Genomic DNA, 56919 nt, shown 5'->3' with positions numbered 1-56919 from the left:
CTTCCGGGCCCGGGTGCGCGGCTCCCTGCTCGGCGCGGCCATCGGCGATGCGCTGGGCGCGGGTGTGACCGCGCTCACCTGGAAGGAGATGGTCGACGCCTACGGTCCCCAAGGCGTCAATGACTTCGTCCCCGCGTACGGCAGGCGCGGCGCCATCACCGCGGCCACCCAACTGAGCCTGTTCACCGTTGACGGGCTGATCCGCGCCCAGGTCCGCCGCGACGCCGGCGCCTGGCACCCGCCCACCGATGTGCACCGGGCCCATCGGCGCTGGGCCGCGACCCAGTCCGACTGGGGCCCGGACGAACGCCGCAAGGACAACGGCTGGCTGGCCTGCGAGGAGTGGCTCTACACCAGGCGCGCCCCGACCAAGACCGTCCTTCTGGGCCTGGGCGACGACACCATGGGCACCCTGGACAGCCCCAAGAACCCGACCGCCCGTGACGCGGGCGCACTGGCCCGGTCGGCGCCCTTCGGGCTGCTCGTCGGCTGGGAACCCCAGTTGGTCTGCCAGTTGGCCATGGAATGCGCCGTGCACACGCACGGCCACCCCAGCGCCTATCTCTCAGCCGGCGCCTTCGCCGTGATCGTCCACGGTCTGGCGCGGGGCGAGGGACTGGACGGCTCGATACGGCGGGCCCTCACCCTCGTGGGCGCCCGTCCGGGCCACCAGCCGGTGACGGACGCACTGGAAACGGCCGTCGCAGCCGTACGGGAGGGCGCGCCCGATCCGGAGCGCATCGCCGGATTCGGTGGAGAGCGCAGCGCCGAAGAGGCACTCGCGACCGCCGTGTACTGCACCCTGGTGAGCCAGGACATACGCCACGGACTGCGCCTCGCGGTCAACCACGACGGCCCCTCCGAGATCACGGGCTGTCTGACCGGCGCACTGCTCGGCGCTCTGCACGGCGAGACCGCGCTTCCCCCCGCTTGGCTGTCGGAGTTGGAAGGGCGCCCCACCGTGCTGGAGCTGGCGGACGACTTCGCCATGGAGATGACCCAAGGGCCGGCACTGCACGGCCCGGCCGCGGCTGCCCCCGGGTGGTTGGCCCGCTACCCCCGCGTCTGAAGAGAACCCTCTGAACCCGGCACATCTGAACCCGGCACATCTGAATCTGAGGTCTCTGAAGCCGGGGTCTCTGAAGCCGGGTATCCGAAGGAACCCCGCGCGCACTGCGCCAGCATGAAGCAAGCGCCCGCCCGAAAGTCATCGAAGGCCCGCGCCCCACCCGACAGCGTCCACCGGAATGGCCTTAGCATCCCGGTCATGGACTTCTCCCCCATCGCCGCACGCCTCGTCTCCGGCGCAGTGGGCCCCCTGGTCACGAAGCTCTTCGTCCAGGGCACTCCAGGTGCCGGTCTGGTGGACCGCCCGGTACGGATTGGGGGGTTGGTCTCGTTCAAGGGGGAGAAGCGCACCCTGGGCGATGCCGAGTTGGCCAAGCTCTGTACCGAGTTGGTGAAGCGTGCGGCTGGCGCCCTCGGTCCGAACGAGGCCCCGACATCCGAGGTGCGCCGGGAACTGGCCGACGCGCTCACCCTCGCCCTGCACAGCCTCGGCGATCTCGACATGGACGACGTGCAAGCCGTACGTCTGGGTGCCGACGGATTCGCCGCCCGGCTCGCCCGCCCCACCCAACTCTCCACCGCCGCCGAGGGCTACTACGACGCCCTCCTCCACACGGCCTGTCTGCACATCCTGAACTTTTTCACCCAGCGCTCCACCTTCGTCGCCCGCACCCTCGTCGAACAGTCCCGTTCCATCGAGTCATTGATCGCGGCCACCGACCTCCTCATCGAGCGGCTCCCCGGTCGATCGGCCGAGGACGCCCGCTTCGAAGAGCGCTATCTGCGGCACCTCGCCCACAAGCACGGCGAGCTGACCATCCATGGACTCGACCTCCACCACGAGCGCGAATGGCAACTCGACGCCTCCTACGTCTCCCTGGAGCTCGCCCAGGACTCGGCCGCACCGATCCCCGCCGAACAGGTCTTCTCCGGCCGGAGCAAGGTCCTGCTGCTCGGTGGCGCCGGATCGGGCAAGACCACGCTCGTGCAGTGGCTGGCCGTCACCACCGCCCGGTGGAGGGCCGACGGCCCGAACGGGCCCGAATTCACCGAGCACCTCGGCCAACTCATCGGCCGCATCCCCTTCGTCCTCCCGTTGCGCCGGGTCATCAGCGACGGCAGCCCACCCACACCGGATGAGTTCCTGTCCTCGGTGCGCAGCTCCGTCGCAGGCTCCCAACCGACGGGTTGGGCGGATCGAGTGCTGCGCGCCGGACGGGCGTTCCTCCTTGTCGACGGCATCGACGAGATCCCCCGCCGAGAGCGCGAACAGACGCGCCGCTGGCTGCGCGAATTGATGGCGGACTTCCCGGGCAACCTCTGGCTGGTGACCGCCCGTCCCTCCGCAGTCGACGATGACTGGCTGGGACGCGAGGGCTTCACCCCGCTGTCCCTGTCCTCGATGTCCCGCCCGGACGTCATCCACTTCATCCGCCGCTGGCACACGGCGGCGGGAACAGAACCCGAACTCGGCGAAGCGCTGCTCGACGCAGTCCGGGCCGGTGGGGACCTTGGGCGACTGTCGGTGAACCCGCTGATGTGCGGACTGCTCTGCGCCCTGCACCGCGAACGCCGTGGCTTCCTGCCGCACGGCCGCAAGGACCTGTACGACGCGGCGCTGAGGATGCTGCTGGAGCGGCGCGACATCGAGCGCGGGGTGCGGTCGGATGGTGGTCTGCGACTGTCGTCCGAGACCCAGATCCTTCTTCTCCAGAAGCTCGCCCACTGGCTGATCCGCAATGACCGGGTGGAGATGGCGCAGGACGACGCGCTGCGCCAGGTGGAGCGCTCGCTGGTGAATATGGCCCATGTCCAGGCACCTCCGGAGCAGGTCCTACGACATCTGCTGGAGCGCTCCGGTCTGCTGCGGGAGCCGGTCGCGGGCCGCATCGACTTCGTCCACCGCACCTTCCAGGACTATCTGGGCGCCAAGGCCGTCGTCGAGGAGGGTGATTTCCCGCTGCTGCTGGACAATGCGCACAAGGACCAGTGGGAGGACGTCGTACGGATGTCGGTGGCCCTGGGCCGCCCCGCCGAACGGGAACGCGTTCTCAACGGCCTCATCGCCGACATCAAGGGAACCTCGCTGGGCAGGGACCTCTACGACACTCCGCATGCGAGCAGCCTCTCGGGGGAGGAGTTGCGTCGGGTGCTGCTGGCCGCAACCTGCCTGGAGCACGCCACCGAGGTGGCTCCCGACATCCGGCAACGCGTGGTCGACCTCGTCGGCCGGTTCGTGCCTCCGAGCAGTCGCAGACGGGCGCGCAACCTCGGGGAGTTCGGCGGTCCCATCGTGCTGGGACTGCTCCCCGGGCCCGAGGAGCTGACGGCCGAACAGGCCGAGCACGTGATCATCACGGCGACCCGGATCGGCACCGACGCGGCCCTGCCCGTACTGGCGCGTTTCAGCCGCCACCCGGCCCTGCCCGTACGACGTCAGTTGGCCTGGTCCTGGTCGCGGTTCGACACCCAGCGGTACGCGGAGTCGGTCATCGCCCACCTCGATGAGACGGACCTCTACTTCACCGCTCACCACGTGGACCATCTGCGGGCCCTACAAGACCTCGGCGGGCGCTCCCACGTCCAACTGGTGGGAATCTTCCGCTCCACCGATCTGCTCACCCATCTGGACCCGGACCTCCTCACCCATCTCTGGCTCAAGGACGGCTACTCGGCGGTGCTGGGCGATGGATGGCTGGAGGCGTTTCCCCGGCTGCGCCAACTGACCGTGCCCGAACACGCCCGTGGCATTCCCGCGACCGGCTCGGGCCTCAGCATCGTCCACGTCCCATCCGGTGGCGCGATCTAAGGGGCCCGAGTGCTCAATGAGGTGGGCGCCGACTCAGAACACGGCCGAGCCCCCTCGGCCGGGACGGCGGACCAGTCGAGAGGGCTCTGTCAGGTGGTACATCCACACACGCGCCTGGGGAGTGCTGCGTGTGCGAAGAACGTCCTTCACTGCTCGGCAGGAGATCAGCCGAGATGGAACGCTCCCTGGCCGACTTCGCTGACGAAGGCGTTCCACGAGCCGGGCACGAAATTGATCGTGGGGCCCGCGGGGACCTTGGAGTCTCGTACGGAAATAGCCTGCATGATCGGGGACTTGACCTCCACGCAAGCCCCGTTCCCCCCGGAGTACGTGGACTTCGTCCATGACTCCGTGGCTCCCTGAATGATTGCCATGTTTACTCCGCTTCGGCAAGTGGTGCGATGTGCCAGCGTGGCGCTGGTGTGATCGACGCTACTCGTCGCAACGGACCTGCGAGGCAGGCATTCACTCGGTCGGATGGCATGTGCTACTCGCCCCTTACGCAATTGCCAGCCGGGGGTGTATCGTTCCGCCCTTTTCAGTGACATAGGTAAATTGATCTTCATCGCACCGCTCCAGAGCCCCGCTCCCGCACACCTCTGCCTAGCGGGCGTACTCCTTGGCGATGCTCTCGATGAACGCGGTCGTCTGCTCCACATTCAGCGCCTGGGCCCGCAGGTGTTCGTACATCACGCTGTACTTGTGCACGTCGTTCGCTTTCTCCAGATAGAGATCGCTGGTGACGCCCTCGATATAGACGACGCTTGAATCGGTGGCGTCGGGGAATTCCAGAATCGCGTACTGGCCGTTGATGCCGGGATGCGCGCCCATGTCGAACGGGAGCACCTGGATGGTGACGTGCGGCAGTTGGGACATCTCCATGAGGTACTCCAACTGTTCCCGCATCAGGGCCCGGCCGCCCACGGCCCTGCGCAGCGCCGCTTCGTCGATCACCGCCCACATCCGCAGCGGCAACTCCGAGTCCTTGATCCGCTCCTGGCGGCGCACCCGTACGCTCACCCGCTTGTCGATGTCCGACACCGCACTTTCCGGCAGGGCGCCCGCGATCAGCGCTTCCGCGTACGGCTTGGTCTGGAGCAGCCCGGGCACGACCTGCGGTTCGTACACGCGGAGGCTCGCGGCGTCGGTCTCCAGACCGATGTAGACGCTGTACGGGATGTCACCGAAGGCGTGCCACCAGCCCTGCTGGCGGGAGTCCTTGGCCATCTGCATCAGGGAGTCGACGATGCGGTGGTCGTCGACCTCGTACACGTTGCACAGGTCGCGCACGTCCCGCTGGCTGATGGAACGGCGGCCGTTCTCCAACCTGCTGATCTTCGACTGGGAGACCAACAGGCGTTCGGCCACCTCTTCGGCGGTCATGCCGCGCAGTTCCCGGAGCCTGCGCAGCTCCAGACCCAAACGACGTCGCCTGACGGTGGGATTGACACTGGACGCCACAGAAACTGCACCTCCGGCTGTAGCTGAGCGTATCTACTGCTCAGCAGACTGCCACCACAAGGAGGGCCCGCGCTGGGGAATTGCCACACGAGACGCCCTGGGGGTGGTGCTGGGGGTGGTGTGTTCCGGATGTGCTCGCGGCTTGGTCGCACCGGACCCCGGACGCCAGTGGGGCCCGGTCGTACGGCTGACGGCGCGATGGACGCGCGGAGCAGTGCTGGCTGCCCCGCGCGTCGGGGTGCGACCCCCGAACCGGATCAGGAACACATCGCTACGGCGGCGGTGATGGCCTCCGTTCGCGCGGTGCGGTGCTCCAGAGCGTGACAGCGTTGCCTGGTGCGGTGGTTCGGTCGATCGCGGTGACTCAGTGCGCCCTGCGCCGCTCCGTGCCTATCTCTGTGCCCGGTGCGGCGCCTGGTGCGTGTGATGCTCAGTGCGCGGCGACGCGGGCCATGCCCCCGCGGCGCGGCTGCATCGAAACGGCCGCCTGACGGCTGCTGCCCGATGCAGAAGGATTGCGACGCGGCTGCGCAGCCGCGCCGTTCTGGACGTCCATCACGGCGTGCGCCACGAGTCCGCCCATGGGGTCATGCCTGATGAGATCCCGCAGTCGGGATCGCGAGGAACGCCCCTCATTTCCTGGGTAGAGGTGCTTGCCGAGTCCGACCGCATGGGCCAGCGCGGCGAGCGCCGCGGTCCGCGGGTCCGGTGGAACACCGGTGCGGATCGCACTGTCCAGCCGGGCTCGGATGTCCCTGCTGATCGCCGTGTCCGTCGCTTGGTAGCGAGTCGTCGGCAGCACCCCGCACATCTGGCCCGCGACGGCATGAACCATGCCGCACCGCTCCAGGTGTGCCAGGTAGATCTGGCGCAACCCCAGTCGGGGCCCGCCGATCCAGTGGACCGCGCGAACCGGACTGCCACGTCGGCGCAGCAGTTCCAGCGCGGAGTCCAGTGTTGGATCTCCGGTCGGCCGTGGCATCACCACGGCGATACGATCCCCGTCTGGGGCTATCCGTCCTGCCAGAGCCAGCTCCACTAGCTGTGCTCCGGCCAGACCAAGGTCGAGCGACTGCGGCTGCGCTGTGGTTCCCGTCGTCGGGTCCAAAGCGAGCAGCAAAAGCTCCTCCGGAATTGTTCTGCGGCTCCTGCCCATCCATGCCTCCCCGCGTGGATGAATGACAGGGTGACCCCTCTCACATTGGTCTGTCGAGAGCGCCTGGGTGCTTTGTATGGGAACCGTTAGGTATGTCGTTCTCGTCTACGCCCAGGGGCCGTGCTCTCACACAGGACACTGATAGATGGTTCGGACAACACGGGCTTTGCCGGATGCGGCAACCCGTAGTGCGTACGTATGGCAGCGGCGCACGACTCATGGAGGAGGCACGGTGGCGGGCGAGTCCCCCGACAGGTCGGAGCAGCGGAAGTCGTCGGGGGAGACGACCGAGGGGGAACGCGATCCGCGTCTCGCCATGCTCGGCCGGGCCTCAACGTCGGAAGTGGATCAACCGACCGCGGTCTTCAGGCTCCCCGACGAGCCGAAGCCGTCCGGCATCGCCGAGAGGAATCCCCGGAAGGATTCCGGGGTGCGTCAGCCGGGCACCGAGACCGGCTCCGTGCAGAACGACACCGAACTGCGGTCGGCGGTGGCCGCCTGGGTGGCTTCGGCGGACGAGGAGCCGGCCGCCGAATCCGAAGACGTCTCCACCACCGTGGACAGCGACCGCGGTAGCGACCGCGCCGTGAAGGGCGCGGGCGCAGAGAAGACCGCGATGCTGCCGCAGTCGCGCGAGGAGTCCACCGTCGAGCGGACCTCCGTACTGCCCGAGGCGAACCGTGACAGCGCCGAGATAGGTACCACGGCGGGGAAGACGGTGGGCAGTGCCGCGGACGAAGTCGGTGCCGCGGACGACGCAGACTCACGGCGCGGGAAGTCCGCAGAGGCGGGCGAGGGCCCGGCGGAGCGCGCGGAGGCGTCATCTGGCGCCCGGCAGCCCGCGAACGGCACTTCCCGGCCGGAGAGGCCGGTGACAGTGCCCCGGGGCGCTTCAGGGAGCACGGAGAAGCCGTCCGCGCCGTCGGCGACGGATGCTTCGACGGGCCGTTCGTCGAACACGGCAGAGGGCGAGGCCGTCGACCGGCTCGCCCCCACCGTGCCCCGGGACCGTCCTTCGACCGGGAAATCGGCCGGGAGTTCGGCCGTGACTCCGGCAGAAAGGTCGGCCGGGAGTTCCACCGAGGGCGATCGGGCAGGCGCAGGATCAGTCGGCGACGAAAAGGCGGGCAGCGGCGCTGCCTCGGACCGCACCAAGGGCGGGGTGACGGCTGCCGAGAGCGCTGGGGCCGTCGGTGCGCCGAAGCCCCGCGGCACCCAGTCTCGCGACACGCAGTCCCGCGACGCGACGACGGACCGTTCGACGACGGACAGTTCGACGGATGCGGTCCGGTCCACCGGGACCGCGCGCCCCGAGCCGCAGCCCCGAACCCGGCCCCGGCCTGAATCCAAGCCTGATGCCCGGGCGGAGTCCGACACCGACACCGAGTCCAAGACCGGCCCGGCCGCTGCTGCCGGTCGAACCCCTGGCGCCCCCTCCTGGGCCTCCCGCGCCACGTCGGCGTCCTCCACGGCCGCGGGCGAGCCTTCCCCGGGCAAGCCCGCAGCATCGGAGCCCGCGAAGGCCGCCCCTGGCGAAGCCCCCGCGAAGGCCCCCGATGTGCAGGCGAAGCCCTCCGGGAAGACGCCGGAGGCACCGGAGAAGGCACCGGGCAAGACGCCGGGCAAAACCCCAACCACCGGCGAAACCCCGGACAGCCCTGCGCGCGGTTCGGCAGAGCGAGCGGCGAAGGGCTCCACCGAAGCCCGGGCTAAGGCCGCGCCCTCGACCTCCGGCCCCTCCACGGGCGCAGGTCCTGCCGTCGATCAGCCCACCGCCGTCTTCAAGGCACTGCGCAAGCCCACCCCGTCCGGTGACAACACCGCCGTACTCAAGGCCCCGCCGGCACCTCGCTCCGAGTCCCATCCCGCCACCAAGGATTCCCCCGCACCACGGCCCAGTACGTTCGTCCCGCTGCGGAGCGACGACGGACCGCGCACCCCCGTCGCCAACAAGAGTGGAACCGCCGCTCCAGCAGACAAGAGTGGAACCGCCGCCCCGGCAGACGGGAAGCAGAGCCCGGGCGCCCCTTCGGCCGGCGCGCCCGCCGCGTTGAGCGAGCCCGAGCGGACCACCCAGCAGCCCGTACCGCCTTTGCCTCCGCTGGATTTGCTCGCCGAGCTGACGAACACCCCGCCACCGCCCAACACCGCGGTGCGCACACTGTTCCGCAGGGTCAAGATCTGGACGCCGCTGCTGGCGGTCCTCTTGATCGTCTTTGCAATCGTGCAGGTTCTGCGTCCGCTTCCCGAGCCGTCGCTCAAGCTCTCCACCGACCCCACCTTCACCTTCCAGGGCAATCCGTTGAGCCTGCCGTTCCCCGGTGAGGGCCAAGGGGCCGTGGCGGTCGACGGCGTGGGCATGGTCGCCACCTACGGAGCACAGCGGCCGGCGCCGATCGCGAGCGTCGCCAAGACGATGACCGCGTACGTGATCCTCAAGGACCACCCCATCACCGGCGACCAGGTGGGCCCGGAGATCGCCGTGGACCAGCAGACCGAGGACGAGAGCAAGAACACGGACGAGTCCCGGGTTCCGGTGTCCAAGGGCGAGAAGTTCAACCAGCGCGAGATGCTGGAGATGGTGATGATCCACTCCGCGAACAACGTCGCCCGGCGCCTCGCCCGCTGGGACGCGGGCACGGAGCAGGCGTTCGTCAAGAAGATGAACGACGCGGCCAAGGAACTCGGCATGGCCGACACCCTCTACACCGACCCCAGTGGTCTGGCGGAGACCACCATCTCCACGCCCCAGGACCAGTTGAAGCTGGCCCAGGCCGTGATGAAGAACGACATCTTCCGCGAGATCGTCAACACCCCGAGTAAAGAGATCCCGGGCCTCGGGATCAAGTTGCAGAACGGCAATGACCGCGCCCTGCTGAAGGACGGAGTCGGCGGGATCAAGACCGGCTCGTCCACCCCGGCCGGCGGCAATCTGCTCTGGGCCGCCAACGCCGAGGTGGACGGCGAACTGCACCAGATCGTCGGTGTCACACTCGGTGTGCAGGACGCCAAACTCCTGAGGGAAAAGGTCGACCTCGCGATCGACCACAGCATCAATGTGATCGCCGCCACCCAGCAGGGCATCACCTCTGCTGTCGCGGTGAAGAAGGGACAGGTCGTCGGCTACGTCGACGACGGTCTCGGCGGTCGGACGGCGGTCGTCGCAGCCAAGGACCTGAAGGCGATCGGCTGGGCGGGCCACCGCGTCTCCATCGAGATCAACGACGGCGGCAAGAAGCTCCCTGGTACGGCGAAGTCCGGCCAGGTCGTTGGCCAGATTTCGGTTGGCACAGGGCCGGGGAAGGTCACCGCGCCGATCGAGCTCCAGCAGGACCTCGCAGAGCCCGGCTTCGGAGCCAAGCTGACCAGGCTTGGCTGAGCTTTCCGGGCCAGCAGGGCGTCCCGGGAAACCGGGACGCCCTCGTGTTAGCGTCCGGTCAACTCAAAGGCGCCGGGACAGCGTCTTCGTGGGCGAGCCACGACCACACACGGACGGGGAGACGGGGAGAGCCGCAGTGACTACTGCTGAGCCGGTCCAGACGGACGGCCGCAGCATCCGTACGGGGCCGCGAATACGCCAGCCCTCGTCCACCACCATCGACACCGGTCCGACGACCGGACCCGGCGCGCCGGGGGACCGAAGCGTACTCGCCGACCTCCGTGATCAGCTGACTCGCCGTCCCGTACTTGTGACCACGGCCGTCGCAGCGGTCGTGCACCTGCTCTGGTTCTTCCTCTTCGCCAACAGCGGCGGTGATCTGGCCGCTCAGGACGCATGGGCCGAGTTCGTCGGTCGACACCCGGACTCCGCGTACAACCTCGCCTGGTACGGCGGGATGCACCCCGTCTCCTACAGCGTCGTCTCGCCGTATCTGATGTCGTTGATCGGCGTGCGGTCGACCATGATGGTCGCCGGTACGGTCTCGGCGGCGCTGACCGCGCTGATCCTGGTCCGGGTGCCCGCGGTGCGCAATCCGCTGGCCTGTTCGCTGGCCGGGGTCTTCGCCTTCTTCTGCAACGCGCTCTCCGGTCGGGTGACCTTCGGACTCGGCATGATGGTGGCGCTGGGCTCGGTCGCGGCCGTGTTCTGCTGGCCGCACCGCTGGCGCACCAAGCGCTGGGCGAAGGCAGCCGTCGCCGCCCCGCTCGCCGCACTCGCGACGACCGCGAGCCCGGTCGCCGGTCTCTTCCTCGGCGTCATCGCAGCCGCACTGTTCCTCAACGGACGGCGGCCGGGCGCCTACGCCATCGGCCTGCCGCCCGCGGCGGTCGTGGCGCTCTCGTCGTGGCTGTTCCCGTTCTCCGGCACCCAGCCGATGTCCCTGGCCTCGACCTCGCTGCCGTTCCTCTATGGCGTGCTGGTCTTCTTCTTCGTCCCGAAGCAGTGGCGCACGGTTCGAACCGCAGCCGCCGTCTATGCGCTGGGAACTCTGCTGACCTGGGCGATCGACTCCCAGATCGGTTCGAACGTCTCCCGGCTGCCGATGCTCTTCGCCGGGGTGGCACTGCTGGCGGTCCTGCCGTACACGCTCCCGCGTTCCCGGAAGTGGTACGCGCTGCTCCTCGCCTTCGTCGGGATGAACTTCTGGGTCGGCTTCAAGGGCGTGGACGACATGGTCCGCACCGCACCGACCGCGGCCTGGACGCGAGAGCTGGCACCGCTCGTCAACAAGCTCCAGGAGGTCAAGGCCGAACGCGGCAGGGTCGAGGTGGTTCCCGCCAAGAGCCACCGGGAGGCATCGGCGCTCGCGCCCTATGTCAATCTGGCCCGCGGCTGGAACCGGCAGGCCGACATGAAGCGCAACCCGATCTTCTACGACAAGGAGCGCACCCTCACCTCCGCCGACTACCGCGCCTGGCTGGACCGCTGGGCGGTGCACTACGTCGTCCTGCCCACCGGCACGCCCGACACCGGGGCCGAGCAGGAGACCGAGTTGGTACGGGAGGGTCAGCCCTATCTGAAGCCGGTCTGGAGCGATGCGAACTGGCAGCTGTTCGCCGTCAAGGAGCCCACGCCCCTCGCCGATGCGCCCGCCGTCGTCCAGCACGCGGGCGAGGAGGAGATAAGGCTCCGGGTGACCACGGCGGGACGGGTGCTGATCCGGGTGCCGTACTCGCCCTGGCTGAGCATCGTCGACGACCAGCGGGAGAAGGTCGAGGGCCCGCAGGAGTCCGAGGAGTCCAAGGAGCGCGCCGAGGGCGAGCCCAAGTCGTTCACCAATCCGAACGGCTGTCTGATCAAGGCCGAAGAGGACGCGGAGGGCGACGAGTGGACGGAACTGTTGGCGCCCCGGCCCGGGGTATACCGGCTGGCCGCTCCCTACGACCTCCCCCGGGGCACTCCCTGCCCCAAGGAGATGCAGGAGTGACCTCCTTCGGGCGACGGGCCTGATCCGAGCCCTGCCAACCGCATCGCCCTGCCGAACCCATCGAGCGGTCCGCCCTGTGCCTACAGGGCGGACCGCTCGTCTTTTTACGCTGTGCTCTCTACGCCGGCTCTTTACGCAGCGCTTTGTACGTCGCGTTCTTCGCGTTGCGTTCTTCGCGTTGCGTCTTCTCGAATTTTTTGGAGGAGCCGCTACTCGGTGCGCAGCCCGTCCGGGCGCATCATCCGCCACAGCGGCGGCATGCTCAACAGCGTGACCAGCGCGATCAGCGCCGCGCCCACTCCCACGATCGGCACGGACACCCACCAGCTGGCGACCGGGCTGCCTACCATGAACAGCAGCGTCAGTCCGAGTACCGACCCGCCCACCACGGCGAGCGCCAACCCCAGGGCGATGGGTACGGCCGTCTGCCAGAGCACCGACCAGCTCAGGGTGGAGCGCCGGGTTCCGAAGGCGACCAGGATCGACAGCAGCCGCCTGCGTTCACGCAACTGCTCCAAGGTGGAGACCAGCAGCGAAGCCGCGATCAGCACCATCGTCGCGGTGGCCCCCACGAAGAGTCCGGTGCGCACGCTGGCGAACTGCCGATCGGTCTCGACGCCCTCCAACGAGCTCACGCTCGCCAGCGGATCGAGTCGCGCCGCCTCGTTGCGTACCAGTTCGGCCGCGTCCGTCACATCGGGCGCCAGTTTGATCATCGCGTTGATCCGGGGCGCGGGCAGGAGGTCGACATTGATCGCTGCCGGCGTGGCGAGCACCCCGGACGTGTGGGTGCCCACCGGGCTGACGAGGGACTTCACCTGCTTGGTGGTCGCGGGCAGCTGCCACACGTGCGGCTCGGTCCCCGCTACCTCCGCGTCGTCGTTCCTGATCAGCTCGACCTTCGCACCCGGCTTCGGCTGGTACGTGTACGTCTCCATGCCCTTGGGCTCGCGGATCGTGAAGACGTCGCCGTCCTTGCAGGAAGGCAGCTTGGCCAGGGAGCGCAGCGCGGTGCAGTCGGCGACGACCACCCGGGTGAAGGGCACGAACTCCTCACCGGCGAGCTTCGGGCCAGGGCGTTCGATGAGCCCTTCCGTCAGCCCGATCACCTCGGCGACCCCGGTGTTCTCCCGCAGGGACGCGAGGGTCTCGCGCGCCTCCCGACCGTCCTTGGTGCCGTTCTGCAGGTGGAGTTGGGCGCGGGAGGTGTCCACACCGGTGGCCTTGGTGAAGTCGCCCTGTACGGAACTGAACAGCATCTGGAGCGCGATGGCGCCCGCCGCCGCCACGACGATCCCGCTGATCGCCCGGGCCGCGGTACCACTGCTGAGCTGGAGCCGACGTACCGCAAGCTGCCAGGCGACCGGGCCGCCGTCCAGCCGGGAGACGACCGCCTCGACCAGCCAGGGCAGCAGCGCGGTGATGCCGACCAGGGTCAGGGCGGCGCCGAGTGCGATCTGGAAGGAATCGTCGCCCGTCAGGGTGAGGGCGCTCGCCGACGACAGCAGGAGCAGGATGCCGAGGACGGGGAGCAGCACCCGCCACCAGACCTTGCGCCGACGCGGGGTGCTGTTCCGCACCACGCCGAGAGGCTCGACGGAGACCCCGCGCATGGCGAACAGGCTGACCGCCACCGCTGCCACCGGTACGGCGGCGAGGATCAGCACCGCGAGGACCGGATGGGGGACGACGTCGACGGGGAACGCGGTGATGTCCCAGAGCGTCACCGCACCGGCGAACTGTCGTGCGAGGAAGAACAGCCCGGCACCCGCGACCAGCCCCAACAGGGCTCCGCACAGTGCCTCGCCGGCAGCGATCCGATGGGTCATCGCCCGGTCGGAACCGACGAGCCTGAGGGCCGCCAGCCGTCGATCGCGCTGTTCGCCGCCGAATCTCACGGCGGTGGCGATGAAGACCGCCACCGGGAGCAACAGGGCCACGAAGGCGATCACGACGATGAGGAGGATGACACCGACGAAGGGGTCCTCGGCCGCGTACCGTCCGAATCCCTCGCTCGTCCCCTTGGCGTTCTCCTTGGTGAGCTTGTCGCTGCCCGCGTAGTACAGCAGTTCACCGGGGCCGATCAGCCCGCGGTCGCCGATGGTGGCGGTGACCCGATAGGGCAAACGTTCCTTCAGTAGGGAGCTACCGGGGGAGGCGAGGAGTTCGGCGAGGGCCGGCGAGACGGCCATCTCACCGGGCTTGGGCATGGCAGAGAGACCGGGCGGGGCGCTGGGGGTGCCGTTGCCCGCGGCACGGAAGAGGGTGCCGGCGATGACGTTGTCACGGAAGACGGTCTCGGTCTGAGCGTGGTGGAATGCCGAGGCGGAGAGCTTCTCGCCGTTCCGCGCTGCGGGTGTGCGGTCTCCCGAACGGTCGTCACGACTCTGGAGCGCGTGCGGGATGGCGGCAGCCACCAGGAGGAGGGCGACTCCGAGACCGACGCCGAAAGCGGTGAGGAGAGTACGGGTCCAGCCACGGCGGCCTCCGGTCACCGCGAACCGGACGCCCAGCGCCAGATCCTGGGTCCAACCGCGTACTCCGGCGCCGCTCAAGCGGTCGTTCATCCGACGCCCGCCATATCGCGCACCTGACCGTCGCGGACCACGACCTCCCGGTCTGAGTACGCCGCCACTCTGGCCTCATGCGTCACCAGGACCACCGCCGCATGGGTCTCCCGTGCCGCGTCGGTCAGCAGTTGCATCACTCGTTCACCGTTGTACGAGTCCAGGGCACCGGTGGGTTCATCGGCGAAGACGACCTTGGGGGTGCTCACCAGAGCCCGAGCGACGGCGACGCGCTGCCCCTGACCACCGGACACCTCACCGGGGCGCTTGTGCCCGACATCGGAGACCTCCAGCCGCTCCAGCCACTCCTGTGACAATCGGAGCGCCTCTTTGCGGCGCGTACCGGCGAGGCGCAGCGGGAGCGCCACGTTCTCCAGGCAACTGAGCTCGGGCACGAGCTGGCCGAACTGGAAGACGAAACCGAACTCGCTGCGGCGCAGGGCGCTGCGGTGCGCGTCCGACAGGGCGGTGAGATTCCGCCCTGCGTAGGTGATCCGGCCGGAGTCCGGCGGGACGATGCCCGCGAGACAGTGCAGCAGGGTCGACTTCCCCGAGCCGGACGGGCCCATGATGGCGACGACCTCCCCGGCGCGGATCGTGAACGAGGCCCCGTCGAGAGCCGGGGTCGGGCCGAACGACTTGTGTAGTTCCTCGGCGGCGAGAAGGGGACCGGTGAGGGTCCTGGGTTCGGTACTCATGCGCTGACCTCCTGCGCGAGTCGGTCCAGTCGGGCGGCTGTCAGTTCCAGCCAGCGCAGATCGGCTTCGAGATGAAAAAGGGCATGGTCGCAGATGAGCTGGTCGGCGATGTCGCCGTGACGCTTGCGGTCGGTGAGGATGCGCATCATGCGGAGGTGTTCGGCCCGCTGGGTGTCCAGCAGTCCGGCGGCGCTGCGCCCGGTGAGCAGGGCGAGGACGACCTTGGTGTAGAGGGTCGACTGTAGGTAGGGCTCCGGCTTCTCCGGCTGGGCGAGCCACTGGGCGACATCGGTGATGCCCGCCTTCGTGATCGCGTACCGCTTGCGCTCGGGCCCGCTCGCGGACTCCACTCCGTCGACCTCGACCAGGCCGTTCTTCAGCAGCCGGGACATGGTCGAGTAGATCTGTCCGTAGTGGACCGGGCGGTCATGGCCGAACTTCTCGTCGAAGGCGCGCTTGAGGTCGTAACCGTGGCGCGGGCCGGACTCCAGGAGTCCGAGCAGAGTGTGACCGATGGACATGGCTCGACTATACATGGTGTGTATACATGCGGTTTATAGGTGCCTGGCCTGCCCCGCAGGGGCCGAGATTCAATCCCTCTGGCGGGTCGGGCTCCCGGCGCCGGAGGCCCCTCAAGCGCGTAGGGACGCCTGCACGAGAGCGGGGTCTCGCGCCCGGTCCTCCGCTCCATCACTCGGTGATAGCGGCACATCACGTGGACGCCCCCGGAGGCCCGCGCCCCCGTCCCTGCCGGTGGCAGCGAGGGAATCGTCGAGGTCAGCCGACTTCCAGCGCAGATGCCAGCGCCGCGGCAGGACATATCGAGAGCCGGACAGATATCGCGATGACATGACAGGCGGTAACAAACCGGCAACTGCTTTCGCGTTCAAGGGACTTGCCTGTCAGGCTGCTCCGGCTCAGACCAGCACCAGCACCAGCACACGGAGCCCGCTTCATGGTTGACGTCCAGCCCAGCACCGAGCCGAACCAGAACGTCTCGAACCCGGCCGATGGCGCCATCGCGCCCCACGCGGGCCACATCCCACCGGCGATCCCGCTGACCGGCCTGAACATGAAGCGCCGCGGGCCCGTCGCCGTGTGGATCGGCCTGCCGCTGATCACGCTGGGCATCTACCAGATCGTCTGGTACTACAAGATCCACTGCGAGCTCCAGTCGTTCGACCGTCGTCTGGGCCTCAACCCGACCGGAAGCCTGCTGGTCATGATCTTCCTGGGCTGGACCCTGATCGCTCCGCTGATCTCGTACCACAACACGGGCAAGGCCATCGCGAACGCCCAGCGCGCGGCCGGCCTCCCGGTCACGTGCAGCCCCGCCGCCTGCGCGTTCCTGCTCTTCGCCCTCGGCCTGAACACCTTGTACATCCAGCGCCAACTCAACCTGGTGATCGACGCCTACCCGGACGCCGCCCCGGGCGCGGGTGTCGCCCTCGCGGCCTGACACCCGGCCGCACAGGAGCCCCGACCGCCGATCACGGACGGCCGGGGCTCTGGCCGTTCACGGGGCGCGGTGGTGTGACCGGGCGGGGCGTATGGATCGTGGGCTACCGGGTGGCTCCCAAGCGTCACTTCAGTCGCCGCGATGTCGGCGCGTATGAGCCTCGTTCCCCCCTGATTCCCGCTTGTTCGCACACGCAGGGGGCACGATCAGCCCTCGTCACGGCTGGGTGCCGTGAGATCCACCCAGATCCCCGGCTTGTGGTCCCACGTGCGCAGCCTGCCTATGACGAGGTCGATGGTCGCGCCCACAGGCGGCAGTTCCTGTGCGAGCCGCTTCACTGCCGGCTCGCTGCCGCGGCGAATCACATCTAGCGAGGCGCCCACGGGCTCGTATCCGTTGAGCTCTGCCATGAGGCCCCATGGCTCGTGACTAGTAATCGTTGCTCGGACCGTCTGGCCCTGGCAAAGCTCGCTGAGGGGGCGTCTCGGTCTATCTGCCATGGCGACATCCTCCTCTTCAACCCACCACTCGCCTCAGCTTTCATTGCGTCCGCCGTCGACCCACACACCCCCTGTTTGGCGGCGTCGAGGTGTGGAGCGCGCCACTGCCAGACCAACCTTGACGCCACTCGAACCAGGTAGAGAACCTGCAACAGGCCCTGGTTCAAAGGGCCATGCGCCCTGACGCCTTCTTGCTGCTTCGAGCGGAAGCTGATCCCATCACGGGGGCAATGTGTCGTTGCAGGGGGTGCGCATGGACAACTTAGAGGTCAACTCGTGGAAACGGTACGGGCATGATCGCCTCTACGTACGTGTCGTCGGCGGTGAGAACGTCGCCTGGTTCGACCGCAAGTCCGGTCGTCTCACCATGCTCGATGAGTCGTATCGAGATCAGGTACTGGATGTGCTGGCTCCCTACCTACTCCGTCCCGACACTCCTCGGTCCGTTCCGTCACCGGCCGGAGCGATCGATACTCCTTCCGCCCCGGACTCAAAGGATGACCTCGCCCTGAATCGACCGGGCGAATTGCTTTTTCGGCATCTGGAGGGATCACGGCCCTGGTTGGTCCGGTTCGTCATGCGCCTGTGGGGCAAGGAGGACGAGAAGGACCGATGGCGAAAGGGCATGGCGGGGGAACGGATCGTCGGCGCAGAACTCGCCAGACTCAAACGGCGGGGCTGGTCTGTTCTGCACTCGATACCGCTACCAAATGGCGGGGACATCGATCATCTGCTGATTGGGCCCGGTGGGGTCTTCTGTCTGAACACAAAGAACTTTCCCAATGCCCGGGTCTGGGTGGGCGACGATGTGGTCAAGGTGAACGGCGGCCCAGGACGCCCATACATACGGAAAAGCCGGCATGAGAGCAACAGAGCAGCGATGGCTCTGACACGAGCCTGCGGCTTCTCGGTCGCAGTACGCCCCCTGCTGGTCTTCGTATCTCCAGCCAAACTCCAGGTGGCCCCATCGCTACAAGGCGTTCAGGCGATCAAGCACCGCGAGCTCTCGTCTTTCCGTAAGAACGGCGTACTCCTCAAACCGGATGAGATTGCCTCCATCTATGCCGTGGCGAGAAATCCTCGAACTTGGCAAGCCATATGACCCACTGCAACGAATGCCCCGAGCGGTTCGAGTAAGAGCTCGTGTGTCGAATGCCTACCCCCTCAACGTGAAACCACTTTGGGTAACCGGTGGTTGAGGCATGCCCGAAGCGGCGCAATAGCGTATGAGTTCTGGGACGGTGGGGATTCCGTCCTTCAGCGTGTCCCTGGTCAGGCCCCTGCTTGTGGCGGCTCGCCATGCTCCAGGTAGGCGGTCACGCCGTCCTCGCGGGCCTGGATGCCAGCGGTGATTCGGCGTACGAGGCGGGGGATGGTGAGCTCCGGCAACCGTTCGGCGCGGTGGAAGTCGTAGCCGCGCAACTCGTCGGCCTGCAGTGTGATCCGCTGGCGGTGATCTTCGCTGAGGTGGCCGCCGTCGAAGAGGTAGAGGACCTTGTCTCCCTCTCCTGGATTCGGCGCCCAGTCCACGACGAGCAGGCGGCCGATACGGGGTTTGATGCCCAGCTCTTCGTGGATCTCTCGCGTGCAGGCTTGCAGGGGTGACTCGCCTCGTTCGACGTATCCACCGGGGGTGTCGAGATAGTCCTTGTAGGACGGTTCGACGAGCAGGACGCGATCGGCTTCGTCGAAGAAGAGAGCGCCGGCTGCCATACGGGGGTGGGCCATCTTTGCCTCAGCGGAAATATCGGCCACCGTTTTTCAGTCCTGGGCAACACTGCTCTGCAAGTCTCATGTCTCCACGGTGTTTTCCGTCCCCGTGCGTGCTGAATACATGCCGGTGGATGCTGTTCGACGACGGCACGGAGCTGCTCGGGTGAACGATTGGAGTGCTGTACGGGCGGCGTCTGGTCAGATCTTCTCGATTCGCACGGAGTGTCCCTCAAGCAGTTGATTCATGTCGTCGGTATCGGAGGTGAAGACGGTTGCCTGAGCTCCCTGCACCGCTTCCCGCCCGGCCACTGCCGCCAGAATGGCGTCGCTGGCGTACTTGTGCCCATGCAGGCTGGCTGTTCTCAGCATGTCGCGCGCTATGGAGATCACTTGGTCGTCAGTGTGCACGACGCGGATCCGGGACAAGGTCTAATTCCACAGTGCCTGCCTCGACTCTTCGCGAGGCCCCATCCTTCCAGGATTGTGAGCGCTGAGGTGACGATCGGGATGTCCAGCCGGGGAGCCGTCTTGATCAGCGCGGTCATCCCCCGGTCGCCTTGAACTGCCTTGGAGAGAGCCTCGAAGCCGAATACAAAGACGCGCTGTCGCGGCCGGTGCAGCTTCGCTCGGGCGGTGGGGCTCACGCGGCCACGTCTGGACCTGGCCGCCGCTCGTCATGCCAGCCGTCGATGGCGGCGATGCGGTCCAGCGCTGTTTGCTGCTCCTCGTCCGTCACGTCGCCGTGTTCTTCTTCGAGGCGCTCGGCCTACTCGCGCAGTCGGTCCATGGCGTCCTGATGAGCAGTAGCGGCTGAGATATAGCCGGATACCCCACGCGCGTCAACGCGTCCCTTGATCGATTCCACCAGCTCTTCCGGCACGGTGATCTTCCGGGTTGTCATACTTCAGGTATGGCAACCCTTGCCAGGTGCGGCCCAGCCTCCTCGGGGTTCTCGCCTGCTTGGAACGCCCTTCCGGTGGATGTCGTGCAGGTCTGCGAGGGGCGTGTGTGGGGATGTGCACTCTTCGTGGGCTCCAGACATGGGGAAGGCCCCCCGTTCGCCTGGAACGAGGGGCCTGGAATCCCCTGACCTGCTACGCAGTCAGTGCCCCCGGCAGGATTCGAACCTGCGACACCCGCTTTAGGAGTTCGATCACTGCGCGGCCCTGCCGGGTGACCGCCCAGCCACGCCGTCCATGCTGCACCACCTAGGAGCGCTGGCGTCCGACGCCGTTGATGTCAGCCGTAGATGTCAGAACGGCGCAACCGCACCTCACCCCCTGGCACGATGGCTCCGTGCCTGGCCTGGAGCGCATCGCGGAGATCGTGGCGTACTACCGAGCACTCGACGAGCGCGCCACCCTACGGCACTACTTCCGCCACGAGGGCGAGGAGGGCGGCCGCTGGTACATCGAAGCGGTCCCCGACCGTGGCGAGTTGATCGTCCTCAAGCAAGCTGAACTGACTTCGGCCGACCAGGTCCACCGGTATAGCTGGGAGCATCTGGAGGACGAGCGCGGTGGCCTGACAGACCAAGCGATCGATCCGGAAGTGGACCCCCTGGAAGCCACCCCGGCCGAAGAGTTCCAACGGGCGTGGAACCGATGAGTGGGCTGGACATCTGCCTTGAAAGGGCGGACGTGGTGAACAGCGAGGATGCCCAGGTCCCTCCAGGCTTGGAGGGCGCGCAGATCACTGGCGTATCTCGGCTGAGACGAACCGTCATTGACCGTGGTTCACCGCCCTATGCGGTACGCGGGCCCGGTACGTGATGACAAGCACCGTTGCTGCCGTCGGCGAACAGCTTTGGATCGGCACGGCATCTGCGTTCCCGTCGGCGACTCATGGTGTTGACGGAGTTACATATTGCCCGTTAAAGTTTCACAGCCGGAGACATCCGGCTCTTGCTGAAGTCTCCGGCCTTCAGCGCCGATTGGTGTAATGGTGTCTAGCTTGACGGCAATTTCGATTGCCGTCGTGGCTAGCCGTAACACAACTGCCATTTAATGGTAGAGATTCCCTGGTTCGATTCCGGGGTCGGCAGATCGCATCACTGGTGCGGTGTGCCGATCTCGGATATTGCTTTTTTAGGGGCGAGGGATGGATCGCTTTAAGCGTGCCAGGATTAATGAGGGAAATCTAACCTCTTTGCTTGATGCGTTCGACATTAACAGTCGCGCTTGCAAGCAAGCGATCCGTAGAGATAACCGTGAAGAGGTTGAAGCCCTCACGAAGACTTGCGCTCTCATTCTGGGCGCCCTCATGGAAAACCGCCTGATGTGGCTGGCCTCCTTGAATAACGGGTTTCCTGAAGCTCGGGAGCGACGGATCCTCTCAGCTAGAAATTCAAAAGACATGTGGCGTCGACTTTTGGATGAGTCGTTTGCCGAGCGATACTCTGTTCCGGTCTCAAATGTCCCCAACGGTTTGAGCTTCACCGCGCGCTCGTACCACGCTGGCATGCTGTCAGTCTTGGATGATTGGCTATACCCGCTCATTAGTGTTCGCAACACGCTAGCGCACGGCCAGTGGAAAGTGGCCTTTAACGAGAAGCGAACCAATACTAGTACCGATAAGACCCGAGAGGTTGCAAAACTAACCTTGTGGCACCTGCGCTTGCAGCGCAACCTTCTCGACCATTTCGTGGCTCTCATCTATGACTTGATCGTCACGAGGAGTGCTTTCGAGCGGGACTTTGACCATCACTGGAAGAACTTGGAGTCAGCGAGAGCACGGATCAACCGAGATGCATCCAGTGACTGGGAAGCCTTCTTGCGCGGGAGGCATGAGCGGGGTAGGCGACATCATTGGGCGAACATGCGTGAAGCCGCAACAGGCAGGGCTCTCCCGCACGCCCGCAAGAGAATGATGTATCCGTGGTGAGAATCGAGCGCCGGCGGCAGTGGAATTGACTGGGCGCTAATCCTTCGTCTGCGGGGCTTCGTCCGTCGTCGACTGGTTTAGAGTCTCCCGCCTTCTCTCGTACCACCCTTCCCGGAACGCCTCTCTGATTGCCTTGCTTCTTCCCCTGTAGAAGATTGAGTCTTCTAGTCCGAGCAGCTCCGTGACGGTCTGCTGCGCCTTCTGCGCCTCAAGCTTGGTTCGGTTGATCGACTCGCTGTGAGTCTCGTCATCTTCGCTGGGCCATTTGTAGTGGACAAATGCATTCCGGGACTCCATTACGCGTGTGACTTGCCTGGCCAACTCCTTGGGAAACCTGGGAATTTCCAAGCTCGTCCAGATTCTCCCCATCTTGAGTTCGATTCGAGAGCTCCTGATGAGTGCTGTAGCGAGCTCGGGGTGAGTCCCCTTGCCAGTTGCGCGCAACAGAATGATTCGATTGAGCCAGTGCTCTATCCAGGTTGCGTAGAAAAGTATCGCGAACTCATGTTTTCCTTCGCCCAGAAAATCATCTCCCTGACTTTTCAGATCTCGTTCATGGTTTGACGACCACTGGACTTTGCTCGCTTTCTTGGTCGCCTCGCTAACGTCTAGTTCTTCATCAGGGTCCACGTCGAAATAGTCGAGGTGTAGCGACAAAGCCTCCAGGACAACCTCCTCATCGCTGAGCCCGTCGAGGTCCACCTCATCAAACATGACGGCGTTTTCTACAGCACTCCAAGCGACCGCTTCCCAGAAAGGGAGAAGCTTTTCATTGATGATCATTTTCATCGCAGGGTCTGCCACTGCATCGCTCCTTCGTCGGAGCCCTTTAGACTACTGGCGCATCTTCTAATTCGCAGTCGGTTTATTCACGCCGCCTCTGGCTGTCGCACGCGGTCGGTGGAGCGGCTTTGGGCTGGAGCTGCTTTGGGGCGAGTGATCTTGGCCCCTTAAGCTTCCGGCGAGTCGGGCAGTCTGTGGACCTGCCCGTTAAAGCACGACGTTGGGGCCAAGATCTTAGAGGCTCGCCCCAAAGTGGCTGCCTAAAGCCGTGGAGCCGACTGCCCCAGCCACGATGTACCCATTCTCTGAGGTCAGTTGGCCGCCAGCTCTGTCGCGCGGCTTGGTGGACCGGGCCGGAGCGGGGCGGAGACAGGAGCGGCGGCCCGGGGAGCCGGGCCGCGCGCGGGGAGCGGAGCGAGCCGCCTTGAACCCGTAGAGAAAGTTGTTACTCACTGAGTCCATGGTGGTTCGGCGTACTGGTCTGTGCAGGCTGGGAGGTTGCCAGCCACTCGGTGAGCCAGGTGGAGGAAGTGCACTGGTCTGGCGGTCCATTGGATCGTGGTGGTGGCCTGGGTGACCGTGAAGGCAATCGGTTGGCCTGAGTTGAGGGTCAAGACGGTGTTGCGGTAATCCAGCGAGAGCCAGTCGAGTACCTGTTGGAACGGTTCTGGGTCCAGTGCCGGGACGATCGTGCGTACCGCGGTTCTGATCCAGCGGACGGCCTGCACTGCACTGTCAGTGTCGAGTGAGCCGACCAGTACGGGTGCCATAGCGGTAGCGGTGTGGGTCTGGCATTCGCACCAGTAGCCGGGGGTGACGAGTCGCGCGGTCATCGGGTCGTTCCTGTGGGGCGGGCGGAGAGTACATAACGCGTGGTGTCGTCGTGGAGGGTGAGGGTGTACATCTCGCCTTCGGCCAGGGAAGTTCGGGCGCGCTCATGTTCGGCGTCATCGGTGAGCCAGTGGCGGCCAGGGGCGGCGTAGTGGGGATCGAGCTGGTCGGTGACATCGCGGACCCGGCGGGTGAACCATCGCAAGGCCAACCGTGGGCTGCGGGCCATATAGGAGCCGAGCCAACAGGGGTGGCCACCGGTCACGGGCTGGGCGCTGGCCTCGCACCAATAGGTGGGGCGGCTCGGTAAGGCGGATACCGGCGTCACCATGGGTGGCCCTCCGGCTGGGCCGTTCGGAGTTCCGCGGTGACGGTGTGGCCGTGGCCGGTGCTGTGGATGGCGACCCGGTCGGCGAGTGCGGTGACCATGTCGAGCCCTCGACCGCTGACCGCCATGTCATCGGCGCACGTCACCTTCGGGACGGTGTCAGTGCTTCCCGCGTCGGCCACCGAGACGAAGACTGCGTGCTCGGCGAGCGCGAGTGTGATGTGGAAGGCGCCGTTCTTCTCGCCGCTGGCGGTGTGCCGGAGTGCGTTGGCGCTCAGCTCCGTGACGATCACTGCGACGTCGTCCGTGCTCGGGTGGCCGTTGAGGATGTCGCGGGTCCAGCGCCTGGCCCGGCTGACCTCCTCTCGGAATCCTGGACAAGTGAGGCCCCAGACTCGGATTTCACTCATATACTCGTGCATACAAGTTCCTTTATGCTGGTGGGCGGCTATGGACCGATGGTTTGTACTAGATGAGTCGCACGCCGTCGTGGGCTCGGATGGCGGGCGGGGTCATGGTGTCGAGTGCGTCCTGGACTCGGATCGCGTACGCCTCGTCGGCCAGCTCGGCCGCCTCGTCGCGGGTGACCCAACGCAAGGCCCTGGTCTCGTCACCGGTGGTCGGCTGGCCCTCGATGGCACGGCAGCGGAAGACGAGCGAGACGATCAGGCCCGTCATGTTCTTGTAGATGCCGGTCAAGGTCGCGGGAAGCTCGATCTTGATGCCGGTCTCTTCCAGGACTTCCCGCTGAAGCGCTTCGGGCAGGGTCTCCCCGGCTTCGACCACTCCGCCGGGCGGCTCCCAGTGCCCGTTGTCCCGTCGCTTGATCAGCAGGGCGCGACCATGGTCATCCACGATCACACCGGCGACGCTCACGGAGTGGGGGCGTTCGGCAGCAGTCACGTTCGGCGTTCCTCGTCCCGGAGGGCTGGCTAGGCTGCTCACCGTAGCAACAGCACTCAGCCTCTTGTCTAGATATCCAAAGGAGTGCACATGTCCGCTCTAGCGTCCGGTCTGCTCGGCTCACTGGACCCCACCAGTGACCGCGCCGTCTTCCGGCAGATCGCCGATCAGCTGCGAGAAGCCATCGACAAGGGGCGATTCGCCGAGGGGGCCAAGCTGCCCTCGGAGTCCGAATTGGTGGAGCATTTCAGCGTCTCCCGGATGACGGTCCGCAACGCGCTTTCCATCCTCCAGAGTGAGGGCCTGGTCTCGTCCGAACACGGCAAGGGCGTCTTCGTCCGGCCTCGGCCGCCGGTTCGTCGTCTCGCCTCGGACCGATTCGCCCGTCGTCACCGGGAACAGGGGAAGTCCGCCTTCATCGTGGAGGCCGATGCGGCCGGCAGTCATCCGGAAGTGGACAACCTGGAAGTCAAAGAGGAACGCCCGACCCCCGATATCTCCGCTCGGCTGGGAGCTCCCCGCAAGGTCCTGGCTCGGCGCCGTCGCTATCTGCTCGACGGACGGCCGGTGGAGTTCGCCGTCTCGTATCTGCCGCTCGACCTCGCCCGCGACACCCCGATCGCCCAACCCAACCCGGGGCCTGGCGGCATCTACGCCCGGCTGGAGGAACTCGGCCACACCCTCGACCACTTCGAGGAAGAGATCAAGGCCCGGATGCCCTCGCCGCAGGAGGTCAGGACGCTGCGGCTGGCCGCCGGTGTGCCCGTCTTCCATCTCATCCGTACCGCCTTCGACACCAAGGGACGGGCGGTGGAGGTCTGCGACACGGTCATGGCGGCGGACGCGTACGTACTGAACTACCAGCTGCCCGCCACCTAACCGGCCTGCGCGCACGGGATGCTGACGGACCCTCGGGGAATCGATCGCGGCGAACTCGTACACACCAAAAGGCCAACTCGTATAGACGAGTGGTCAAGAGGTATGGCACTCTGAGTCTCGTTCCTGCCGAACTCTGTATCTCAATGCATCTTGTCTAGACGACTAGATGCATTGAGGTGAACCTCTGAGGAGACATCCCGTGCGTTCCATCCGTGTTGACACCTCCACCGCGACGATCCTGCTGACCGAGATTCCTGAGCCCAAGGTCCGCGACCGGCAGACCGGCGAGATCGCCAAGGATGCCGAGACCGGTGAGGCGTTGATGAAGGTCGGCGTCGTCTACATCGACGAAGGTGAGTCCGCTCTGGTCCACGTCACCATTCCCGAGAGCGGCATCACACAGGGGCTGCCCCTGGGCGGGCTCGTCTCGCTGCCCGGCCTGATCGCCCGCCCGTGGGAGTCGGTGTTCAACGGCCAGGCACGGCACGGCATCGCCTACCGAGCCGCCGCGCTGACCGCCGGTGCGACAGCCGGTGCCGGTGTCTGAGATGCCCGGTCCGCTGACGCTCGCTCTTCTGGGCTGCCTCGTCGTCGCACTCGGCGGTGGGGCAGCCTGGGCCCGGACTCGGCATCCCGCCCTGTACTGGTTGGTTGTGGGCCTGCCACTCTCAGTCGTCCGGGTCCTCATCTCGTACGGGTCGGTCATGGACTCCTGCGGCCTGGCGATCGCTCCGTCCCGGCTGAGGGTCCTGGTCGTCACCGCAGCCACCCGGCGAGAGGTCCGGCCGGTGCCACCCCGGCGCGGACTGATCAGACCGACCACAACCGGAATGCGGTTCCGCGTCCGGCTCGCACCCGGCCAGGAACCGGCGGACCTCGCCGCTTCGGCGGAACGACTGCGGCACGCCTGGGGCGTCCACGCGGTGCACGTCGCCCTCGTCAAGCCCGGTGTGGTCGAACTGCGCCTGGTGGGCTTCGACCTCCTGCGGAACGTCCGCATGCCCAAGGCCGTGGCGGTGAAGCCGCTGTGCGTACCGGTCGCTCTGCGGGAAGACTCCCTTCCCTTCGTACGGGACTACCTGACCATTCCCCACCAACTCACCCTCGGCGCGACCCTGTCGGGCAAGTCGATGTACCTGCGGAACCTGATCGCCGGACTCGCCACTCAGCCGATCGCCCTCGTCGGCATCGACTGCAAGCGGGGCGTCGAACTGGCTCCCTTCGCTCCCCGGCTCTCCGCCCTGGCCACCGACCCTGACGAAGCCGCCGAACTCCTGCCCGTACTCGTACAGGAAATGGAGGACAGGTACGACCTCATCAAGACTCGGCAAGGGTCCAGCTCCGGCGTGACGGGAGAGTGCGCAGCTTCGGACATCTGGGGCCTGGCCGAGCATGAACGGCCCGTGCCGATCGTGCTGTTCGTCGATGAGGTGGCGGAACTCTTCCTGACCGCGACCAAGAAGGACGAAGAACGGCGGGACGAGATGGTCACCCAGTTGATCAGGCTCGCCCAACTCGGCCGTGCGGCCGGCATCTATCTCGAAGTCTGCGGGCAGCGCTTCGGCGCCGAACTCGGCAAGGGCGCGACCATGCTCCGGGCCCAACTGACCGGCCGAGTCTGCCACCGCGTCAATGATGAAGCGTCCGCCAAGATGGCCTTGGGCGACATCGCTCCTGAAGCTGTCATGGCGGCCTGCTCCATCGCTCCTGAACGCCCCGGCCTCGCTGTCGCGGGAGACACCTCCGGCGGATGGACCCGCATCCGTACTCCGTACCTCGCACTTCAGGACGCTGCCGCCGTCTGCCGCGATACAGCCGCCCTGGCATCGGACCTACCTGCGCTGAGCCGCTTCCGGCCCGCCATGCCGTGGATTCCCGGGCAACCTCCGATGCCGCTGAGCAAGCCGCAGCCCGTCACCCACTGACCACCCACGTGCCAACTCCCTACCCCCGCCATGCCCAAAACCGATTGGAGGGCTCCGCCATGCGCCATCACCTGGCCAAGATCGACGCCGTACTGATCCAAGCCGTGATCGCTGGTGCACTGTCCTTCGCCCATCTGCACGACCTGGCCGAAGCCGCGGGACAAGGCGGGTGGAAGGCATGGGCATACCCGATCTCGGTCGACCTCCTGCTTGTGGCGGCCTGGCGTCGGCTGCGCTCGGGGCACTCCGCCGCCTCCGGGTGGTGCTGGTTCCTCACCGCGCTGGCGGCCTCCCTCGGCGCCAACATCGCCACCGCGGGACTCCTCGACCTCAGCGACGTGCCGGACTGGCTCCGCATCCTCGTTGCCGGGTGGCCTGCGATCGCCTTCCTCGGCGGGACTCTCCTCGCTCACCAACCGAAAGCTGCTCAACCCATTGCGGAATCGGAGCCTGAGCCCGATCCGGAACCCGATGTGCAGCCAAGCTCCGCCGCTGTCCCGGCTGCCCTGCTGGATCACGCCCGGAAGGTGGCCACCGCCCACCAGGACCGGACCGGCCAACCCATCGACGGCGCAACGCTCCGAGCCCGCCTCGGCGTCCCGCAACCGCTCGCGGACCGGATCACCGCCCAACTCACCTGAAAGGACTGCCGCCCATGGCGCCCAAACGCTTCCGTGACCTGGCCCGTATCGGGCCCGTGCACGTCGGCACCTCGTACGACCACCGGGGCCGCGAACGACACACCGCAGCGTGCACGGCTCCCCGCTGTGGATTCTCCGCCGACTACGAATCCCGCTCCGCCGCTGAGCTGGCCGCCCGAACCCATCGTTGCGCCATCCGCTGACAGGAGGTCCCGACCGTGAACGTCTCCCTGCCGCTCGTCCTGATCCTGGGCGTCATCGCCTGGGGCGCGATCAAGTTCCTCGGCGTCCGCCTCTGGATCGTCGTCGTCATCGCGCTGTTCGGCTTCTACCTCAGCGAAACCGTGCTCGCCCCCGCCATCGACTCCGGCACCCGAACCGGTGTCGACATCGTCAACGGCACCGACCGCCGCTGAGCGGCCCACCGGGACGGCACCGATACCGCCAAGCATCCGCCGTCCCGGCGGGCCTTCCCCTTCGCCCGGCACACACGTCAGAACAAGGAGAAGCACCATTACTACCGGAACCACCTCGGTCCCACTGAAGGAACTGGGCGCACTCGCTACCTTCGGCACTCTGCCCGCTCTGGCTCGTCAACTTCGCGGCCTGGGCGGCTGCCTCCACCCGATCCGCCTCGACGGCCACCGCACAGAACACCGACTGGACGTAGGCACGGGGGAGATCGGTGCGGTGCTGCATCGCCTGAACTCTTCGGATTTTCCGGCGGGGAGTCTGCTGGTGCGGTGCAACAACCGGCGGGCCACTCGTTGTACGGCCTGTGCTGAGGTGTATAGGCGTGACACCTTCCAGCTGATCACCGCCGGTCTACGGGGCGGTAAGGGCACTCCGGAACAGGTCTCCACGCATCCTCGGGTGTTCGCCACGTTCACCGCACCCGGCTTCGGCCCCGTCCACAACCGGCCTACTGGCCGCCCTGCCTGCCGCTGCGGCACCAACCACCCGGCCGACGATCCCACCCTCGGCACACCGCTCAACCCGTCGACATACGACTATGAAGCCGCGGTGCTGTGGAATGCCCATGCGGGGATGTTGTGGCGGCGGTTCTCGATCTACCTGCGGCGGGAGATCGCCAAGCGGGCCGGGCTCACTCAACGGGACTTCCGGTACGTGGCCCGGGTGTCGTTTGCCAAGGTTGCCGAGTACCAGCGGCGCGGGGCTGTGCACTTCCATGCCGTGATCCGCCTCGATGGCCCGGACGGTGGGAGCACTCCAGCACCTGCCTGGGCTACCGCTGATCTCCTCACCGACGCGATCCAGGCCGCTGCCCGCTCGGCAAAGGTCTCCGGGCCGGTGGTCGACGGACGCGTGCACCGGTTCGCGTTCGGTCGGCAACTCGATGTCCGCACCATCCGCAGCAATGACTTCACCGGGGGTGAGCTGACTGATCGTGCGGTCGCCGCCTATATCGCCAAGTACGCGACCAAGGGCGCCGAGACCGCGACGGGCACCCTCGACCGACCGTTGCGCTTCGTCGCCGAGCTTGCCCAACTCGACCTGACCGACCACGCACGCCGCATGATCCGCACCTGCTGGACCCTCGGCGCACGCAAAGACCTCGCAGAACTACGCCTCCGAGCCTGGGCCCACATGCTCGGCTTCCGCGGCCACTTCTCCACCAAAACCCGCCACTACTCCACCACCCTCACCACCCTCCGCCTTGCCCGTGCCGAATGGCGACGCCTGCAAGCAACCCCGGAAGGCCAGAGCGAGGAAACGACCTACGTCCTCGCCCACTGGACCTACGCCGGAACCGGCCTCACCACCGCCGAAACGTGGCTGTCCGCCACCCTCGCCCCCGCACCGGGAACGGAAGGAGAACCGGCCCATGCCTGACGACGAGTTGCTGACCGTTCCCGACGTCATGGCCCGGCTCAAGCTCGGTCGGTCCACGGTCTACGACCTGATCCGCTCCCGCCGGCTGCCCTCGCTCACCATCGGTCGCTGCCGCCGCATCCCGGCACGCGCCATCCGCGACTACATCAGCAACGAACTGGAGGCGGCGGCCTGATGGCACAGCAACGCAAACGCAACCCGAATGGCGCGGGGACCATCACCAAGCGCAAGGACGGCCGCTATCAGGCAGCCGTCTACGTCCTCCAGCCGGACGGCACCCGCGCACGCAAGTTCGCCTACGGCAAGACCTGGGCGGAGTGCGACACCAAGCGCCGGGAGCTCCTGGCCAAGGTGGACAGCGGCATCCCCGTACCGACCAAGTCGGCCAAGCTCGCCGAATGGCTGCCGTACTGGCTGGACAACATCATCAAGCCTCGCCGGAAGCTCAGCACGTACGACAAGTACGAGGCACACGTCCGGCTCTACCTGGCGCCGTTGCTTGGCACGAAGCGGCTGGAATCCCTCAGCGTCGGGGACGTCCGGCGTTTCCTCGTCCAGTTGGAGAACAAGACGACCGCTGCCACGGCGAAGGAGTCCCACCGGGTCCTTCGCACGGCCCTCACAGCGGCCTGTAGGGAAGAGCTCATCGCCAGGAACGTGGCCGGGCTGGTGGAGCCGCCACGCCCCAGCACGCGGGAGCTGACCCCCTGGACACTGGATGAAACGCTCGACTTCCTGGCGGCGTCGCGAAAGGACCCGCTTTATGCGGCCTTCGTCCTCGCGATCGCCATGGGGCTCCGCCGGGGCGAGATCGTCGGTCTTCGCTGGGTCGATGTCGACCTGGATAACCGCGTGATCCACGTGCGGCAGCAGGTCCAGCGGCGGCGCGGAGTCCTCTACAACGACGAGACGAAGAACCGTCGCCGTCGTGCGCTGCCCCTCCCCGCGATGTGTGTTCCGCCGCTTCGATGGCATCGGCTGCGCCAGGCTGCCGCCAAGCAACGAGCCGCGGAGCTGTGGGATGAGCGCGGGTACGTCTTCGCCACTCGCACCGGTCATCCGGTCGAGCCGCGCAACGTCTACCGCTCCTTCACCCGTGTCGCCGAGTCTGCCGGCCTCCGCGTCATCCGGTTGCACGACGCACGGCACGGCTGTGCGACCCTCCTCACCGCGGCCGGGGTCGCTCCCCGGGTCGTGATGGAGATCCTCGGCCACAGCCAGATCAGCATCACCATGGACGTGTACACGCATGTCGTCCAGGACACCAAGCGGGAGGCGATCAGCCACATGGACCGGCTGCTCAAGAGGCGTCCCGACCGTCAGTGATCATGGACGTTGATGTCAAACGTGGATGTCAAAGGCCCCGGACCATGATCGGTCCGGGGCCTTTTCCCTGGTGCCCCCGGCAGGATTCGAACCTGCGACACCCGCTTTAGGAGAGCGGTGCTCTATCCCCTGAGCTACGAAGGCGGGGTTCCGTCGGGAAGCTGAGCTACGAAGCCGGCCCGGGTGGCGGGACGGGCTTTCGGTGCAGCCTGCCGACAGGTGTGTGGTGGGTTGGCCCTTGCGGGCTGGTCACCGCGGACAGTCTAGCGGGTGGTCGCGGTCGGTACCGGAGGGTTCGCGGTGGGGTGCATTCGGGTCCCGGCTAGGCGGGCGGAGACAGGGTGCGCGAGACGGGTGAAGCGCAACGGGTGGAGTGTGTTCGATCGGGAGTCTGCCCCTGTGCCGGTCCCCGCTGAGGCCCACATACGCGTACGCCCACCTGTCCGCCAGTGCCGTTGACCATGGGACCGGCCACGCGGCAAGGTGGCCGCGATGTATCCGGAGGGTGTCGACGTCCGGAATCCCGAGATAGTGGCCGCGTCAGGAGTGAGGGCAGCCGTGTCGTATGCCGAGGACGCCGAAGGCAGGGCCGTGCGGATGCTCACCGGGCCCGGGGCTCCCTTTGCCGTGGTGCGGGGGGAGGACGGTGGGCTGCTCTACGCGGACGGGCCGCGGACGCTGGTGGAGTTCGTCGAGGTCACCTGGGGATTCGGTGACCGGGTGTTCCTCGTCGGGGATGGCGCGTCCTACACCTACCGCGAGTTCCTTGCCGCCGCCTGTGCCCTGGCGCGGCGGTTCGCCGAGGAGTACGGACTGCGGCCCGGCGATCGGGCCGCCATCGTGATGCGCAATCGTCCGGAGTGGCAGATCGCCTTCTGGGCGGCGCAGTTGGCCGGGCTGGGCGCCGTACCGCTCAACACCTGGTGGACGGCGGTCGAGTTGGAAGCGGCGCTCGATGACTGTGCGCCGCGGGTGTTGCTCGTCGACGGGGAGGGGCTGGCGCTCGTCGACGACTGGCGCAAGCGGGTCGGGGCGTGTGCCGTCAGTTTTCGGCACGGTGGGGTGTCCGATGGCGTCGAGCGGTACGAGGACTTCCCCGCGGCAGATCCACGAAGCGCCCCGCCCGAGGTCGAGGTGCGGGCCGAGGACGATGCCACCATCTTCTACACCTCGGGGACCACCGGATCGCCCCGGGGCGCGGTGGCCACCCATCTCGCGCAGGCCGGGGCGGCCCAGCATCCGCGCTATCACGCGGCGTTGGCCGCTCTGGGTAGTGGACGGTTTCCCGGGCAGGGGCCCGCGCCCGTCGCGTTGATGACGTACCCCTTCTTCCATGTCGCCGCCTTCACCGCCCTGTACTCGACCATGAGCGTCGGCGGGACCCTCGTACTGATGCGGAAGTGGGACGCCGGTGCCGCGCTCGGGCTGATCGGCGACCACGGCGTGACCCATTTCTCCGGGGTGCCCACGGCCGCGCTCGATCTGCTGGACGCCGCTGATCGGCTGGGCGACGGGCTGGCGACCCTCACCCATCTGTCCACCGGTGGGGCTGCCGCGCCTCCGGCCCTGGTGGCGCGGCTCGTGGCACGGTACGGAAGCCGGATCGAGCCCCGTACCGGGTACGGGCTCACCGAGACCAGCGGCGGAGTGCTCGCCCTCAGCGGTGGGGCCTACCGGGACGAGCCCGAGGGTGCGGGCACCGCCGCTCCCCCGATCGAGGTGCGGGTCGTCGGGATGGACGGGCAACCGCTGCCCGAGGGGGAACCCGGTGAACTGCAACTCCGCGGGCAGTCGGTGATGCGCGGCTACTGGCGTGACGAGGCCGCCACCAGGGCCGCCTTCGTGGACGGTTGGCTCAGGACGGGTGATCTGGCGACCGTACGGGAGGGGCGCGTCACCCTTGCGGGTCGGATCAAGGACGTGGTGGTCCGCGGTGGTGAGAACGTGTACTGCGCCCGCGTGGAGGCGGCCCTCCACGAACTGCCGGCCGTCGCCGATGCCGCCGTGTTCGGGGTGCCTCACAGCCGGCTCGGCGAAGAGGTCGCGGCGGTGGTCCGGCTGCACGAGGGGGCCGCCGTCACGGTGGCGGAGTTGACGGGTCAGCTGGACGGCCGGATCGCCGCCTACCAGGTGCCGACCCTGGTCAGCTTCGGTGAGGTTCCCCGGAACGCGGCCGGGAAGATCCTTCGCGGAGTTCTGCGCGATCGGGCAGTGCAGCGTGAGAATCGGACAGCGCAGCGTGAGAAGGGATGAGGTGCGCCGGGCGCCGGGACTCGCTCGGGTTCACGAGCGGGTGATGCGCACCCGGTACTGGTCCGCCTCCTCCTTCACGACCGAGATCTCCACACCGTTCTTTTCGTCGGTGAAGGTCTGGCCCGGGCGGTAGGGCGCGTCCGAGAGTTCCGCGTGCACGTTGGGCCTTCGCGTGCAGCCGCCGCTGTCGCGTTCACTGTCAGCGACGGTCACCGGGCCCTGTCCGGTGTCCACTCCGGCGTGTACGCGATAGATCAGCACCCCGGGTCGGCACACCGCTTCGTCGTTGCCCGCCCTGGTGCGGACCTCGATGGCGTACCCCTCGTCCTCGGTCAGCGGCACGATGGTCATCTTGCTACCGCCGGCGGTGGCCAGGGGAGTCAGGGTGTGCTCGGTGGTTCCGGGCACGGAGGCGCAGCTGATCTGGTGGGTGTCCAACCAGCCCAGCTTCCACTTGTGCCAGCCGAGCAGGTCGTTGTTGGCCCCCCAGTCCTCGGACATGATGTCCCAGTGCCCCACGGCTCCGCCGCCCTCGGCGGTGTAGAGGTCGGGCAGGCCGAAGACATGGCCGTTCTCATGGGGCAGGACGCGGTAGCCGGTCTCGGCGTAGGACCCCGAGCCGTCGTCCTGGCGGCTGTAGACGAAGGACGTGTTCGCCAGCGGCACTCCGTCGGCCACCGGGGCTTCCGCATTGCCCGAGAACGTCACGGAGAGCACGGTGTCCAGGGCCGATGGGCCCGCGTTCGGGGTGACGATGACATTGAGCAGGTCGTACGCGCTGAAGTCGACCTCTTCGTCGGCGACCAGGACGATGTCCTCGACCAGCTTGCGGTACCCGGGCTCGTAGGGTGATCCGCGCTCTATCCCGTACTCCTCGAACGGCAGCGGCATCCGCAGCCAGTCGGTGACCGGTGCGTGGGGTTGGTAGTCCAGCCGCCCGTACGAACTGGTGCGGAACCAGTCGGACGTCTGGGGGAAGAACTCGGCGAGGCGGTCCAGCGCCTCTCCCTCTCCTTCCGCGTCCGGGAAGTCGATCATGAGGTTGAGGGCTCGGACATTGCCTATGGAGGGCGAGTAGCCGGCCGGTGTGGGGACTCCCTCCGACATCTGGATTCCCAGCGCGGGCGGGAGCCTGCACGGTCCGACCCCGGTCTCGTCGGGGGCCGCCACGGGGCCTGCGGAGACCCGGGCGGGGGAGGGGAGGGTGGCGCTCGCGGTGGTGAGGGAGGCGAGTGCGAGAGCGGCGACGGCGGCGGGAACGATGAAGCGGCGGGTCCTGTGCGCGGGGCGTATCCGGTGGCGTGTGGGGTGCATACATCCGCCTTCGGGTCCGCGGCAGCAGGCCGGACCTCGCTGCGCTCTGTGCATCAGCCTGTGACGGGTGGTGTCGGCTCGCTCGCCCGGTGGGCCGTTCGTGGGACATCGGGGGGAGGGCGGATCCCGGGGGGATGCACCTCGTGATGGAGGTGACCCACATCACGTGGAGGTGGGAAATAAGTGGGGATCGGTTCCCCGTTTTGACTAGCGTCTCCCGGAAGCGGGGACCGGCTCCCCGGTTGTTGGGGATGGGTGAGGAGAGGGAGTGGGCGCGTGAGCACCGCTGCAGAGACGAACGTGCGACAGGTCGCCCGGCCGCGCGCTGACGCCCTGCGCAACCGGGAACGGATCGTCCAAGCAGCGCGGGAGATGTTCGCCGAGTTGGGGCCGCAGGTGCCGCTCGACGAGGTCGCCCGTACGGCAGGTGTCGGCAATGCCACGGTCTACCGCCACTTCCCCGACCGTGCCGCGCTCGTCCACGCCGTCGTGGTGTCGGTCCTGGACCGCATCCACGAGCAGGTGAGGCAGGCCGCGGAAGAAGGCGATCCCTTCGCCGCCGTCCGTCGATTCGTGCACGCCGCCGCCGACGAACGCATCGGGGCGCTCTGCTTGATGATCACCGGAGCCTTCGACAGGGAACACCCCGACCTCCTGGCCGGGCGTGATCGGCTCGAAGGCGCCGTACGAGAACTGATCCAACGGGCCCAGGCCGCGGGGCGGATGCGCAAGGACGTCGCTCTGGGGGATCTGATGGTGGTCCTGGGGCAACTGGCACGACCGCTCCCCGGCACCGAATGCACGAAGTTGGACGACTTCGTACACCGCCACCTCCAGGTCTACCTGGACGGTCTGGAGGCGCCTGCTCGTTCGCAGCTCTCCGGTCGGGCAATAACCTTGGAGGATCTACGGGGACCGGGGGCATACTGATGACCGGACTCTGACCGGGCTTTCGCCCGCCCCGGCGCACCGCTCGACGCAGCGGCCCGCCACGGGAACCGAGTCGCTGCCCGACACCCTGGGGAACTGCCCGATGCGGCCGGGGTGATGCATCTCCGGGACGGCCGACCGAGCGCTGATGGCGCCCCGAGACCCACACAGTCGTGAGTCAGGCGCCTGACCAGCCGTGCGTCCGACGAGCCCGTGGGGGCTCGGGCTGTCCGACGCTCATGCATCACCGGTGGGGTCCGCCCCGCCGAACCCAATCTTGAACTTGATCGTTTTGACCATTCCGCACGCTAGGTGGCCACACCCATGCCGAAAACAGCTGAAACAGCCGAAATACCTCGCTCTGATCCCCAGCGCTGGAAAGCCCTGGTCTTCATCGCCCTGGCCCAGCTCATGGTGGTGCTCGACGCGACGATCGTGAACATCGCCTTGCCCACCGCCCAACAGGATCTCGGGATCTCCGACGGCAACCGGCAGTGGGTCATCACCGCCTACGCACTCGCCTTCGGTGGTCTGCTGCTGTTCGGCGGCCGGATCTCCGACCTGTGGGGCCGTAGGCGTACCTTCATCGTGGGGCTGATCGGCTTCGCCGTCGCCTCAGCGCTCGGTGGCGCCGCCAACGGCGAGGCGATGATGCTCGGTGCCCGAGCCCTCCAGGGTGTCTTCGGTGCCCTGCTCGCCCCCGCGGCACTGTCGCTCCTCGCAGTCATGTTCACCGACGCCAAGGAGCGCGCGAAGGCGTTCGGCATCTACGGCGCCATCGCCGGTGGTGGCGGCGCGGTCGGTCTGATTCTCGGCGGATTCCTCACCGAGTACCTGAACTGGCGCTGGACCTTCTACGTCAACATCCCCTTCGCGATCGCCGCAGCGGTCGGTGCGTACCTGGTCATCCGGGAGCCCGCCGGTGCCCGCAACCGTGCCTCGCTCGACATCCCCGGCGTCGTCCTGTCCACGCTGGGTCTGGTGGCGCTGGTCTACGGCTTCACCCGCGCCGAGCACTCCGGCTGGTCCGACGGGCTGACCGTGGGCATGTTCGTGGCTTCCGCCGTGCTGCTGGCCGCCTTCGTCATCACAGAGGCGAAGGTCAAGGCACCCCTGCTGCCGCTGCGCGTCCTGACCGAGCGCAACCGGGGCGGGGTCTACCTCTCGCTGGGCCTCGCGGTCATCTCCATGTTCGGGCTCTTCCTCTTCCTCACCTTCTACCTGCAGATCGTGAAGGAGTACTCACCGGTCAAGACGGGCTTCGCCTTTATGCCGATGATCGTGGGAATGATCATCGGATCGACGCAGATCGGCACCCGACTGATGACCCGGGTCCCGCCGCGCATGCTGATGACCCCGGGATTCCTGGTCGCAGCACTCGGCATGCTGCTGCTGACCCAGCTGGAGATCGACAGCTCCTTCGCGGGTCTGATCATGCCGGCACAGCTGCTGCTGGGCCTGGGTATGGGTACGGCGTTCATGCCGGCCATGTCGCTCGCCACGCACGGGGTCGACCCGCGGGACGCCGGAGTCGCCTCCGCGATGGTCAACACCTCCCAGCAGGTGGGTGGCGCGATCGGTACGGCGCTGCTGAACACGATCGCCGCATCGGCGACCACCTCGTACATCGCCGCGCGGGCGGCCGGTGCGGGCGATCAGCAGCTGCTCCAGCTCCAGGGCATGGTGCACGGCTTCTCGTCCGCCATCTGGTGGGCGGTCGGCATCCTGGTGACCTCGGCGGTCATCTCGTTCGCGCTGATCAACACCGGTCGCCCCGACATGGGGCCGGCGTCCTCCGGTGATGGCGATGGAGCGCCGGGTGACGAGGTGCGCGTGCCCGTCGCGATGCACTGATCGGCCGCGCCGCGCTGATGGAATGAGCGCACGAGGTACGAAATCAAGGGCCCTGTCCGGAGCAGCTCCGGACAGGGCCCTTCGTCATGGCCGAGATGGTTGAGATATGCGAGATGGGCGGAGATGTACGAGATCTACGGGGCTGCGGAAGGTGTGAGGTGACGGATGTCGGCTTCCTCGCAGGTTTCCAGGCGGCTAGCGGGTGCCTCAGCGCAGCCAGGGCAGATCGGCGCCCGAGTCCTGCGGTTGGAGGCCCTCCGCCAGGACCCGCATGATCTCGCCCAGCTGCTCCACCTGCTGTGGCGTCAACCGGTCGAACATTGCCTGGCGTACGGCGTGCACATGGCCGGGCGCGGCCCGTTCCAGCACCTGCATGCCGTCCTCGGTGAGGATCGCGTTCTGCCCGCGCTTGTCCGAGGGGCAGTCCTCCCGGCGTACCCAGCCGTTCTTCTCCAGCCGTGCCACGGCGTGGGAGAGCCGGGAGCGGGTGATCTTCAGGGCGATGGCCAGCTCGGTCATCCGACGGCGTCGGTGCGGGGCGCCTGCCAGCTGGACGAGGAGGGCGTAATAGATGTGGGGCATCCCCGCGTCCCGCTGTAGCTGGCGGTCGAGGTAGTCGTCCAGGAGCATGGTGGCGTGGATGTACGCACGCCAGACGTGCTGTTCATCAGCGGTGAGCCAGCGCGTGGGGCCTTCGTCGCCGCCGGGGGATGCCGTGTTCATAACTCCACTCTACGACGAGTTCTTGAAAGTTGAACTACATTCGCTTACTCTGATGCTGAGCTTGAACTTTCAAGTAGAACGGATCCGGAAATGTCTGCCACCCCCGCCACCCCCCTCGTCCCCGCGTCGGAGCGCATGCCGGCCGTCTATCTCTCCCATGGCGCGCCGCCGCTCGCCGATGACCCCCTGTGGCGCGGGCAGCTGGCCGACTGGTCCGCTGACCTGCCGCGACCCAAGGCGATCCTGATGGTCTCCGCGCACTGGGAGGAGGCTCCACTGGCGCTCGGGGCGGTCGAGACCGTGCCCCTCGTCTATGACTTCTGGGGCTTCCCGGCCCACTACTACGAGGTGCGCTACCAGGCGCCCGGCGCTCCCACACTGGCCGATTCCGTGAGGAAGATGCTGCGAGGTGCAGGTCACCCGGTGCAGGACATTCCGGACCGCGGTCTCGATCACGGCGCCTACGTTCCGCTAGTGGAGATGTATCCGAATGCCGACATTCCGGTGCTGCAGATCTCCATGCCCACCCTCGACCCCCAGAAGCTGATGGAGATCGGACGCAAGCTGGCACCGCTGCGGGACGAGGGGGTGCTGATCGTCGGCAGTGGGTTCTTCACCCACAACCTGGCGGCACTGCGGCACTCGGGGGTGCCGGGCTGGTCGGTGGAGTTCGACGACTGGGGGCAACGGGCACTCGCCGCATCCGACGTCGACGCGCTCCTGGACTTCGAGAACAAGTCCCCGGCGGGTCGGCTCGCCCATCCGCGTACTGAGCACTTCGCCCCGCTCTTCGTCACCCTCGGGGCGTCGGAGGGCGAGTTGCAGACCGGGCGCAGTGTCATCGACGGGTTCTGGATGGGATTGGCCAAGCGCTCGGTGCAGTTCGGCTGACCCTGCTGACCCCTGACCTGCCAGGCGCGCCCGGTCTGCCAGGCCTGCCTGACCTGTCAGACCAGGTGCGCCTGGCTTGTTGGGCTAGAGGAACGGGACATTCAGCTCGATCGACCGTACGGCCGCCGTCAGCGCGAGCCCGTCGCCGACATCGAGGGCCGTGTCCGTGAACTTGATCGTGTGGTCATCGCCGTGCGCCGCCGCCCGCTCGAAGACCTCTTCCGGGGACGTGTTCGTCATCGCAGGGAGCGCCGCACGGGTGGCCGGGGTGTACGCGGCGGTCACCGCGGCACTCGCCGCCCAGGCAGCGGACAGACTGGGCGCCCAGAGCCCCCGGGGGAGCGCGGGCAGTGTCCGCAGTACGGCATTGGGCGCAGTGGCGGCGTGTACCAGCATCACCGGCTCGCCATGCCCATGCGTGGCGTAGCGATGGGTTGCCGCAGCCACCAGTTCGATGAGCCGCGTCCGTCCCGCTTCGGCGGCGGAGACCGGAACCACGGGACCTGATGCACTGTCAACGGGGTCGTCAGGGGCGGGCCATTGGGGAAATGCGGTCAGGCGTTCCAGTCTCGCCTCGATGCCGCCCGACTGGTCCGGTACCGCGGGGACCAGGTCCAGTGCCACGGCGGCGCTGGAAGCAGGCCCCAGACGCCCCAAAGGGGGCAGGGGCGCATGACGGGCCGCCCAATATCCCAGTGCATGGGCCAACTCGACGGTGCGCGGGTCCGTCCGGGGGCCCGACAGTAGGGTGCGAACGGCATGGCCGACCCTGATCACCGGATGGGTGGCGCCCCCTGCGATGCCCGGCAGCAGTCGGGGCCACCACTCGGCGAGCACCTCGCGCCAAGGGCGTTCGATGACCTCACGCTCGAAGTACAGAGCCCAGTCGGCGATGCGGCGCGGATCGCCCAGCGCCGACTGCCAGTCGGCGGCGGCGATCGGGGCGGTCGGCGGCGGCATCTCCTCCAACTTGTCGCGGTAGTGGTCGACCCATCGGTGTACGGACCGCGCCTGACCGTGGCGCACCAACGCTTCGACCGCCATCGGAGCGTGGTTGCTGAGCCAGCCGTGGCGCTCGGGGCCACTGAGATGGATACGGTCCAGTGCTTCGTCGAGGGTGCCGGTGGTGTCCATGGGGGGACGCTAGGGCGTGGCAGCGCCGGACGTAACGGGCTGTGGTCCTAGACCTGTGGACCCAGGGGCCCCTCGGGGCGTAGGGGAGTCCCGTTCAGTTCTTTCTCGTACCAGTTGATGTTCCAGTACCGTCCGAACTTCCGTCCGACCTCGGTATACGTGCCGATCTGGCGGAAACCGAATCGTGTGTGGAGCTTGGTCGACGCCTCGTTGGGTTGGGTGATCCCCGCATAGGCGCGATGGACGTCCTCATCGGCGAGGGCCCGGAACAAGTGCTCGTACAGAAGCGTTCCTATACCGAGACCCGCGGCGTCGGGAGCGCAATAGACGCTCACCTCGACCGAGGTGTCATATGCCGCCTTGGGGCGCAGGGCGCTGCTGGTTGCGTACCCGAGCAGTACACCCTCGTTTTGGGACTGTTTTTCAGGGTGTTCATCAGCATTTGTGAGGGCACGAGCAACCAGAAGACGGTGCGGGCCGTCTTTAGGGTGGGAACGCAGCCACGGCAAACGCTGCTCGGGAGTGAAGGTGGCGATGTCGAATGTGATCGCCGTCTCGCGGACGTAGTGGTTGTAGAGGTCCGTCAGCGCCTCCAGATCGGCCTCGGAACCCGCTCTGACCTGCACATCTGTCCGTTCCCGCAACACAGAGCCTCCTTTGGTGGGGCGACAGGGTACTGCAAGATCTTAAAAATTGAAGTGATCCACGGGAATTCTGTCTTGATTCCAGTCGTTGATTCCATCGGATGCAGGGCACCCGAAAGGGTGTCGCGACTAACTCAGCAAAGGGAGCTCGCATGGCAACCCGTGCCGTCGCCCGTCGCCAGTCCGAGAACAAAGGGACCACCGACCGGGTACGCAGCGTTCGCGCAGTAGGCGGGGAGATCGCCGACCGCGACCTGGTCGGCATGTACCTCGATGAAATCGCGCGTACACCGCTGCTCGACGCCGCCAAGGAGGTCGAGCTGTCCCAGATCATCGAAGGCGGGGTGTACGCCCGACAGATCCTTGAGAAAGAGGTCGAGAGCGAAGCAGGCGGTGCCACGCGCGAGGAGCTTGAGGCTCTGGTGGCCGAAGGCGAGCGCGCCAAGGACGTCTTCATCCGCTCGAACCTACGACTCGTGGTGGCGGTCGCCCGCCGCTACCCGCGCAGCGGTCTGCCCCTGCTCGACCTGATCCAGGAGGGGAACGCAGGACTGGTGCGCGCGGTCGAGAAGTTCGACTACGCCAAGGGCTTCAAGTTCTCCACGTACGCCACCTGGTGGATTCGCCAGGCGATCACCCGCTCCATAGCGGACCAGTCCCGGACCATCCGGCTCCCCGTCCACCTGGTGGAGGAGCTCGGGCGCATCCGCCGGGTCCAGCGCGAGTTCAACCGCGAGAAGGGCCGCGATCCTGAGCCCGCCGAGGTTGCTGCGGAGCTCGGTTCGACGCCGGAGCGAGTGATTGACGTCCTCGACTGGGCACGAGACCCGGTTAGCCTCAACATGGCGGTGGACGACGCCGGGGAGACCCAGTTCGGCGATCTGCTGGAGGACACCTCGGCGGTGTCGCCGGAGCAGTCCGTCCTGACACTGCTGCGCAGCGAGGGACTCGACGACCTGATCGGCAAGCTGGACCAGCGGACGGCGTCGATCATTCGCATGCGGTACGGGATCATGGACGGCCGCGAGCGGACACTGACCGAGGTCGGCAAGGAACACGGACTGACGCGCGAACGCATTCGGCAGATCGAGAAGCACGCACTGCTGGAGCTGAAGAAAATGGCGCGGGACACCGGCTTCGACGCAGCCGCGTGACCCACCGCGCCCCCTAGACGGACCCCGAGACCCACCCCCCCTGGTCTCGGGGTCCTCCCTTTCCCGAAGTCGCCCGGTCGGGCTCAGTCGGACCTGGGGCAGCCCCGGCCGGGAAGAGTCCGGCTGGTCGAATCCGGCGCGACCCCGGTTGGGGCGAGTCCGGCTGGGACCTTTCGGGAGCTCCCTTCGTCAGCTCCCCGAGGCGGCGCGGGTCACGCGATCGCCCAGCTCCGCCAGGTAGGACACCAGCCTCGCCGGGGAGTGCACCCGGAACTCACACCCCACCAATGCCAGCCGCACCGCGAGCCACTCCACCGAGTCCATCGACCGCCCTTGCACCCGGCAACCGTCCGCCGTCCCCACGGGCACCCCGAGCGACTCCGGAAGCTGGGCCGCCACCTCCGACGGCGGGGCGAAGAACTCCACATCCACCTCGTGTGGCTGTTGACGTGCGAGGGAGTGGCCCAGCAACTCCTGTGCCCCGTCGCCGGGAAGCTCCCGCGCGGGGAAGCGCGCACCTGTGGCGAAGGGCTCGGCTATCCGGTCGACGCGGAAGGTGCGCCAGTCCTCGCGCGCCAGGTCGTACGCCACCAGGTACCAGCGGCGCCCGGTCGACACCAGCCGATACGGCTCCACCAGCCGGTTCGTCTCCGTACCGTCCCCCGCCCGATAGCCGAAGCGCAGCCGCTCCTGCCCGCTCGCTGCTCCCGCGATCACCGTCAGCGTTCGAGGGTCGATCGTCGCGCCGTCCCCTCTGGTCAGCGGCACGGTGGCCGACTGTAGCGAGGTGACCCGGTGCCGCAACCGCCCGGGTAGCACCTGTTCCAGCTTGGCCAGCGCCCGTACGGAGGCTTCCTCGATCCCTTCGATCGCATGGCCCGCCCCCGCTCTCAGCCCCACCGCTATGGCAACGGCTTCCTCGTCGTCGAGGAGGAGCGGAGGCATGGCGCTCCCCGCTACCAATCGATACCCGCCGATCGACCCCTTGGTCGCTTCCACGGGATAGCCGAGGTCGCGGAGCCGGTCGATATCGCGTCGGATCGTCCGTGGACTCACCTCCAGGCGCTGGGCGAGCTCGCTGCCCGGCCATTCGCGCGGGGTCTGGAGCAGGGAGAGCAGATTCAGCAGACGTGCGGGAGTGTCGGTCATGGGCCAAGGATGACCGGTAACTAGGACATCATCTGACCTATTGAGGGCCTAGTTTCCTCCTCATGAGTTCACAGCCCCCCGCAACTGATGCGGCCTCAGATCGGCGACGGTGGATCGCCCTCGCCATCGTCATGACCGCAGCCTTCATGGACCTCGTCGATGTCACCATCGTCAACATCGCCATCCCGAGCATCGAAAGGGACCTCGACGCCTCCTTCGGCGCGATCCAGTGGATCACCGCCGGCTATGCGCTGGCGTTCGCCGCCGGCCTCATCACGGGCGGTCGACTCGGCGACATCTACGGTCGCAAGCGGCTCTTCCTCATCGGCATCACCGGATTCACCCTCGCCTCCGCGCTCTGCGGGTTCGCGGCGAGCTCGGAGATGCTGGTCGCCTCTCGACTGCTCCAGGGAGCGACAGCCGCTCTGATGGTCCCGCAGGTCCTCGCCATCGTGCACGCCACCTTCCCCGCGCACGAACGCGGCAAGGTCTTCGGCCTGTTCGGTGCGATCGTCGGGCTCGGAGCCGTCTCCGGCCCCCTGCTGGGCGCGCTGTTGACTGAGTGGAACCTCTTCGGGCTGGAGTGGCGTCCCATCTTCCTGATCAACCTGCCGGTGGGCATCGCGGGGCTGATCCTGGGCCGGAAGTACATCACCGAGTCGCGTGCCCCTAAGGCACTGCGTCTCGACATCATCGGTGTCGTCCTGGTCACCAGTGCGATGTTGATGCTCGTCTACCCGCTCACCCGTGGCCGTGAGCTGGACTGGCCGCTGTGGGGACATCTGTGCATGGCGGGCAGCCTCGTCGTCTTCGCCGCCCTGGTCGCGTACGAGCGGTACAAAGCCCGCAAGGACGGTTCACCGCTGATCGAGCTTTCGCTGTTCACGGTCAAGAGCTTTGCCGCCGGTATCGCCGTGCAACTGGTCTTCGGCATCGTCTGCGGGATCTTCTTCCTGGTCTGGACGCTGTACATGCAGATCGGGCTCGGCTGGAGCGCCCTGAGGGCGGGTCTGACCGGGGTTCCCTTCTCCATCGCCGTGTCGGTGGCGGCCGGCCTCTCGGTGCAGAAGTTGGTGCCGCGCTTTGGCCGCAAGGTGCTCCAGGCGGGTGCGTTGACCATGGCCGCCGGAATGCTGCTCTACATCTGGGAGGCCGACCACTATGGGACGGAGATCAACTCCTGGCAGATGATGGTGCCCCTGGTGGTGATGGGCGTGGGGATGGGCCTGATCGTGGCGCCGCTGACGGACGCCGTGCTCTCCGATGTGCCCCGAGGCCATGCGGGTTCGGCCTCCGGCCTGATCAGCACGACACAGCAAATGGGCAACGCGCTCGGACTCGCCCTGGTGTCGGTGGTCTTCTTCGGCTCGATCGACGAACGGGAGATGGCTCCGCAGACGGTGGGGCGCGCGTTCGGCGAGGCGTTCCAGAACTCGCTGTGGTGGGTCGTGGGCATTCTGGCCCTGATCTTCGTGGTGATGTTCGCGCTGCCCGCGAAGCCCAAGCAACATCTGGAAGGCATGCAGGATGGCGAAGGCGCCGACGAGGGCGATGGTTCGGGGGGCCCGGGTGCTGCCGGCGGGACCGACCTGGGGAAGAAGCCCGCGATGACGCACTGAGGCGCGGCTGAGGGGCGTCCTTCGGGGCGGGGCACGGTGGTAAGCCGAAGATGGACGAGAGGCTCGACGGGGGACGTGTCCCGTGTCGGGCCCTTCCCCTTGCTCCCCTTGGCGCGCGCAGTCGAAGACCGTCTGCCGGCTCCTACGCGGAGGCCGCTGGGTGAAAGTTCTGGGCGAGGGCGGAGAGACGACTTCTCGGCCTCGGGCCATGGGCTGGGTGAAGAGGGTCGGATGAGGGCTGTCTGACGTGGCTGAAGGCTGAGCGTGGGGGGTTACCGAGTTGCCTACCGGTCCCGGGACATGACGGCCGTGCGGTGGTCAACACACCCGGATGTACGGTCAGCGGACTCGGGACCTGTGCTCCATGGCCTCTCGTGCACGGTGCTCGGATCCATAGACCTCACACATATGGCGTCCGTTCGGGGTGAGGGTGTGCTCCACCTCCCACAGACTCAACTCGGTTCCGTCGAACAGTAGGAAGGCGTGTTCGTACAGGGTGAATCCGGCGTCCTTGCCCGCCATCAGGCATTGCTGTCCGAAGACCTGGGTGATGTGGTGCGCGAAGGCCGACCGCAGCACCTGAGCCGTCTCCTCGCCCGGACGGTCGACGTTCTCCGCGCGGCGCAACACACGCCGTGCATGGTCCGCCGAGTTGTCCGGTACGTACATCCTGGGGAGCGGGGCAGGGGGCGCGGCGAGCAGCCGGGCGAGCAGTGCGAAGTCGGCGTCGATGCCGGACTGGCCGAGCGACTGCTCGTCCCCGCCCGGGCCGATCGGGCCGATGAGTTGGGCGGCTTCGAGGTCGGCGATGGCTTCCAGCAGACCGGCTGTCTCCGAGAAGGTCGCACTACCGAAGGGTGCCGCTGACTGTGGGTCCGTGTGGTGCGGGTCGGTCTCTGCGGTGCCGTATGGGCCGGCGGCCTCATCATCGGCGAAGCCCGGGAATCCTGCGGGTAGGCGGGACGCGGCAAGCCGGACCTCCGCCTCCTCCTCGTACAACTCGTGCTGCTCGGGGCCCGCGGGTCCGGAGCTATGCACCAACTCCCACAGCACGAGGTCGCTGCCGTCACTGAGGAGGTACGCGTGACGGTAGGTCGCCCGGTCGAGCGTGCCGCTGTGATGCGATGAATGGAGCGAACTCGCGTGCGCCAGAGCCGAATCGAGTCTCTCGATCGTGGCATCAGGCAGTTCGAAGGAGTTGAGCGCCCGACCCAGAAGCCGCGCGATGTGCGACTCGGTTGTCTCATGCGGATCGTTCAATGGGGTCTCCTGGCCGTCGCCACACGTAACTTGTTGATTGCTAAAAGTAGCCCCTGGCTCTGACGGTGCGTCCCGGCTTCGGGAAAACGAAGGAACTCTTTGTGAAGTTCCCGCAGCCTTAACAAGCGGCATACTGCCTGGATCAGTTGATGTCGTAAAGCTCCCCGTACGAGGGGAATGAGCCACCTGGGGTGCTGGTCCCTTCTGCTGCCAGAACCGCCTTGACGATCGCTTCTGTCACCACGTCCGCGCCCGCAGCCAGCACATTGTTGAAAGCGAGTGGGTTCTCGTGCGAAAGCGGCACCTCCTCGGTGGCGAGCGCGAAGACCGTGTCTCCGTCACTCAGAAGATGCACCGGACGGACGGCGCGCGCAATGCCGTCGTGCGCCGTGCCTGCAAGCTTCTGCGCCTGCGCACGCGTCAGCGTGGCGTCGGTAGCGACCACCGCGAGTGTCGTGTTGAGCGGCGCCGGGCCACTGGCTGCCCTTGCCTCCGCAAGCCGGCGCACCGCCCTGGCATGGACCGCCGCGGAAGGCGGACGGGCCCGCTCGGCACCGCCGTTGGCGCCGGTGAAGTGCTGCCCGTACAACAGGCCCGTCAGTGGATCGATCACCGAGCCCACGGCGTTCACCACCACCAGTGCGGCCACGGTGATCCGAGCGCCATCCGCCGCCTTCCCCTCCACCACAACGCTCGCGGTCCCGATTCCCCCCTTGAGGCCCCCCGCAACGGCTCCCGTGCCCGCTCCGACCGTGCCCATCGCCACGGGTGCGCCCAGCGCCGAGCCGGCCGCGTCCACCACGGCCGCCCGCCCGGTGGAAGCATCCGGCCGGGCCCGCCAGTCACCGCCACGGCCGAGGTCGAAGACACAGGCTGCCGGCACCACGGGCACCACCTGCCCCGGAGCGCCCACGGGGACGCCTCTGCCCTGCTCCTCCAACCACGCCATCACCCCCGACGCCGCATCCAGACCGAAGGCACTGCCCCCGGTCAGAACGACGGCTTCGATGCGTTGGACCAGATTGCGTGGATCGAGCGCATCGGTTTCCCGGGTGCCCGGTCCTCCTCCGCGTACGTCGACCGCGGCGATCGCACCTCCCTCGGGGGCGAGTACGACGGTGGTGCCACTCAGCGCGAGAGCGCCGGGTACCCGTGCATGGCCGACGCGCAGCCCCGTCACATCGGTCAGGGCGTCGATCCTGGTCGTATCACTCATTCCCCTTGCGTATCACGTGGTCAGGGCATGGGACCGGGAGCTGGTCGTCACGCCGACGGCGACCGTCGCGGCCAGCACCAGACCCGCCGCAAGGACCGCCCAGCCACCGGCGAAGGTGACGGCCAAAACCGCGAGCGCTGCCAGTGGGAGCAGGAGTTGCTCCAAGGGGCCGCGCGTGAAGTGCCGCGCGTGCAACAACCAGACGATCAGCAGAAAGACGGCTGCGGGGATGGTGACCGCGGCAGCAGCGGCCACTTCCGAAATATGCGCCACGCCCACTGCGTGTTCGATCGCCACCTCCAGCCCCGCCCCGATCGCCGCCGCGGAGCCGAAGATCAGGACATGACCGTAGCCCCAGGGGATCGCCTGCCGATTGGAGATCAGTCGCTCGTGCGCCGGCACAGCGAAGTAGATCCACCAGGCGGAGAAGATGATCAGTAGCCCACCGCCGGCGATCGGGAGCAGTTCGGCGACCGCCTTGTGCTCGTCCAGCGCTGACTGCACGGCCACCGTGCTCGCGGCCATCGTCTCGCCCAGCACGATCAGGGTGAACAGGCCATAGCGCTCCACGATGTGGTGAGCGTGCCAGGGCGTTTCGTGGTGCCGCTCGGCGATAAGCGGCACCAGGAGTTCGGCCACGAGCACCACGGGGAAGAGCCAGTGCCGGGACTCCTTCGGCGCGAACAGCAGCACCACCCAGGCCGCCTGGCACAGGGCGATGCCCATCACGTACGTCACGGCGGTCGACCGGGCCTGCCCCCGTTCGGCCGCGGCGGCGCGCAGCCACTGGGTGGCCAACGCCAGCCGCATGATCAGATAGCCGGAGACGGCGATCGCCCAGTCGTTGTCGCTGAAGGCCCGCGGAATCCCAGCCGCGTAGACCAGGACACCGGCGATCTGCACCAGGGTGGCGAGCCGATAGGGCACGTCATCGCAGTCGTACGCCGAGGCGAACCATGTGAAGTTCATCCAGGCCCACCAGACGCCGAAGAAGACGAAGGCATAGCCGATGACACCGGTGCCGGGATGGCCTTCGGCGAGGGAGTGGACCAACTGGAGGCCCGCCTGGGCGACCGCGACGACGAAACAGAGGTCGAAGAACAGTTCCAACGGGGTGGCGGAGCGGTGGGGCTCGTCCCTTCGCCTCGGGACCATCGGACGCAGCGGCCCATAGCCCTCGTCCGTGGCGTCGGCTCCATCGGCGGAGTCGAGGTCAGCCGCCTTGACCACGGTGGGGGGAGCAGCCCCGGCAACCCCCTCAGCCCCTGCGGGCCCGCTGCTATGGGTGGAACCCGCCCTCCCGGAGGGGCCGGAACCGGTGGGCTCGTCGGCACCTGCCGCCTGTGGTGGCCGCTCGACGGGGTCGACCGGCGGTTCGGGTACTCCCTTCGCGTCCGAGGCGTTCGGATCGCGGGAGTGGCCCGGGGTGTCCGAGCTGCCAGGAGACGTCATGGGTCCAGAACAGCAGAGGCACCCCGCCCAGCACCGAGACGCGCACCTCCGGCGGCTGTTCGGCCCTCTCGGCCCGGCCGAGTGGGCTAAACGATCACCCCTCGGCGTGGGGACGCCCAAGGCACACGATGAGCTCGGGAGGGCCTGACTGCGAGGGCTGGATGCCCGCGCCACCCGGCTTCCGAGCGACTGCTTCCCGGGCACCCGGCTCCCGAACACCCTGGGCGCAGGGCCCAGGGCTCCCGCGCCAACCGGCCTCGCGGTCAGGGCGTCGCCCACGCCGCCCATGCCCACGCCACCCATGCCCCTGTATCGCCACCCGACGGCGGCCGTCGGAGGGGTGCTCAGGATCCGGAACGATCGGACCGGCCTCCCTCCACAGGCACCTTGCTGCCCGATGGAGAAGGCCCCGGCCGGCACACAGGGTGCACGGTGGTCGACCGGCGTGCAGGATCCTCGGTTGTCGCTCCGCAAGCAGAGTGCATGGTGGTCGACCGGGACCGGCACGCAAGGTGCATGGGGGTTGATCCACGAGCCCGGGGCCCGGCGGTCGAAAGGACGGCGGTACCGACAATGCGTCCACAGCCACGCCCTGGCCAGGCCCCCGGTCCGCACCGGCTGTTCGGGCACCGCCCGCTCGGATCCGGCGGGCGTGCGGCGCTGCTGGCCGGGGCGCGCAACACCGCCGTACCCTGGACGCATGAGCACCGCCCCCGCCCCCGGATCGCGAGATGCGAAGCACCTCCGGCAGGAGCCGCCGAAGCCGAGGATCGACTTCGACGATCCGCTGGACCGGCAGTCCTCGGACGATACGGACCGAGGGTGGGGTGAGCGGCCTCCAACGAGCGGCGACGATGATCTCGGACGCTTCCTCGATGAGAAGCCACCCCACCACGTGTGAAGCCCTGTGGCCCGATCTGTCGCTAGCTGCGGCCCGGGCCAGTGCCAGGGCCGCTTCCCGGTGCCGGACCTGAACCGGTGGAGCCGGTGGCGGTACCACGCCCGGACTGGGCGATCAGCGTGTCGCGGATTTCCTTCAACACTTCCAGCTCCGACAGCTCCACGACCTCCTTCGCGCCTTCCTTCGCAGCGTCGCGGGCGGCCTTCTTCGCCAAGTACTTCGCCATGGGCAGCACCATCAGGAAGTAGACGACGCCCGCGGTGATCAGGAAGCTGAGGGTCGCGCCGAGGACGGAACCCCAAAGGATCTTGATGCCGTCGACCTCGCCGTTCACCACCTCGCAGGTCCCCTTGATGCAGGAGCTGTAGGAGTCCAGGTTCTTGGTGCCGAATGCGCCCACCAAGGGGTTGATAACGCCCTTGACCACGGCGTTGACGATCTGGGTGAATGCCGCGCCGATGACGACGGCGACAGCCAGATCGATCACATTGCCGCGCAACAAGAAGGCTTTGAAGCCCTCCAGGACGCTGACCTTCTGCTCGCTCAACACTGAGCCTTTCGTTGCATGTACGGGGGACGGGGTCAAACCCCCCCGCAACCTAAGCCAACGCATGGCTGTGATGTCCACTTCAGCGCGATCGGGAGGTGACCCGACGGCACGCCAGTACGAGTGGACCCACGTGGACGAGCGCGGCCAGTGGACCCGCGTGGACGGGCACGGCCAGGTGTGCGGGCGCGCTCAGCGCTGGCGTGGACATGGAGGTTGCCCCGCCGCGCTGGCCGGAGAGCCGGGCCGAACACGACGCTCATCGCAGGGTGACCGCCAACCTGGTGGCCGCGCTCGCCCCCGCCAGTTCGACGGCGGTGCTTCGAGGAACCGACAGCACGACCAGAGCACCGCCGTCCCCTGTGCCGTCGACGTCCAATGCCGTGGGCACCTCCGTCACTCGGACGCCAGCCGCCACCACCCGGGCCGGAGGCTGCTCGCCCCGCCCGCCCGCTGGAGCATCCGGCACCGCGATCACATCGAGCCGATCTCCCGGCCTGAGCAGTCGGACCGTCTCCCCGTCCGCGATGCGCACGGGCGCCGAGACCATCTCGACGGAGCTTGCGGGTGGCCTCGGCCGGGGCGGGACCGCGGAGGCGTTGCCGGCATCGCCGTCCTCCCCGCGCGCACTCGCGACCGCCAGGGCAGTCGCGACCAGCGCGAGGCCCGCGGCGAGCCCTTGCCGCCGCCGACGGTGAAGGGCCCGCCTCAGCCGGTGTGCCCCGCCCTGGACCCGCAGGGGAGCGAACTCAGGAATCCGCTGCGGCTCAGGAACAGTTGCGGCAGGAAGCGCGGGACCCGTCCCGACCGCCCGTTCCGACACGTCCGATAGAACCAAGGCATGTGCTTGACCTGTCGATTGACAGCCGCACGGACGGGGGCGCCCCACGGGGCCCGTCATCGCGGGCGGTGGCGCAGAGCGAGCCATCGCCGGTGCGGCCCCGGCTCCGGGTGGGGCTCCGGGTTCGGGTGCGGCTCCGGGCGCAAAAGTAGCCGCGGGGGGCGGTAACTCATGGCGAATCGTCGTGGGCGGGACAACTGAGGAAGAGAACACCGCAGCAGAAGTCGGCCGGGAGACGGTCCGCCGCGGTGACGCCGTCGTCGGCCGCGCACCGGTGGAAGCAGGGGGATTTGTGTCCATGACCAGGAACCGCCCGTCGTGAGGAGCAGCCCCGGTCACCCGGGGCTCTTTCGCCCCTCACCATCCCTGTTGCGCCACCAACCCGCTGCCGCCTGTGGACAGCGGGCCCATTGTGGAGAACTCCCTCACCGGATCGTGGTGTTCAGCCCCCAGAGGCCGACCCACCGGCCGGATCCGGACGCCGCCGCAGTGACGTCCTTGCCCCTGTCATCGTCAGGGCAGGTCGAACCCCAGGTCCCAGCCGGCGTGTGCGTCCACGCACAAGCAGTCGCGCTCGTCCTGGCCCGGCAGCGAACCCACCGCGTCGAAGAGCACTTCGCGCAGCTGTCCCACCTTCTCGCCGAACACCCGCATCACCTCCGTGTGAGATACGCCATCGCCCGTCTCCGTACCGGCGTCCAGGTCCGTGACCAGTGCCAACGCGGTGTAGCAGAGGGCCAGCTCCCGGGCGAGCACCGCCTCGGGGTGCCCGGTCATCCCCACCACCGACCAGCCCTCGGACGAGAACCAGCGGGACTCGGCCCGGGTGGAGAATCGCGGCCCTTCTATGACCACGAGCGTCCCGCCGTCGACCGGTTCCCACTGCCGCCCGCGGGCGGCCTTGAGCGCCACGGTCCGCCCTGCCGGGCAGTAGGGGTCGGCGAACGTGGTGTGCACCACGTTCGGAACGACGCCGTCCGCCCGTGGGGCGCCATCGAAATAGGTCTCCACACGAGATTTCGTACGGTCCACCAACTGATCGGGAACGAGCAGCGTCCCCGGTCCGTACTCCGGTCGGAGCCCTCCCACCGCGCACGGCGCCAGCACCTGGCGTACGCCCACCGAGCGCAAGGCCCACAGATTGGCCCGGTAGTTGATGCGATGAGGCGGAAGGTGGTGTCCACGGCCGTGCCTGGGCAGGAAGGCGACCTTCCGACCTGCAACTTCGCCCAGGAAGAGGGAGTCGCTGGGACTGCCGTAGGGGGTGTCCACCTGGATCTCCGTCACGTCCTCCAGGAAGGAGTAGAGCCCGGATCCACCGATCACGCCGATCTCTGCGCTCGTGTTCGCCATGCCGGCCACACTATCGACGCGCACCATGCGACCGGTACGTCGCGTCAGCTTTCTTCGCGACATCCGTGGGGCACCCGTGAGGCAGCTCTGAGGCACCCGTAAGCGGGTACGCGAAGGGTCCTGCCGTATGAGTACGGCAGGACCCGGGGCGTAGCAGAAATGCGGGTGGATACGGCGGTCGAGCTCGCAGCCGTACCGGACGGCGGCCCGGTCAGGCCGCCGCCAGAAAATCGATCAGGCCGCCGACGAAGACGAAGGCGACGACGATGATGAAGACGACGAAGTGGATGACGAGCCCGAGGACGAGGATGACGAGGCGGATGACGTGCTCGCCTTCGTCTCCGAGGTCTTCGAGTCGGACGACTTCGTATCGGACGACTTCCCCGGCGTCGCCGAGGAACCGCTGGAGCTGCTCGACGAAGAGCCGCGGCTGTCATTGCGGTAGAAGCCGGAGCCCTTGAAGACGATGCCGACCGCCGAGAACACCTTTTTGAGGCGTCCGTCACAGCTCGGGCACACGGTCAGGGCGTCATCGGTGAACTTCTGCACCGCCTCAAGGCCCTCGCCGCATTCGGTGCACTGGTACTGGTAGGTCGGCACTGGTCTTCCTCCTGGCACTCTCACTCAATGAGTGCTAAACGACGGTCCATAGTGACGTATTCCGTTGAATCAGTCCACCGTCACCCGCGTGCGGTGATCCATCCCACTCGTCCCACGAGCTGCCACGAGCCCCTTGGCCGTGGTTCCGGCGGTGGCCGGTGTCAGTCGTGACCCTAGGGCGAGAAGGGTGACCAGGGCGAGCGCGGTCCCCACCAGGGGCACCGCGAACCCGGCTGCTGAGCCGTGGGCGTCGGCCAACTGTCCGGCCGTGGTGACCGCCGCGGCCTGGCCGAGGGCCACCGCACCCGTCAGCCAGGTGAACGCCTCAGTCCGGGCAGACGCCGGCACCAGCGGTTCGACGAGTGTGTAGCCCCCGATCAGGGCCGGTGCGATGCAGAGTCCCACCAGCAGCCCGACCACCGCGAGCAGGGCGGGTGAGTCGATGGTCCACAGCACCGACGCGGCGAGCGTCAGTCCGATGTATCCGATCACCATCCGCCGTCGTGGACCGTTCTTCCAGGCGATGGCGCCGAAGACGACGCCTGCCAGCATGTTGCCCGCGGCGAAGATCCCGTACAGCAGACCGTTCGCGCCGGGGTTGCCGATCTCTTCCGTGAAGGCCGTCAGCGAGACTTGCATGCCGCCGAAGACCGTGCCGATGCCGAGGAAGGCGACCACCAGAACCCGTACGCCGGGAATGGAGAACGCGGAGACCCGGCCCCGGGTGCCCACGGCGCCGTCGAAGAGGCGTACGGGCGGCTGGGTGCGCTTCTGAGCTGCGAAGAGAAGGCCGCCGACCAGGGTCAGCGAGGCTTCCGCGATCAGACCGGCGGCGGGGTGGACCCCGGTGCACAGCGCCGTCGCGAGGACCGGGCCGACGACGAAGGTGAACTCGTCCGTCACCGATTCGAAGGCGGCTGCCGTCTGCATCAGCGGCGATCCGTCGAGCTTGGCCGCCCAGCGGGCGCGCACCATGGGGCCGACCTGGGGAACGGACGCGCCCGCGGGTACGGCGGCGGCGAACAGCACCCACAAGGAGGCGTCGGCCAGCGCGAGCGCGGTGAGGGCGGATACGGATGCGGTGTGCACCAGGACCCCGGGGAGCAGTACGGCGCGTTGGCCGTATCGGTCCGCGAGTTTGCCGCTCTGGGGGGCGAAGAGTGCCATGGAGACACCCGTGACGGCGGCGACGGCTCCCGCGCTGCCGTAGGAACCGGTCGTGTGCTGGACCAGCAGGACGATGCCGATGGTCAGCATGGCGAAGGGCTGTCGTGCTGCGAAACCGGGGAGCAGGAAGCTCCAGGCTCCTGGGGTTCGCAGCAACTGTCCGTAGCCCGGCCGCTTGCCGGTGGTGACCGTGGATGCCACGGTCCGTGCCTTTCTGCCGCCTGGTGGGCACTCCCATGGCGTGGCGGGAGCGACCGAGAGCTGTCCTCTATGCGCGCGGGACTGCGGTAGATACCGGGTCCCCACTGCGAACTGCGGAGGGCTTCTCGGCCGCCATACGGTCGCGCCAGCTCTGCGTCAGGCAGAGGTGGTCGATCAGATGTGCACTCATCGTACAGGGATCTTCAAAGGCGTCGATAGTCGACAAATGACGGGGTCGGGCGGGAGCGCAGAAACGATCCTGCCAGGGGGCGGAAGTGCGGTACCGCCTCCCCCACCCCCTGCCCGGACGCCCGTAGGGGCACCGTCCCCCTGCCCAGCGCCCGGGCGAGAGACGGCACCCGGCACCAGCCGTCACGGTCCCGCACACGCAGCCATCCCGCGTGCCCATACCGTGGGCCCGACCCGCCTAACCGGTCCCCAGCCATCCCGCCAGCTTCCCGCCCTGTCCAACGGCCCGCAGTCGTTGCTCGGCCGCGTCCCGTACCGGGTCCGTGGCCACCACCAGCAGTTCGTCACCCCGCCGCAGCACCGTCGTCGGCGAGGGCACGAAGCTCTTCTCCTCCCGGACGACGAGCGTGACCGCAGCCCCCGGCGGCAGACGCAGTTCGCCGACCTCCACGCCGTGCATCCGCGACTCGTCCGGGATCGACACCGAGAGCAGATGCCCGCGCAGCCGCTCCAGCGGTGCGGACTCCACCCCCAGATCGGACGGTGCACCCGGCCCAATCCGCAGCGCCCTGGCCAACCAGGGCAGCGTCGGCCCCTGCACCAGCGTGTAGACGACGACCAGAACGAACACGATGTTGAAGATCCGGGTACTGCCCTCCACACCGCTCACCATCGGGATGGTGGCCAGGATGATGGGAACGGCTCCGCGCAGTCCCGCCCAGGACAGCAGGATCTGTTCGCGCCGTGGCAGACGGAACGGCAGCAGGCTGATGAACACCGACAGCGGACGGGCCACCACCGTCAGCACCAGCCCCACCGTCACCGCGGGCCAGAAGTCGTCGACCAGTTCGTGCGGGGTCACCAACAGCCCGAGCAGGACGAACATCCCGATCTGCGCCAGCCAGCCGAGCCCCTCCGCGAACCCGCGGTTGGCTGGGGCGTGCGGCAGTTTGGAGTTGCCGAGGACCATCGACGCCAGATAGACGGCGAGGAACCCACTGCCGTGGGCCATCGCGCCGGCGGCGTACGCGACCACCGCGATCGCCATCACGGCGATCGGATAGAGCCCTGAAGCGGGCAGTGCCACATGCCGCAGGGCGAAGGCGCCCAGGAACCCGGCCGCCAGTCCGATCGCCGCCCCGATCGCCAACTCCAGGGCGATCGTGCCGACCAGTACGTACCAATGATCCACCGGTCCGGCCGCGGAGAAGGCGACGACCAGGATGACCACGGGCGCGTCATTGAAGCCCGATTCGGCTTCCAGCACACCGGTGATCCGGGACGGCAGGGGCACTTTGCGCAGTACGGAGAAGACCGCCGCGGCGTCCGTCGACGACACCACCGCGCCGATGATCAGCGCCTGCCGCCACTCCAGACCGACCAGGTAGTGGGCCGCCGTGGCCGTGATGCCCACACTGACCGCGACACCGACGGTCGATAGTGCGACCGCCACGGGCAGGGCCGGTTTGACCTCTTGCCACTTGGTCCCGAGGCCACCTTCGGCGAGGATCACCACCAGGGCGGCATAGCCGATGACCTGCGTCAGTTCGGCATTGTCGAACTTGACGTCGAAGAAGCCGTCCTGCCCTATGGCGATGCCGATGCCGAGATACAGCAACAGGCTGGGGAGTCCGCTGCGCGACGAGATCCGCACTGCCGCAACGGCGATGAGCAGCACGAGCGAGCAGACGAGCAGGAGTTCGTTGAGATCGTGGACAGTCAGTGGCCGATCCTTCCCCTCGCGCCTCTACATGCCGGATCGTTACTCCGGGCGGCGACACTTCGTTACCTTACCTAATCTTTAACGTTTCCTTGACGCGTAGATCATCATGGCCAACAGGGCCGCAGCCATGGGAAACGCCCAGCCGAGGGTGCGCATTTCGGATACCGCGTCAGGGGCGCCGCGACGCTGCGCCTATGGTTGCTCCCAGCACTCCTGGACCAGCCTGCGCCTCGAAGGACAGCGATGCCCGCCAACACAACCGCCTCTTCCCCCAAGAAGAAGAAGGGGCGACGCGCCCGCCTGCTCGTGATCCTCTTGGTGCTGGCGTTGCTCGGCGGGATCGGCTACGGCGGTTACTGGGGTGTGAGTGCCGTACGTGCCTCCTTCCCCCAAACCACCGGAACCATCGAGATTCCCGGCCTGAGCGGCCAGGTCGAAGTCAAGCGCGACGACTACGGAATTCCGCAGATCTACGCCGACAGCGACGACGACCTCTTCCGCGCCCAGGGGTTCGTCCATGCCCAAGACCGCTTCTGGGAGATGGACGTACGCCGTCATATGACGTCGGGTCGCCTCTCCGAGATGTTCGGTTCCGACCTGGTGGAGACCGACTCGTTCCTGCGCACGCTCGGCTTTCGGCAGGTCGCGCAA

Annotated in this window: 55 protein-coding genes and 1 tRNA gene (2 of these 56 cut by a window edge); 25 read left to right on the top strand and 31 right to left on the bottom strand. The window is 67.5% G+C overall.

Annotated features, from left to right (window positions below; all coding sequences use genetic code 11):
- Positions 1–1069: the 3' portion of an ADP-ribosylglycohydrolase family protein gene (locus OID54_RS16660; RefSeq protein ID WP_329020377.1), read on the top strand. It extends 47 nt beyond the left edge of the window; only the last 1069 of its 1116 coding nucleotides appear in the window; the start codon falls outside the window, past its left edge; the stop codon is at positions 1067–1069.
- A 198-nt stretch (positions 1070–1267) separates the two neighbouring features.
- Complete coding sequence (locus OID54_RS16655) at positions 1268–3877, top strand: NACHT domain-containing protein (protein WP_329020375.1); 2610 nt, start codon at positions 1268–1270, stop codon at positions 3875–3877.
- A 164-nt stretch (positions 3878–4041) separates the two neighbouring features.
- Here the strand turns inward: OID54_RS16655 and OID54_RS16650 are convergent, their stop codons facing one another.
- From OID54_RS16650 to OID54_RS16640, 3 genes are all read right to left on the bottom strand, one after another.
- Positions 4042–4251, bottom strand: coding sequence for a DUF397 domain-containing protein (locus OID54_RS16650; protein ID WP_329020373.1), 210 nt, complete (start codon positions 4249–4251; stop codon positions 4042–4044).
- A gap of 229 nt (positions 4252–4480) precedes the next feature.
- A complete protein-coding gene (locus OID54_RS16645; protein WP_329020371.1) occupies positions 4481–5338 on the bottom strand; it encodes a helix-turn-helix domain-containing protein in 858 nt (285 codons plus the stop codon).
- A gap of 430 nt (positions 5339–5768) precedes the next feature.
- Positions 5769–6494 carry a GOLPH3/VPS74 family protein gene (locus OID54_RS16640; RefSeq protein ID WP_329020369.1) on the bottom strand — a complete coding sequence of 242 codons (726 nt, stop codon included), beginning with the start codon at positions 6492–6494 and terminating at the stop codon, positions 5769–5771.
- Between the two features lie 232 nt (positions 6495–6726).
- On the opposite strand from OID54_RS16640, the gene OID54_RS16635 reads away from it, so the two are divergent.
- The gene (locus OID54_RS16635) at positions 6727–9873 is read left to right on the top strand and encodes a D-alanyl-D-alanine carboxypeptidase (RefSeq protein WP_329020367.1); all 3147 of its coding nucleotides are present in this window, start codon (positions 6727–6729) and stop codon (positions 9871–9873) included.
- A 136-nt stretch (positions 9874–10009) separates the two neighbouring features.
- Positions 10010–11863: an MFS transporter gene (locus OID54_RS16630; RefSeq protein WP_443055605.1), complete on the top strand. Its 1854-nt coding sequence runs from the start codon at positions 10010–10012 to the stop codon at positions 11861–11863.
- Between the two features lie 209 nt (positions 11864–12072).
- Here the strand turns inward: OID54_RS16630 and OID54_RS16625 are convergent, their stop codons facing one another.
- The 3 genes from OID54_RS16625 to OID54_RS16615 are packed head-to-tail and all read right to left on the bottom strand — an operon-like array spanning position 12073 to position 15649.
- Complete coding sequence (locus OID54_RS16625; protein ID WP_329020365.1) at positions 12073–14430, bottom strand: ABC transporter permease; 2358 nt, start codon at positions 14428–14430, stop codon at positions 12073–12075.
- Positions 14427–15128 carry an ABC transporter ATP-binding protein gene (locus tag OID54_RS16620; RefSeq protein WP_329020363.1) on the bottom strand — a complete coding sequence of 234 codons (702 nt, stop codon included), beginning with the start codon at positions 15126–15128 and terminating at the stop codon, positions 14427–14429. The genes OID54_RS16625 and OID54_RS16620 overlap by 4 nt, the downstream gene beginning before the upstream one ends.
- On the bottom strand, positions 15125–15649 hold the full coding sequence (locus OID54_RS16615) for a PadR family transcriptional regulator (protein WP_329020361.1): 525 nt from the start codon (positions 15647–15649) through the stop codon (positions 15125–15127). The genes OID54_RS16620 and OID54_RS16615 overlap by 4 nt, the downstream gene beginning before the upstream one ends.
- Before the next feature lie 434 nt (positions 15650–16083).
- On the opposite strand from OID54_RS16615, the gene OID54_RS16610 reads away from it, so the two are divergent.
- Positions 16084–16587 carry a DUF4234 domain-containing protein gene (locus OID54_RS16610; protein WP_329020358.1) on the top strand — a complete coding sequence of 168 codons (504 nt, stop codon included), beginning with the start codon at positions 16084–16086 and terminating at the stop codon, positions 16585–16587.
- Positions 16588–16793: 206 nt separating this feature from the next.
- Here the strand turns inward: OID54_RS16610 and OID54_RS16605 are convergent, their stop codons facing one another.
- The gene (locus OID54_RS16605; RefSeq protein WP_329020356.1) at positions 16794–16997 is read right to left on the bottom strand and encodes a hypothetical protein; all 204 of its coding nucleotides are present in this window, start codon (positions 16995–16997) and stop codon (positions 16794–16796) included.
- A gap of 343 nt (positions 16998–17340) precedes the next feature.
- Here OID54_RS16605 and OID54_RS16600 point away from each other — a divergent pair, with 343 nt between their 5' ends.
- Entirely contained in the window at positions 17341–18189 is an 849-nt protein-coding gene (locus tag OID54_RS16600) for a nuclease-related domain-containing protein (RefSeq protein WP_329020354.1), read from the top strand.
- Between the two features lie 170 nt (positions 18190–18359).
- Here the strand turns inward: OID54_RS16600 and OID54_RS16595 are convergent, their stop codons facing one another.
- From OID54_RS16595 to OID54_RS16585, 3 genes are all read right to left on the bottom strand, one after another.
- Positions 18360–18815: an NUDIX hydrolase gene (locus OID54_RS16595; RefSeq protein ID WP_329027562.1), complete on the bottom strand. Its 456-nt coding sequence runs from the start codon at positions 18813–18815 to the stop codon at positions 18360–18362.
- A gap of 183 nt (positions 18816–18998) precedes the next feature.
- Positions 18999–19208, bottom strand: coding sequence for a hypothetical protein (locus OID54_RS16590; RefSeq protein WP_329020352.1), 210 nt, complete (start codon positions 19206–19208; stop codon positions 18999–19001).
- A gap of 358 nt (positions 19209–19566) precedes the next feature.
- Positions 19567–19701 (bottom strand): hypothetical protein, encoded by a 135-nt coding sequence (locus OID54_RS16585; RefSeq protein ID WP_329020350.1) that lies wholly within the window; start codon positions 19699–19701, stop codon positions 19567–19569.
- A 395-nt stretch (positions 19702–20096) separates the two neighbouring features.
- Between OID54_RS16585 and OID54_RS16580 the strand changes: the two genes are divergently transcribed.
- On the top strand, positions 20097–20408 hold the full coding sequence (locus OID54_RS16580) for a hypothetical protein (RefSeq protein ID WP_329020348.1): 312 nt from the start codon (positions 20097–20099) through the stop codon (positions 20406–20408).
- A gap of 492 nt (positions 20409–20900) precedes the next feature.
- The gene (locus tag OID54_RS16575; protein ID WP_329020346.1) at positions 20901–21683 is read left to right on the top strand and encodes a hypothetical protein; all 783 of its coding nucleotides are present in this window, start codon (positions 20901–20903) and stop codon (positions 21681–21683) included.
- 36 nt (positions 21684–21719) lie between these two features.
- On the opposite strand, the gene OID54_RS16570 is transcribed toward OID54_RS16575, so the two are convergent.
- The 5 genes from OID54_RS16570 to OID54_RS16550 form a co-directional block, all read right to left on the bottom strand.
- A complete protein-coding gene (locus OID54_RS16570) occupies positions 21720–22487 on the bottom strand; it encodes a hypothetical protein (RefSeq protein ID WP_329020344.1) in 768 nt (255 codons plus the stop codon).
- Between the two features lie 428 nt (positions 22488–22915).
- Positions 22916–23299 carry a hypothetical protein gene (locus tag OID54_RS16565; protein ID WP_329020342.1) on the bottom strand — a complete coding sequence of 128 codons (384 nt, stop codon included), beginning with the start codon at positions 23297–23299 and terminating at the stop codon, positions 22916–22918.
- A complete protein-coding gene (locus tag OID54_RS16560; RefSeq protein WP_329020340.1) occupies positions 23296–23628 on the bottom strand; it encodes a hypothetical protein in 333 nt (110 codons plus the stop codon). The genes OID54_RS16565 and OID54_RS16560 overlap by 4 nt, the downstream gene beginning before the upstream one ends.
- Positions 23622–24047, bottom strand: coding sequence for an ATP-binding protein (locus tag OID54_RS16555; protein ID WP_329020338.1), 426 nt, complete (start codon positions 24045–24047; stop codon positions 23622–23624). Before OID54_RS16555 ends, OID54_RS16560 begins: the two co-directional genes overlap by 7 nt.
- A 46-nt stretch (positions 24048–24093) precedes the next feature.
- Positions 24094–24501, bottom strand: a complete 408-nt coding sequence (locus tag OID54_RS16550; protein ID WP_329027561.1) for an NUDIX hydrolase — start codon at positions 24499–24501, stop codon at positions 24094–24096.
- Between the two features lie 117 nt (positions 24502–24618).
- Here OID54_RS16550 and OID54_RS16545 point away from each other — a divergent pair, with 117 nt between their 5' ends.
- The 9 genes from OID54_RS16545 (at position 24619) to OID54_RS16505 (ending at position 31153) form a co-directional block, all read left to right on the top strand.
- Positions 24619–25407 (top strand): GntR family transcriptional regulator, encoded by a 789-nt coding sequence (locus OID54_RS16545; protein ID WP_250921675.1) that lies wholly within the window; start codon positions 24619–24621, stop codon positions 25405–25407.
- 199 nt (positions 25408–25606) lie between these two features.
- A complete protein-coding gene (locus OID54_RS16540) occupies positions 25607–25954 on the top strand; it encodes an SCO3933 family regulatory protein (RefSeq protein ID WP_329020336.1) in 348 nt (115 codons plus the stop codon).
- A gap of 1 nt (position 25955) precedes the next feature.
- Positions 25956–27332 (top strand): FtsK/SpoIIIE domain-containing protein, encoded by a 1377-nt coding sequence (locus OID54_RS16535; protein WP_329027560.1) that lies wholly within the window; start codon positions 25956–25958, stop codon positions 27330–27332.
- A 59-nt stretch (positions 27333–27391) separates the two neighbouring features.
- Positions 27392–27973, top strand: a complete 582-nt coding sequence (locus tag OID54_RS16530; protein WP_329020335.1) for a DUF2637 domain-containing protein — start codon at positions 27392–27394, stop codon at positions 27971–27973.
- Between the two features lie 14 nt (positions 27974–27987).
- Positions 27988–28176: a mobile element transfer protein gene (locus tag OID54_RS16525; protein ID WP_329020333.1), complete on the top strand. Its 189-nt coding sequence runs from the start codon at positions 27988–27990 to the stop codon at positions 28174–28176.
- Between the two features lie 15 nt (positions 28177–28191).
- Positions 28192–28389 (top strand): hypothetical protein, encoded by a 198-nt coding sequence (locus OID54_RS16520; RefSeq protein WP_329020331.1) that lies wholly within the window; start codon positions 28192–28194, stop codon positions 28387–28389.
- Between the two features lie 124 nt (positions 28390–28513).
- The gene (locus OID54_RS16515) at positions 28514–29827 is read left to right on the top strand and encodes a replication initiator (protein WP_329027558.1); all 1314 of its coding nucleotides are present in this window, start codon (positions 28514–28516) and stop codon (positions 29825–29827) included.
- A complete protein-coding gene (locus OID54_RS16510) occupies positions 29820–30002 on the top strand; it encodes a helix-turn-helix domain-containing protein (protein WP_329020329.1) in 183 nt (60 codons plus the stop codon). Before OID54_RS16515 ends, OID54_RS16510 begins: the two co-directional genes overlap by 8 nt.
- Positions 30002–31153 carry a tyrosine-type recombinase/integrase gene (locus tag OID54_RS16505; protein ID WP_329020327.1) on the top strand — a complete coding sequence of 384 codons (1152 nt, stop codon included), beginning with the start codon at positions 30002–30004 and terminating at the stop codon, positions 31151–31153. Before OID54_RS16510 ends, OID54_RS16505 begins: the two co-directional genes overlap by 1 nt.
- 68 nt (positions 31154–31221) lie before the next feature.
- Here the strand turns inward: OID54_RS16505 and OID54_RS16500 are convergent.
- A tRNA-Arg gene (locus OID54_RS16500) sits at positions 31222–31297 on the bottom strand.
- A gap of 453 nt (positions 31298–31750) precedes the next feature.
- Between OID54_RS16500 and OID54_RS16495 the strand changes: the two genes are divergently transcribed.
- A complete protein-coding gene (locus OID54_RS16495) occupies positions 31751–33406 on the top strand; it encodes a class I adenylate-forming enzyme family protein (RefSeq protein WP_329027556.1) in 1656 nt (551 codons plus the stop codon).
- A 30-nt stretch (positions 33407–33436) separates the two neighbouring features.
- Here the strand turns inward: OID54_RS16495 and OID54_RS16490 are convergent, their stop codons facing one another.
- On the bottom strand, positions 33437–34720 hold the full coding sequence (locus OID54_RS16490; RefSeq protein ID WP_329020325.1) for a M6 family metalloprotease domain-containing protein: 1284 nt from the start codon (positions 34718–34720) through the stop codon (positions 33437–33439).
- Between the two features lie 276 nt (positions 34721–34996).
- Here OID54_RS16490 and OID54_RS16485 point away from each other — a divergent pair, with 276 nt between their 5' ends.
- Both OID54_RS16485 and OID54_RS16480 read left to right on the top strand, forming a co-directional pair.
- The gene (locus tag OID54_RS16485) at positions 34997–35650 is read left to right on the top strand and encodes a TetR/AcrR family transcriptional regulator (RefSeq protein WP_329020323.1); all 654 of its coding nucleotides are present in this window, start codon (positions 34997–34999) and stop codon (positions 35648–35650) included.
- A gap of 324 nt (positions 35651–35974) precedes the next feature.
- The gene (locus OID54_RS16480; RefSeq protein WP_329020321.1) at positions 35975–37504 is read left to right on the top strand and encodes an MFS transporter; all 1530 of its coding nucleotides are present in this window, start codon (positions 35975–35977) and stop codon (positions 37502–37504) included.
- A gap of 207 nt (positions 37505–37711) precedes the next feature.
- Here OID54_RS16480 and OID54_RS16475 read toward each other — a convergent pair whose 3' ends face one another.
- Positions 37712–38227, bottom strand: coding sequence for a MarR family winged helix-turn-helix transcriptional regulator (locus tag OID54_RS16475; RefSeq protein WP_329020319.1), 516 nt, complete (start codon positions 38225–38227; stop codon positions 37712–37714).
- A gap of 90 nt (positions 38228–38317) precedes the next feature.
- Here OID54_RS16475 and OID54_RS16470 point away from each other — a divergent pair, with 90 nt between their 5' ends.
- Positions 38318–39118: a dioxygenase family protein gene (locus OID54_RS16470; RefSeq protein ID WP_329020317.1), complete on the top strand. Its 801-nt coding sequence runs from the start codon at positions 38318–38320 to the stop codon at positions 39116–39118.
- Between the two features lie 84 nt (positions 39119–39202).
- Here OID54_RS16470 and OID54_RS16465 read toward each other — a convergent pair whose 3' ends face one another.
- Entirely contained in the window at positions 39203–40252 is a 1050-nt protein-coding gene (locus OID54_RS16465) for a questin oxidase family protein (RefSeq protein WP_329020315.1), read from the bottom strand.
- A 47-nt stretch (positions 40253–40299) separates the two neighbouring features.
- The gene (locus OID54_RS16460; protein ID WP_329020313.1) at positions 40300–40899 is read right to left on the bottom strand and encodes a GNAT family N-acetyltransferase; all 600 of its coding nucleotides are present in this window, start codon (positions 40897–40899) and stop codon (positions 40300–40302) included.
- A 149-nt stretch (positions 40900–41048) separates the two neighbouring features.
- On the opposite strand from OID54_RS16460, the gene OID54_RS16455 reads away from it, so the two are divergent.
- On the top strand, positions 41049–42050 hold the full coding sequence (locus OID54_RS16455) for a sigma-70 family RNA polymerase sigma factor (RefSeq protein ID WP_329020311.1): 1002 nt from the start codon (positions 41049–41051) through the stop codon (positions 42048–42050).
- 189 nt (positions 42051–42239) lie between these two features.
- Here OID54_RS16455 and OID54_RS16450 read toward each other — a convergent pair whose 3' ends face one another.
- On the bottom strand, positions 42240–43199 hold the full coding sequence (locus tag OID54_RS16450) for a helix-turn-helix transcriptional regulator (protein WP_329020309.1): 960 nt from the start codon (positions 43197–43199) through the stop codon (positions 42240–42242).
- Positions 43200–43261: 62 nt separating this feature from the next.
- On the opposite strand from OID54_RS16450, the gene OID54_RS16445 reads away from it, so the two are divergent.
- On the top strand, positions 43262–44818 hold the full coding sequence (locus OID54_RS16445) for an MFS transporter (RefSeq protein ID WP_329020307.1): 1557 nt from the start codon (positions 43262–43264) through the stop codon (positions 44816–44818).
- A 339-nt stretch (positions 44819–45157) separates the two neighbouring features.
- Here the strand turns inward: OID54_RS16445 and OID54_RS16440 are convergent, their stop codons facing one another.
- From OID54_RS16440 to OID54_RS16430, 3 genes are all read right to left on the bottom strand, one after another.
- Positions 45158–46078 carry a DUF6227 family protein gene (locus OID54_RS16440; RefSeq protein WP_329020305.1) on the bottom strand — a complete coding sequence of 307 codons (921 nt, stop codon included), beginning with the start codon at positions 46076–46078 and terminating at the stop codon, positions 45158–45160.
- Positions 46079–46220: 142 nt separating this feature from the next.
- Entirely contained in the window at positions 46221–47294 is a 1074-nt protein-coding gene (locus OID54_RS16435) for a P1 family peptidase (protein ID WP_329020303.1), read from the bottom strand.
- Between the two features lie 12 nt (positions 47295–47306).
- The gene (locus tag OID54_RS16430; RefSeq protein WP_329027555.1) at positions 47307–48449 is read right to left on the bottom strand and encodes a low temperature requirement protein A; all 1143 of its coding nucleotides are present in this window, start codon (positions 48447–48449) and stop codon (positions 47307–47309) included.
- A gap of 997 nt (positions 48450–49446) precedes the next feature.
- Between OID54_RS16430 and OID54_RS16425 the strand changes: the two genes are divergently transcribed.
- Positions 49447–49647, top strand: a complete 201-nt coding sequence (locus tag OID54_RS16425) for a hypothetical protein (RefSeq protein WP_329020301.1) — start codon at positions 49447–49449, stop codon at positions 49645–49647.
- 22 nt (positions 49648–49669) lie between these two features.
- Here OID54_RS16425 and OID54_RS16420 read toward each other — a convergent pair whose 3' ends face one another.
- From OID54_RS16420 to OID54_RS16390, 7 genes are all read right to left on the bottom strand, one after another.
- Complete coding sequence (locus OID54_RS16420) at positions 49670–50194, bottom strand: large conductance mechanosensitive channel protein MscL (RefSeq protein ID WP_329020298.1); 525 nt, start codon at positions 50192–50194, stop codon at positions 49670–49672.
- Positions 50195–50276: 82 nt separating this feature from the next.
- The gene (locus tag OID54_RS16415) at positions 50277–50405 is read right to left on the bottom strand and encodes a hypothetical protein (protein ID WP_329020295.1); all 129 of its coding nucleotides are present in this window, start codon (positions 50403–50405) and stop codon (positions 50277–50279) included.
- A gap of 48 nt (positions 50406–50453) precedes the next feature.
- Complete coding sequence (locus OID54_RS16410) at positions 50454–51017, bottom strand: hypothetical protein (protein ID WP_329020293.1); 564 nt, start codon at positions 51015–51017, stop codon at positions 50454–50456.
- Positions 51018–51548: 531 nt separating this feature from the next.
- Positions 51549–52388 (bottom strand): S-methyl-5'-thioadenosine phosphorylase, encoded by an 840-nt coding sequence (locus OID54_RS16405; protein ID WP_329020292.1) that lies wholly within the window; start codon positions 52386–52388, stop codon positions 51549–51551.
- Between the two features lie 234 nt (positions 52389–52622).
- Entirely contained in the window at positions 52623–52988 is a 366-nt protein-coding gene (locus OID54_RS16400) for an FmdB family zinc ribbon protein (RefSeq protein ID WP_329020290.1), read from the bottom strand.
- A gap of 69 nt (positions 52989–53057) precedes the next feature.
- The gene (locus tag OID54_RS16395) at positions 53058–54356 is read right to left on the bottom strand and encodes an MFS transporter (protein ID WP_329020288.1); all 1299 of its coding nucleotides are present in this window, start codon (positions 54354–54356) and stop codon (positions 53058–53060) included.
- A gap of 427 nt (positions 54357–54783) precedes the next feature.
- Positions 54784–56223, bottom strand: coding sequence for a potassium/proton antiporter (locus OID54_RS16390; protein ID WP_329020287.1), 1440 nt, complete (start codon positions 56221–56223; stop codon positions 54784–54786).
- Between the two features lie 288 nt (positions 56224–56511).
- Between OID54_RS16390 and OID54_RS16385 the strand changes: the two genes are divergently transcribed.
- On the top strand, positions 56512–56919 hold the start of the coding sequence (locus OID54_RS16385) for a penicillin acylase family protein (protein WP_329020285.1). Its footprint extends 2481 nt past the window's final position; only the first 408 of its 2889 coding nucleotides appear in the window; its start codon is at positions 56512–56514; its stop codon lies beyond the right edge, outside the window.

Source organism: Streptomyces sp. NBC_00690 (assembly GCF_036226685.1).
GTDB lineage: Bacteria > Actinomycetota > Actinomycetes > Streptomycetales > Streptomycetaceae > Streptomyces.
The sequence above is the reverse complement of the archived record's forward strand: the minus strand, read 5'-3'. Positions and strand labels throughout refer to the sequence as shown.

Excerpts from the sequence above, each read along its gene's own strand:
- OID54_RS16655 (WP_329020375.1), top strand. The coding sequence starts at position 1,268 with ATGGACTTCTCCCCCATCGCCGCACGCCTCGTCTCCGGCGCAGTGGGC.
- OID54_RS16650 (WP_329020373.1), bottom strand. The coding sequence starts at position 4,251 with ATGGCAATCATTCAGGGAGCCACGGAGTCATGGACGAAGTCCACGTAC.
- OID54_RS16640 (WP_329020369.1), bottom strand. The coding sequence starts at position 6,494 with ATGGGCAGGAGCCGCAGAACAATTCCGGAGGAGCTTTTGCTGCTCGCT.
- OID54_RS16625 (WP_329020365.1), bottom strand. The coding sequence starts at position 14,430 with ATGAACGACCGCTTGAGCGGCGCCGGAGTACGCGGTTGGACCCAGGAT.
- OID54_RS16620 (WP_329020363.1), bottom strand. The coding sequence starts at position 15,128 with ATGAGTACCGAACCCAGGACCCTCACCGGTCCCCTTCTCGCCGCCGAG.
- OID54_RS16615 (WP_329020361.1), bottom strand. The coding sequence starts at position 15,649 with ATGTCCATCGGTCACACTCTGCTCGGACTCCTGGAGTCCGGCCCGCGC.
- OID54_RS16610 (WP_329020358.1), top strand. The coding sequence starts at position 16,084 with ATGGTTGACGTCCAGCCCAGCACCGAGCCGAACCAGAACGTCTCGAAC.
- OID54_RS16605 (WP_329020356.1), bottom strand. The coding sequence starts at position 16,997 with ATGGCAGAGCTCAACGGATACGAGCCCGTGGGCGCCTCGCTAGATGTG.
- OID54_RS16600 (WP_329020354.1), top strand. The coding sequence starts at position 17,341 with ATGGACAACTTAGAGGTCAACTCGTGGAAACGGTACGGGCATGATCGC.
- OID54_RS16595 (WP_329027562.1), bottom strand. The coding sequence starts at position 18,815 with ATGGCCCACCCCCGTATGGCAGCCGGCGCTCTCTTCTTCGACGAAGCC.
- OID54_RS16585 (WP_329020350.1), bottom strand. The coding sequence starts at position 19,701 with ATGACAACCCGGAAGATCACCGTGCCGGAAGAGCTGGTGGAATCGATC.
- OID54_RS16575 (WP_329020346.1), top strand. The coding sequence starts at position 20,901 with ATGGATCGCTTTAAGCGTGCCAGGATTAATGAGGGAAATCTAACCTCT.
- OID54_RS16565 (WP_329020342.1), bottom strand. The coding sequence starts at position 23,299 with ATGACCGCGCGACTCGTCACCCCCGGCTACTGGTGCGAATGCCAGACC.
- OID54_RS16560 (WP_329020340.1), bottom strand. The coding sequence starts at position 23,628 with ATGGTGACGCCGGTATCCGCCTTACCGAGCCGCCCCACCTATTGGTGC.
- OID54_RS16555 (WP_329020338.1), bottom strand. The coding sequence starts at position 24,047 with ATGCACGAGTATATGAGTGAAATCCGAGTCTGGGGCCTCACTTGTCCA.
- OID54_RS16545 (WP_250921675.1), top strand. The coding sequence starts at position 24,619 with ATGTCCGCTCTAGCGTCCGGTCTGCTCGGCTCACTGGACCCCACCAGT.
- OID54_RS16535 (WP_329027560.1), top strand. The coding sequence starts at position 25,956 with ATGCCCGGTCCGCTGACGCTCGCTCTTCTGGGCTGCCTCGTCGTCGCA.
- OID54_RS16530 (WP_329020335.1), top strand. The coding sequence starts at position 27,392 with ATGCGCCATCACCTGGCCAAGATCGACGCCGTACTGATCCAAGCCGTG.
- OID54_RS16525 (WP_329020333.1), top strand. The coding sequence starts at position 27,988 with ATGGCGCCCAAACGCTTCCGTGACCTGGCCCGTATCGGGCCCGTGCAC.
- OID54_RS16510 (WP_329020329.1), top strand. The coding sequence starts at position 29,820 with ATGCCTGACGACGAGTTGCTGACCGTTCCCGACGTCATGGCCCGGCTC.
- OID54_RS16505 (WP_329020327.1), top strand. The coding sequence starts at position 30,002 with ATGGCACAGCAACGCAAACGCAACCCGAATGGCGCGGGGACCATCACC.
- OID54_RS16495 (WP_329027556.1), top strand. The coding sequence starts at position 31,751 with ATGCTCACCGGGCCCGGGGCTCCCTTTGCCGTGGTGCGGGGGGAGGAC.
- OID54_RS16490 (WP_329020325.1), bottom strand. The coding sequence starts at position 34,720 with ATGCACCCCACACGCCACCGGATACGCCCCGCGCACAGGACCCGCCGC.
- OID54_RS16480 (WP_329020321.1), top strand. The coding sequence starts at position 35,975 with ATGCCGAAAACAGCTGAAACAGCCGAAATACCTCGCTCTGATCCCCAG.
- OID54_RS16475 (WP_329020319.1), bottom strand. The coding sequence starts at position 38,227 with ATGAACACGGCATCCCCCGGCGGCGACGAAGGCCCCACGCGCTGGCTC.
- OID54_RS16470 (WP_329020317.1), top strand. The coding sequence starts at position 38,318 with ATGTCTGCCACCCCCGCCACCCCCCTCGTCCCCGCGTCGGAGCGCATG.
- OID54_RS16465 (WP_329020315.1), bottom strand. The coding sequence starts at position 40,252 with ATGGACACCACCGGCACCCTCGACGAAGCACTGGACCGTATCCATCTC.
- OID54_RS16455 (WP_329020311.1), top strand. The coding sequence starts at position 41,049 with ATGGCAACCCGTGCCGTCGCCCGTCGCCAGTCCGAGAACAAAGGGACC.
- OID54_RS16450 (WP_329020309.1), bottom strand. The coding sequence starts at position 43,199 with ATGACCGACACTCCCGCACGTCTGCTGAATCTGCTCTCCCTGCTCCAG.
- OID54_RS16445 (WP_329020307.1), top strand. The coding sequence starts at position 43,262 with ATGAGTTCACAGCCCCCCGCAACTGATGCGGCCTCAGATCGGCGACGG.
- OID54_RS16435 (WP_329020303.1), bottom strand. The coding sequence starts at position 47,294 with ATGAGTGATACGACCAGGATCGACGCCCTGACCGATGTGACGGGGCTG.
- OID54_RS16430 (WP_329027555.1), bottom strand. The coding sequence starts at position 48,449 with ATGGTCCCGAGGCGAAGGGACGAGCCCCACCGCTCCGCCACCCCGTTG.
- OID54_RS16425 (WP_329020301.1), top strand. The coding sequence starts at position 49,447 with ATGAGCACCGCCCCCGCCCCCGGATCGCGAGATGCGAAGCACCTCCGG.
- OID54_RS16415 (WP_329020295.1), bottom strand. The coding sequence starts at position 50,405 with ATGTCCACGCCAGCGCTGAGCGCGCCCGCACACCTGGCCGTGCCCGTC.
- OID54_RS16405 (WP_329020292.1), bottom strand. The coding sequence starts at position 52,388 with ATGGCGAACACGAGCGCAGAGATCGGCGTGATCGGTGGATCCGGGCTC.